The following is a 56,644-nucleotide window of genomic DNA, read 5'->3' as shown; positions in this document are numbered from 1 at the left end:
GGTGAGGCCGCCCGCGACCAGGGCGGTGACCACGGGCGGCGCGAGGTAGCGCACCGAGGCGGTGTCGGGGTGGTGGTCGACCACCTGGCGCCGCCAGCGGCCCGAGCCGTGGAACTGCTTCACGAGCGCCTTCAGCGTGCGGCGGGGACGGTAGGTGACGGCCAGGTCGGGGTCGAACCAGATCGTCTCGCCGGCGGCCCGGATCCGGTAATTCAGCTCCCAGTCCTGCGCACGCCGGTAGTGCTCGTCGAACCCGCCGAGACGCTCGACGACCTCGCGGCGGAACGCGCCGAGGTAGACGGTCTGCGCCGGGCCCGGCTCGCCCCCGACGTGGAACTTCGAGCCGCCGATGCCCAGCCGCGAGCTCATCGCGACGGCGACGGCGCGACCGAAGTCGTCCTCGCCCTCGACCTGCATGCGGCCGCCGACGTTCGCGGCGCCCGTGGTCTCCAGCAGCTCGACGACCCGGCGCAGGTAGCCCGCCGGCAGGAAGCCGTGGGCGTCGACGCGCACGACGTACGGGTGGCTCGACGCCGCCAGCGCCGCGTTGAGGGCGTGCGGGGTGAAGCCCGTCGGGTTCGGTACGACGCGCACCCGCGGCTCGCCGGCGGCGATGCGCTGCGCGATGGCCTCGGTGCGGTCCTTCGAGGGCCCGACGGCGAGGACGACCTCGACCTCCCCGTCGTACTCCTGCGCCAGGACCCGCTCGACGGACTCCTCGAGGTACGGCTCCTCCTCGAGCACCGGCATGACGACCGACACGGGCGGCAGGGCGCGGGCGGCGGTGGGGTCCGGCGAGGCGGGCGGGGGCGGTGAGGTCGGCTCCATCGGCGGCGATCCTACGGCGCACGACCACCGGCGCGACCTTCGGCGTTCCGCCGTGCGCGCCCGCCGCGCTCCCCTACCGTTTCCGCCATGCGCTCGTCCCGGGCGCTCGCGGCAGGTGCCGCGGGCGTCGCACTCTCCCTCGCCCTCACGGCGGCCCCCTCCCTGGCCGTCCCCTCCCCCACCGGCCCGGTCGGCACCCCCGGCACGGCCGCGACGACGACCGCCACGCCCACCGCCGCGCCAACCGCCACTCCGCCGCCCACCGCCACACCGACCGCCGCGCCCACCACCGCACCGCCCACCACCGCACCGCCCACAACCGCACCGCCCACCACCGCGCCCACCCCGGCCGACCAGCCCTTCAGGCGCGCGAACGGCACGATGATCACGACGGGCGTCGCGCTGCACTCCTTCAGCCTGCGTGACGACCGCGGCCTGATGACCGGCCGCATCGTCACCGTGAACCTCTCGCGCACGAGCGTGCGGGTCGACCACGTCGCGAGCGCCGCCGCCACCACCCGGGCGCCGCTCACGACCCTGGCCGGGCAGACCGTCGCCGCGATCAACGGCGACTTCTTCGACATCGACGACACGGGCGCCGCCCGTGGCATCAGCAAGAGCCCGACCCGTGGCCTGCTCCAGGCGCCCACGACGGGGTGGAACAACGCGTTCTTCATGACCCCGGCCGGCCGGGTCGGCATCGGCCCGCTCACCGTCGACAACCGGATCCTCGAGTTCCCGTCCGTCCGGGTCAGCGGGCTCAACACCCCGACCGTGGCCGCCGACTCCGTGGGCGTCTACAGCGACCGCTGGGGCGCGACGGTGAACGCCGACAGCGTGACCGGCGGCGACCGCGACATGCGCACCGTCGTCGTGGCCGCGACCGGCCGGGTGGTGCTCAACGCGCCGACCGTGACGCGCTCCGTGCCGCGCGGGGGCTACGTGCTCGTGGGCCGCGGGGCCGCCGTGGCCCAGCTGCTGACGATGCCGCCCGGCACCGTCGTGACCCCGCGCAGCAGCGTCAACGGCAACCCGGCGCTCGTGGTGGGCGGCAGCGGGCTGCTGCTGCGCGGCGGCGCGATCGCGAACCGGGCCGACACCACGCTGGCGCCCCGCACGTTCATCGCCTACGACCGCGACGCCAACCTGCTCTTCCTCGTCGTGATCGACGGACGGTCGACGATGAGCCGCGGCGCCACGCACCTCGAGGCGGCCGGCATCGCGCAGCTGCTGGGCGCCGAGGAGGCCATCAACATGGACGGCGGAGGCTCCACCACGATGCTCGCGTACGTCGCGGGCAAGGTCCGCGTCGCCAACCGGCCCTCCGACGGGTCGCTGCGGCCGATCGCCAACGGCGTCGCGCTCTACCTGCGCTGAGCCACGTACGGCGGGGAGCAGGGCGGGCGGGACGGGTGGCGGGCCGGCTCAGGCCTCCGTGAACCGGGGCTTCTCCCCGGCGACGAAGGCCCGCACGCCCTCGCGGAAGTCGGCGCTGCCGTAGGCGCGGGCGAGCAGCAGGTCGTCACCGGCCGAGGCCTCGAGCGCGTCGGAGCGGCGCAGCAGCTGCTGCTTCGTGAGCGCGATGGTGAGGGGCGCGGCCCGCACGATGCCGCCGACGAGGCGGTCGACGTACGGGTCGAGCTCGTCGCTCTCGCAGACCCCCGCCAGCGCGCCGACGGCGTACGCCCGCGGGGCGTCGACGAGGCGGGAGGCGAGCAGCATCTCCCGCGTCAGCGACTCCCCGAAGACCGCCGCGCAGCGGTCGAGCATGGGGGCGGCCAGCACGTTGCCGAGGGTGCGGGCGATCGGGTAGCCGAACCGCGACTGCGGCGTCGCCACCCGCAGGTCGCAGAACGTGGCGACCGCGAGGCCGCCGCCGACGCAGACGCCGTCGATCGCGGCGATCGTCACCTGGGGCAGCTCGGCGAGGCCCCGCATGACGCGGCGGGCGCCGGCCTCGTAGGCGACGCCCTCCTCGCCGGTCGTCATGCCGACGAACGTGGAGATCTCGTTGCCGGCCGAGAACGCGCGGCCGCCCGCGCCGCGGAGCACGAGCACCCGGACCGTGCCGTCCTCGCGCAGCGACGTGCAGAGCGCGTCGAGGGCGCCGTAGATCGGGGGGCTCATCGCGTTCATGCGGTGCGGCCGGTTGAAGGTCGCGGTCACGACCCCCGGTCGTCGCTCCACGAGCAGCTCGCCGTCGGCGTGCTCCTCGACGTGCACCTCCGTGCCCGCCCCGTGCTGCCCGTCGCCCATCTCGACCACCGGTCCTCCTCGCGCGTCGCCCGCCGTCGCTCGCCGGCAGGTCGCGCCGACCGTACGACGGGGGCCGGCGCCCGCCGTACGAGGGTCAGATCCAGCCCATGCGGCGCGCGGTGGCGCAGGCGTCGTGGCGGTTGGCGGCGCCGAGCTTGCTGACGGCGCTGGAGAGGTAGTTGCGCACCGTGCCGGGCGACAGCGAGGCGCGGCGGGCGATCTCGTCGACGGGGGCGCCGTCGACGGCGAGCTCGAGCACGTCGGCCTCGCGGGGGGTCAGGGGGCTGTCGCCGGCCCCGATGGCCTCGGCGGCCAGCTCGGGGTCGACGTGGCGGCCACCGTCGTGCACCTTGCGCACCACCTCGGCCAGGATCGCGGCCGACGTCGTCTTCGGCAGGAACCCGCGCACGCCCACCGCCAGGGCCCGCTTGAGGTGCCCGGGCCGCCCGTGGCTGGTCACGATGATGCAGCCGCAGCCGTCGAGGCGCGCGGCGATCTCCTCGGCCACCCCGATGCCGTCCAGGCCCTCGCCGTGGCGCCCCGGCATCTGCAGGTCGAGCACCGCCACGTCGGGACGCACCTTGAGCGCGACCGCGAGCGCCTCGTCGCCGCTCGCGGCCTGGGCGACGATCTCGAGGTCGTCCTCCAGCGCCAGCATCTGCGCGAGCGCCTCGCGGATCAGGTTCTCGTCGTCGGCGAGCAGCACCCGGATGGTCATGCGTCCTCCTCGATCGTGGTCGGCGGGACGGAAGGTGCGGCGGTGGGTGCCGCGGCGGTCGGCGCGGCGGCGGGGGCGGCGCCGAGGTGGGCGACGAGCGCGAACGTGCCCTCGTCGCGTCGTACGTCGAGGTGCACGCCCAGCGGGTCGAGCCGCTCGCGCAGCCCCAGCAGCCCCGTGCCGGTGCCGTCCTCCGTGCCCGGGTCCGCGCCGTCGTTGCGCACGGTGAGGACGCCGCGGCCGCCCGTCCGGGCCTCGTAGGTGATCTCGACCGTCGTCGCCCGCGAGTGGCGCAGCACGTTGGTGGTGGCCTCCCGCACGATCCAGGCGGCGGGCTCGTGCCACTGCTCCGGCAGGTCGTCGACCTCGACGACGGCGCCGATGCCCGCCGACGACAGCAGCGAGCGGGCGCCCTCGACCTCGGTGGGGAAGTCCGTACGGCGGTAGCCCCGCGCCAGCGCCCGGGCCTCGCGCAGCGCCTCGTGGGCGGAGCCCCGCACCTCGAGCATCGCCTCGACGGCCCGGGGGTCGCCGCGGTCGGCGAGCGTGGCGGCGAGCTCGGAGCGCACCGCGATGGTGGAGAGGTGGCGGCCGAGCACGTCGTGCACGTCGCGGGAGAACCGGAGCCGCTCCTCGGCGACCGCGAGGTCGCTCTGCGCCGTCTTCGCGACGTCCAGCTCGCGCACCACCCCGAGCACCCACAGCGAGGTGCGGAGGGTGAAGACGAAGAAGAAGTGGACGCCGAGGAACACGGCCACCGGACGGACCTCGCCGAGGAGCGCCAGCCCCGCCGCCGCGGCGGCGAGCGGCACGCCGTACGCCACCCAGCGCGGCCGCACGGCCCCGACGGCCCACGCGGTGGTCGAGAGCACGAGGGCCAGCACGCCCGAGCGCCCCTCGGTGGGCAGCAGGAGCGAGGCGCCGAGACCCGCGGCCGCCACCACGACGACCGCGATCACGCTGCGGCGCAGGCCGGGGTCGGCGACGTCCACGTCGGGGTAGGCCGTCATCACCCGCCGCAGGGCGTCGGTCGTGGCGCCGGCGAGGAGGACACCCACGACGAGGATCGAGACGGCCACGCGCTGGTCCTCGAGCGCTTCCGGCGCCCAACCGAGCACCGCGACCGCCATCCACCAGATCAGCAGGTAGAGCGACCAGCGGGTGTAGAGCTCGACGCGGTCGGCCTGCGAGCGGCTCGTCCAGAACACGTCCCAGCGGCGCATCGCGTGCCTCCCGTCGTCGTGAGCTGTGGTCGTGTGGCGGTCGGTGCGGTCGGTGGGGCGGTCGGCCCCGGCCCGGAGCGACAGCCTCTCACCCCGCACCGACGGTGGACGTCGGTGCGGGGCGGGGCGGTGCCGAGGTGGCGAGGAGCCGTGGGGGTCAGACGCGGGGCTCCCACCGCATGCTCCGGCGCACGAGCACTCCGGCGAGCACGGTCCAGCCCAGCAGGACGGCGAGGGGCTGGCCCGCGGCGGCGAAGCTGTCGGCGAAGGAGAGGGCGGCGCCGTCCTGGTCCTGCCCGAACCAGGCGATCCGCGACAGCAGGTCGAGGGCCGCGCCGGGCGTGAGGTCGAGGTAGCGGTGGGTCGCCTCGGGCAGGACGGCCCGCAGGCTGCCGATGACGGCGAGGAGGATGACCGGCATCGAGGTCAGCTGGGCGGCCTCGGCGTTCCGGGTCCACGCCGCGGTCCAGAAGGCGAGCCCGGCGAAGGTCACCGCGGTGAGCAGCACGGTCGCGACGACCAGCACCGGGTTGCTCGGCAGGGGCTGGCCCAGGGCGGACGAGACCCCGATGGCGAGGACCGACAGCGCGGCGAACACCACGAGGCCGGGCAGCGCCATCGAGACCAGCAGCTCGCCGTCGCGCGACTCCCCCGTGCGCAGGCGCTTCAGCACCAGCTCGTCGCGCCGGGTGACGACCATCGAGAGCAGGTTGTAGTAGACGGGGAAGAGGGCGCCGAGCATCAGCACGTTCGTGACGCTGCCGATGCCCGCCGTCACGTCGCCCCGGTCGGAGGCGAGGAGCAGCAGCAGGGGGGTCAGCGGGAACACGAGCGCGTAGGCCAGCGTCATCTTGTTGCGGGTCAGCAGGATCGTGTTGGCGCGGGCGAGGCCCACGACGCGGCGCAGCGACGGGCCGGAGGCTCCGGACGTGCCGCCGCCGGCGGGGGTGAGGTCGACCGGGGCGGTGGTGGTGGCGCTCATGGGTCAGGCTCCCTTCGAGGTGGGCTCGGTACGGCGGGTGTCGGCCTCGGCGCCGTCGGCGATGGAGAGGAAGACGGACTCGAGGCTCGCGGTGCGGGCGTCCAGGCCGTCGATGCGCACCCGCTCGGCGCGCGCCCAGTCGAGGAGCGCGGTGAGGGTGGTCTGCAGGTCGACCGTCTCGACGACCGTGCGGGGGTCGCCGAGGGTGGACTGGTCGACCTGGCCGCCCGCGAGGTCGGGCAGCGCCCGCTCGAGGCGGTCGAACGTGATGGTGGACGGGTGGCCCTCGGCGATCTCGCCCGCCGTGCCGCTGCGCACGATGCGACCGGCGTGCATGATCTCGAGCCGGTCGGCGAGCGCCTCGGCCTCGTCGAGGTAGTGGGTCGTGATGACGACCGTCGCACCGGCCTCGCGCAGGCGGCGCACCAGGCGCCAGACCTCGCGGCGGCTCTCGGGGTCGAGGCCCGTCGTCGGCTCGTCGAGCAGCACGAGCTCGGGACGGCCCATCAGCGTGCAGGCGAGGTCGAGCCGACGACGCTCGCCGCCGGAGAGCGAGCTGACCTTCACCTTGGCGCGGCCGCGCAGGTCGAGCATGTCGAGCGCCTCGTCGACCGGACGCGGGTCGGAGAGCGTGGAGTGCCACATGCGCGCCGTCTCGGCGACGGTGAGGTCGCCGGGGAAGCCGGTCGACTGCAGGAGCACGCCGGTGCGGCGGCGGACCGTCGCCCGGTCCTTGATCGGGTGGTGGCCGAGCACCTGCACGGTGCCCTGGGTGGCCGGCGCGAGACCCTCGATCACCTCGAGGGTGGACGTCTTGCCGGCGCCGTTGGTGCCGAGGAGGCCGGTGACCGTGCCGCGCGGCACGTCGAGGTCGAGGCCGCGGACCGCCTCGAAGGCGTCCTTGCCGCTGCCGTAGCGACGCACCAGGCCGCGCACCGAGATGGCGGCGTCCGGGTCGGGCGGGCCGGCGGGGCCGGGCGTGGTGGCCGGCGAGGTGCCGTGGTCGGGGCCGGCGGGGCGATCGGCCCGGGCCGGGGTGCTCGTCGTGGTCATGGCTCCACTCTGGCCGCCCCGGGGCCCCGGCGGCAGTGCGCCGCCGCACGGGTTCGTGTGGGGGGCTCAGGGCCGCGGCATGACAGATGTCATGGGTGGGGTGGCGGCGGCCCGGCCGGTTGTAACGCGGTGTCCGGGCAACTGCACACGTGTTCTGACGCGTGTGCAGTCACTCGGACACCGCGTTACACGGGTCGGCGGCCCGCGTGGGCCGCTGTGGCAGGCTCGACCGGTGCCCGCCCCGCCTGTGCCCGCCGAGCCCGCCCCGCGCCGTACGCCCACCCGGTTCACCCGGGCCGAGCTCGAGTCGTTCCGGGACGCCCGGGTGCCGGACCTGCTCCCCGGCGCGGGCGACCCGCCCCTGCGCCTGCTCTTCGTCGGCATCAACCCCGGGTTGTGGACGGCGGCGACGCAGACCCACTTCGCCTACCCGGGCAACCGGTTCTACCCGGCGCTGCTGGAGGCCGGGATCGTCACGCAGCGCATCGACCCCGCCGCCGGGATGACCGACGACGACCGCCGGCACCTGCGCTCCCGGGGCATCGGCATCTCGAACGTGGCGCCGCGGGCGACGGCGAAGGCCTCCGAGCTGTCGACCGAGGAGCTGCGCGAGGGGGGTACGGCGCTGCGGGCCCTCGTCGAGCGCGAGGCGCCGCGGGTGGTCGCGGTCGCGGGGATCACGGCGTACCGCACCGCGTTCTCGCTGCCGAAGGCGGTGCCTGGCCGCCAGCCCGAGCCGTGGGGCGCCAGCGAGCTGTGGGTGGTGCCCAACCCGAGCGGGCTGAACGCGCACGAGACGGTGGCGAGCCTTGCCGTGGCGTACGGCGAGGCCGCCCGCGCCGCCGGGGTGGTGTGAGACCCCGCGGGTCGGGGTGGTGTGAGGCCCGGGGTGCCGGTTTCACCGGCTAGGTGACGAACCCGGCACCTGGCGCACGAAGGTTCGCGCGCCAGGTGCTGGTGTCACCGGCTAGCCGGTGAAACCGGCGGTCACCACCCTCAGATCACCACGTCCAGCCCGAGCACGAGCACGAGCCCGGTCACGGAGAGCACCGTCTCCATGAGCGACCAGGTCTTGATGGTCTGGCCGACGTCCATGCGGAAGTACTCCTTCACCAGCCAGAACCCGGCGTCGTTGAGGTGCGAGAAGAACACCGAGCCGGAGCCGATGGCGAGCACCATGAGCGAGATCTCGCCCGAGCTGAGGCCGTCGATGAGGCCCGCCATGAGCGACGAGGCCGTGATGGTGGCGATGGTGGCGGAGCCGGTGGCGAGGCGGATGAGCACCGCGAGCACCCAGGCCAGCAGCATGACGGAGACGTTGGCGTCCTGCGCCCACTCGGCGAGCAGGGTGCCGATGCCGGTGCTGACGAGCACCTCCTTGAAGCCGCCGCCGGCGGCCACGATGAGGAGGATGCCGGCGACGCCGGGCAGCGACGACTCGACGCTCCTGCCGACGGCCTTGGCGCCCCAGCCGAGAGCGAAGCCGAACGTCCACATCGCGACGAGCACGGCGAGCAGCAGCGCCACGAACGGCGTGCCGAGCAGGTCGAGCACGCGGCGGGCGATGTTGCCCTCCGGCAGCGCGACGTCGGCGAGCGCCTTGCCCATCATCAGCACGACGGGGAGCAGCACCGTGAAGACGGTGGCGCCGAAGCCGGGGCGTCGTACGTCGCTCGCCTCGCCGTCGGTGGTGCCCGCGCCGCCGCTCTTGCTCAGCGCGTTGCCCGGACCGCCGCCGGAGCCGCCGCCCACCTGCACGGGGGCGTCGGCGCCGCTCGGCGCCGGCATCGGGACCCACTTCGTGGCGATCTTGCCGAACAGCGGGCCCGCGACGATGACGACGGGGATCGCGAGCAGCACGCCGAGGCCGAGCGTCACGCCGAGGTCGGCGCCCAGGTTGTCGATCGCGAGGAGCGGCCCGGGGTGCGGGGGCACGAGGGCGTGCATGGCCGAGAGGCCGGCGAGCGTGGGGATGCCGATCGCGACGAGCGACAGCTGGGCCCGGCGGGCGACCAGGTAGATCACCGGCATGAGGAGGACGAGGCCGATCTCGAAGAACATCGGCAGGCCGATGAGCGCACCGACGCCGGCCATCGCCCACGGGAGGGCGCGCGGCGAGGCCGCGCCGACGATCGTGTCGACGATCTGGTCGGCGCCGCCCGAGTCGGCGAGCAGCTTCGCGAACATCGCACCGAGCGCGATGAGGATGCCGACGCTGGCGGTGGTGTTGCCGAACCCGGTGCTGAACACCTGGACGACGTGCGCGAGGTCGTAGGGCACGCCGTCGACGTCGACGTCCGCACCGATCGCGGCCACGGCCCCGACGGTGAAACCGCCGATCACCAGGGCGAGGAACGGGTGCAGCTTCGCCCAGGCGACGAGGGCCACGACGACGGCGATGCCGAGCAGGCCGCCCAGGACCAGCTGGGCGCCGCCGTTGACGGGCTCGACGAGGTCGGTCGCGGCGAGCGGCAGGGTGGTGGCGAGGGTCGGGCTCATCGGTTCTGCTCCGGGGTCGAGGGGGCGGGTGGTACGTCGGTGACGCGGGCGGCGTCGAGCTTCAGGTAGTCCTCGACGAGCTCGTCGACCGAGCGGCTGACGTCGAGGACGACGCCGTGCTCGTCGTCGGCGAGGGGCTCGAGGGTCGCGAACTGCGAGTCGAGCAGCGAGGCCGGCATGAAGTGGCCGGGGCGGCTGGCCTGGCGGCGCGCGATGACGTCGCGGCTGCCGGCGAGGTGCACGAACACGACGTCGGGGGCGGCGTCACGGATCTGGTCGCGGTAGGCGCGCTTGAGGGCGGAGCAGGTGACGACCCCGCCCGTCGTGCCGGCCCGCAGGCCGAGCCACTCCCCGATCGCGGCCAGCCAGGGGCGACGGTCCTCGTCGTCCAGCGCGTGGCCGGCGCTCATCTTGTCGATGTTGGCCTGGGGGTGGAAGTCGTCGGCGTCGCCGAACGGCACGCGCAGTCGCTGGGCCAGGGCGGCGCCGACGGTCGACTTGCCCGACCCCGACACCCCCATCACCACGACCAGGGGCGACCGGGGGTCGCTCCGGTCCGGGTTCTTCTCGTCGACCATGGTTCTCCTCTGTCGGTGGCGGTCCGCCCAGCGTGTGCGGCGTCACACCGGTGCCCGGACAGTGTGCGATCATTCATCTGCCGTTTACAAGACCGGACGGCAATAAATCTGATCTTTGAAGATCCAGGAGGCGCCATGGCCCCCACCGACCCGACGCCCCGACCGGCGCCGGCGGCCGCCAACCAGCGCCGCGAGGACGTGCTCGACGCGCTCGGCCGCCGGATCGTCGCGGGCGACCTCCCCGCCGGCGCGGTGCTCACCCTCGAGTCGGTCGACGCGTCGTACGGCGTCTCCCGCTCCGTCTCCCGCGAGGCGGTGCAGGTGCTCGGGGCGATGGGGCTCATCACCTCCCGGCGCCGCGTCGGCATCACCGTCAGCCCCCGGAGCGCGTGGAACGTCTTCGACCCGCGCCTCATCCGCTGGCGCCTCGACGGCGACGAGCGCGACGAGCAGCTGCAGACGCTGAGCGAGCTGCGCGCCGGGTTCGAGCCGGCCGCCGCCGGGCTCGCCGCGCTCCGGGCCACCCCCGAGCAGGCCGCGGCCATGGCGGCGGCGGTCTCCGACATGACGGTCCAGGCCCGCGCCCAGGACCTCGAGGCCTACCTCGAGGCCGACCAGCGCTTCCACGCCACGATGCTGGTGGCGTCCGGCAACGAGATGTACGGCGCCCTGGCCGGCCTGGTCGACGAGGTGCTCGCGGGTCGCACCCACCACGACCTCATGCCCGCCGACCCCAACCCCGAGGCCATCGAGTGGCACGCCGAGGTCGCGCGCGCCGTACGACGCGGCGAGCCCGCCGAGGCCGAGGCCGCGATGCGACGGATCATCGCGGAGGCGGCCGACGCCCAGGCCCGGATGGCCGCCTACGACGCCGCGCGTCCGGCGCCCGGCGCCGCTCCGGACCCCGAGACGGAGCCCTCGGCGGAATAGGACGATGCCCTACCGTCGGGCCATGAGCGCCGTGCAGCAGCCATCGCCCGAGGACGTCGTCGCCACGCTGACCCGCCAGGGGGTCCGGGGGGTCACGGTCGGCTGGGTCGACAACAACGGCATCGTGCGCTCGCGCACGGTGCCCACCGCCGAGCTGCCGGCGGTCGCGCGCCGGGGCGTCGGCATCACGGCGGCGTTCGCGGTCTTCGACTCCCACGACGGCATCACGTTCGCCCACGAGGGCCTCGCGACGCCGTCGGGCGACGTGCGGCTCGTGCCCGAGCTGGGCGGCGCCGGCGGCCGCGGCGTCACCGTGCTGGCGGGCCAGCCCGGGCTCGCGTGGGTCGACGGGCGCCAGCTCGACCCCGACGGCGGCACGTGGCCGTACTGCCAGCGCGCCGTGCTCGAGCGCCAGGTCGCGCTCGCCGCCGAGGCCGGCTTCGAGGTGCGTGCCGGCTACGAGATCGAGATGGTCGTGGCCCGCGAGGGCGAGGAGTTCCTCCCGGCCCACCGCGGCCCCGCCTACTCCGCCAACGCGCTGCGCGACGTCGACGAGTTCGTGGTGCGCCTGCTCGGCGACCTCGAGGCCAACGGGCTCGGCATCGGTCAGCTGCACGCCGAGTACGGCGGGTCGCAGGTCGAGATCGCCCTCGACGCCACCGACCCGCTGACGTTGGCCGACGACCAGGTGCTGGTGCGCCAGACCATCCACGCGGCCGCCCGGGCGGAGGGACTGCGCGTCAGCTTCGCCCCCGTCACCACCACCGACGGCGCCGGCAACGGCTGGCACCTGCACACCTCGCTGACCCGGGACGGCCGCAACGCCCTGACCGGCGACGACGAGCACGGCCTCTCGGCGGTCGGCCGGGGCTACCTCGCCGGGCTGCTGCGCGAGCTGCCGGGCCTCGTGGCGGTGACGGCACCCTCCACGGGGTCGCTGCTGCGCCGCCGGCCCGGCTACTGGGCGGGCGCCTACGGCTTCTGGGGCGTCGAGAACCGGGAGGCCGCGCTGCGCCTCGTGCCGTCGTCGACGCTGCTCGGCCCCGACCACACGAACGTCGAGCTCAAGGCGAGCGACGCCTCCGCCAACCCCTACCTCGCGCTGGCGGTCGTCATCGCGGCCGGCCTGGCCGGCGTGCGGGACGGCGCGGAGCTGCCGGCCCCCGTGCAGGAGGACGTCGGCACCTGGGACGACGCCGCGCGGGCTGCCGCCGGGATCGCCCCGCTGGCGACCACGCACGCCGAGCAGCGGGCCCACCTGCTGGCCAGCCCGCTCGTGCGCGACGTGCTGGGCGACGACCTGCTGGGCGCCTTCGTCGCCTGCCGCGACGCCGACGCCGCCTGGGCGGCCGACCACACCGTCGACGAGGTCGTCTCGTCCCTGCGCTGGGTCTACTGACCCCGTGGCCCTCGCCCCGCTGCCGGGCGCCGAGCGCGTGCTCGCCGCCCAGACCGCCGCGCTCCCCCAGCCCGACCAGCTCTGCGGGCCGTTCACGGCCGCCGCCGCGCTGCACGCCGTGCTCGACGACCCGCCCGGCGTCACCGAGCTGGCGCTCGCGAGCGGCACCCACGTGTGGCCCCACGACGTCGCCGCGTGGCGACCGGACGGAGCGCCGCTCGACCGGCGCGGCTGGGACGTGCTGCCGACCGCCCCCTCCCCCGAGGCCTCCGGCACCGACGCCGCCGCCCTCGTCGCCGGCATCGGCACCGCCACCGCCGGTCGCGTCAGCGTCCTCGCCGTGCCCGGCAGCGCCGACCCCGCGCCGTGCCGCACGCTGCTCGCCGACCTCGTGCGCGCGCCGTACCCGCTGGCGGTGCTCGCGAACGTGCGCACCGGTGGCCTCGGCGTGGCGTGGGACGTGGGGCACTTCGTGGGGCTGTGGGCGTACGACGCGGAGGCCGACGAGGTGGGGCTGGCCGACACGTACGTCGAGCTCGGCGCCGAGGGGCTCCCGCCGGGCGCCCGGATCGTCGGGGTGCCCGCGCTGGCCGCCGCCCTGTCCGCCCCGCCGGGACGCGGCCTGCTGCTGCTGACCCGCCCCGACGACGTGGTCGCCGCCTCCGGGTCCGTCGCCGCCGCCGGCCTCTCCACCGGAGTCTGGGCGACCTGAGGGGGTTGACCCCGCGGACGAGGTCGGGGGAGGTTGGTCGGGACCGACCCGGTCCGTGACCACCGACCCTTCATCTCGGGAGAAGAAGTGCTCCGTCGAACTCCGGGCGCGCCCACGCGCGTGCGCCCGCCCACCGCCAGCCCCATCGCCAGCCCCACCGCCAGCCCTGTGCCGGGCTCCACCGCCGGCCCGCTGAGCCGTCGGGCGCTGCTCCGCCGGACGGGCGTGATCGCCGCGGCACCGGTCGTCGTGACCGCCACCGGCGGGGTGCTCGCCGGCTCCGTCTCGCCGGCCGCCGCCGCCACCGCCGCCGCGACCGCCTCGGGCACCGAGTGCCTGGCCGACCTCATCGAGCAGGGGGCGGTGAGCCGTGCAGATCTCCTGGCTTGAGGACGTCCTGCGGGGCGCCGGCGTGAGCGTCGTGGTCGAGGGCGACTGGCTGAACCGCTCCGCCGGCGCCAGCTTCGAGCCGATCGGGGTGCTGTGGCACCACACGGCCGCGCCGAGCAGCGCCGAGCGGCCCCACCCGGCGCTCGACATCTGCATCAACGGCCGCTCCGACCTGCCCGGCCCGCTGTGCCAGGCCCTGGTCGACCACTTCGGCGTCTTCCACCTCATCAGCGCGAACCGCTGCAACCACGCGGGCACGAGCGGCGGGTCCGGGCCCATCCCGGCCGGCGACGGCAACACGCTCATGATCGGGTGGGAGATCGACTACGCCGGCGACGGCGGGGGCGGCGTCGTGCAGGAGATGACGCCGGCGCAGTACGACGCCAGCGTCGCCGCCACCGCGGCCGTGCTCCAGCGTCTCGGGCGCTCGGCCGACCACGCCCGGGGCCACCGCGAGACCTCGACGAGCGGCAAGATCGACCCCTCGTTCATCGACCTCGACGCGATGCGGGCCGACGTCGCCGCGGCCATGGGCGAGGAACCGCCGCCGACCCCGCCGGGCACCCCGTTCCGCACCTGGGTCGCCGGGGTCAACGTGCGCCCGACGCCCGACACGACCGGCACGCCGGTGGGCTACCTGCCCACGACGACGACCGTCTACGTCGAGTGCCAGACCGAGGGCGAGACCGTCACCGAGAGCGGCTACACCAACAACCTCTGGTCGAAGCTCTCGAGCCCGCACGTCGGCTACATCAACAACGTCTTCATCCAGGGACCCGCCTCGCTGCCCGTGGACGCCTGCCCGATCTGAGTCGACCGGTCCACGGCTTCGGGCCGCCCGGTCGCGCTCAGCGCCGGTCGGGCGACCCGGCGAGCAGGAGGAAGCGTCCCAGCGACACCAGCAGCGCGAGCACGCCGGCCGCGATGAGGCCGAACCCGACGTACGTCAGCACCAGCGTGCCGGTGGAGCGCACCGACTGCTGCGCCGACTGGCTCGAGACGACGAGCACCAGGACGCCGACGATGCCGAGGAACACCGCGCTGTAGGTGAGGTCCCGCACGCGCTCGAACGCGGTGCGCGCGGTCACCACGCCCCCGGCGGGGGTCGCTGCGGCGTGGCGGTCGTGATGCTGCCCCGGGTGGAGGCCGGGGCTGCGCGGCGCCGGCTGGTGGACGGGCCGGACCTGCTGGACGGGCGGCTGGACGGGCGGCTGGACGGGCGGCTGGACGGGCTGCTGGACCTCTGGGGCAGCCGGCTGGACCGGTGAGGACGGGTAGGGCGCGAAGGGGCCGGCGAGGCGGCTGGTCCGACGCCCGGGCTCGGACGGCCCCACCCGGACCGCGGGCGCGAGGGCGACCGGAGCAGGCACGAGGGCGACGGCAGCCGTGGCGACCGGAGCCAGGGCGACGGGCTCGACGACCGCCGGCGCGTGGGCGACGGTGGGAGCGGGAACGTACGCAGCCGGAGCGGGAACGTACGCAGCCGGGGCGGGGACGTAGGTCGCCGGCGCCGGCACGGGAGCGAGGCGGCTCGCGACCCGGGCGGCCGGTCCGCGGCGCTCGTGGGCGGACGGCGCGGGCGCGACGGGCGCCGTACCGAACGCCCCCGCGACCAGGCTCGCCGTCTGCCGGTCGGCGAGGAGCAGCGCCTGGAACGTCTCACGGTCACGGACGTCGGGGAACGTGTGACGGGTCGGGGTGCGACCGAGCACGTGCAGGATCACGCCGTTCGGGCCGACCATCTCGACCGCCTCGACCTCGCTGAACGGCACGCTCACGAGGGAGCCGTCGGGCTCGCTCCACGTGAGGCCCACGACGGAGAGCCCGAGGAGGCTGCGCGCCCCGAAGCGGTTGACCCGCCAGAGGTGCCGCTCGGGCGGCAGCTGGCTGCGGACCCGGTCACCGAGGGCCGGCACCCAGGCCGCCACCGCGTCGTCATCGAGGTTCATGGGGGAACTCCCTTCCGCCGTCATTGTCCGACCGCGGAGGAGCCCGGCACGAGGGGCAGGACCGTCCCGACACCGTCCCTGGACCCAATCTTGTCGCCGCCTTGATGCCCGGTGTCCACCGGAGGTCCATCGGGCCGCCGGTCTGGACCAGGGGTCCAGACCACCTGGGGCGATCGACCGGGAGGATCGGCCGGATGGATCAGATGGGAGAGGTCAGCGCGTCGCGGTGGCGCTGGGCGCGTTGGTCGTCGGGGCCGGGGCGCTGCTGGTCGGGGCCGACGAGCTCGGCGACTGGGTCGGCTCGTCGGACTCGGACTCCGTGGGCTCCGAGGTCGCGGACCCGGTGGGGTCGCTCTCGGTCGGCGCGGAGGTCGTCGGGTCGTCGCTGCCCGAGCCGGTCGGGTCGCCGGTGGCCGGCGCTGTCGGGTCGTCGGAGGAGCTGCCGCCCCCGCCGAGCTGAGAGAACGTCGTGCGGGAGTCCCCGTCGCTGCCGCCGGTGATCGACGAGGCCGAGCGCCCCACGAGCAGCTCGATGACCACGAGCACCACGACGGCCGCCACGAAGAGCCCGACCGCGGCGATCGCGACCGACTTCCACGGCAGGGCACGGAGCCGCTCGCCGACGGTGCCACCGGCCTCACCGGCCGACGCCGTCGAGGAGGTGGCGGCGGCGGCCGGGTCCGGGGACGGACCGTCGCCGTACAGGTCGGTCGGCCCCGGCGTCGCTGCCGCCTCCAGGTCGGCGGCGCTGACCTGCGTCATCATCTGCGTCGACGACTGGTCGGCGACCGGGGTCACCGTGGGACTGGCCGTGGGACTGGCAGCGGGGTCGGCACCCGTCTCGCCGTCCATCCGCGGTCGCAGGATCGGCACCTGCACCGACAGCACCCTCTGCTTGCTGCGCGCCAGCGAGGTCGTGTAGAAGCTCGCGGCCACGGAGGCGATCACGCTGCCCATGGCGGCGCCCACGAGGGTGCCGGCGGCACCGAGGGTGGAGAGCAGGAAGGCCGAGGAGACGGCGGCGAGGGCTCCGCCGGTGAGCGTCACCCAGTCGAACTGCATGCGGGGGGTTTCGTCGGACATCGGATCGAGTATGCCGCCCGGACCAACCGCCCCGGCCATCCACGCAGGGGTGTGCCCGGCCACCTCCTGGGCCGCGTCGGCCGGCGCTCCGGGGGGTCCGGGACCTTCCTGCGACCCGTGGTGCCGCTCACCCGCCGCGGCCGGGTTCAATGGTCGTCGTGTACGACGACTGGCCCGTCGCTGCGGCGTTCGCCTTCCTGTTCGCGGTGGCGATGCTGCGCGCGGGGGCGACGTACGCGCTGGGCCGCGGCGCCCGGGGAGCGTCGGCCCGCAGCGAGCGGACCACGCGGCTCCTCGCCCGTCCGGAGGTGGTCCGCGCCGAGCGGGTCGTGGGCCGGTTCGGGGCGCCCGCCGTCACGCTCTGCTTCCTCACCGTCGGCGTGCAGACGGCCGTCAACGCGGCGGCGGGGCTCCTGCGGATGCCCCTGCGCCGCTACCTCCCCGCCCTCGCCGTCGGGGCCGCGATCTGGGCCACGATCTACGTCACCGTCGGGCTCGCGGTGCTCTCCGCGGTGTGGGGCGGCCGGCCCTGGATCCTGGGCGTCGCCCTCGCGGTCGTGCTGGTCGTCGCGGTGGTGGCGCGCGTCGTACGACGCCGTCTCGACCGGGCCGGGGCCCGCCCCGCGGACGCGCCCGAGGCCTGAACCCGCGCCGTACCGGCCCGTTGTCGCCGCGAGGTGGCAGGGTGGCCCCGTGCACTTCATCGGCGTCGATCTCGCGTGGGGGGAGCGGCGTCCCACGGGCATCGCCGTCCTCGACGAGCGCGGCCGTCTGCTCCACACCGCCAGCGTCACGCCCGACGAGGCGATCAGCGCCGAGGTGGCGCCGTACGTCGCGGGCCCCTGCGTGGTCGCCTTCGACGCGCCGCTGATCGTGCCGAACGAGACGGGCACCCGCCCGGCCGAGACGGCGCTGAACAAGGACTTCCGGGCGTTCGAGGCCGGCACCCACCCGACGAACCGCAGCAAGCCGGAGTTCGCCGACGGTCCGCGGGCCGAGCGACTGGCCAAGGCGTGGCGCCTCGTGCTCGACCCGCAGAGCAGCGGCCGGCGTCGGGCCGTCGAGGTCTACCCGCACGCGGCGACGGTGGCGCTGTTCCGGCTGGGCCGCACGTTGAAGTACAAGCAGAAGCGCGACCGGACGTTCGCGCAGATGCGCTCGGAGATGCTGCGCCTGACGGAGGAGCTGGAGAAGCTCGCCCGGGCCCGCACTCCCCTGCTGCTCGCGCGGCGACCCGTCTGGGAGAACCTCGTGGCGACGGTCGAGCAGGCGCAGCGCAAGTCCGAGCTGCGGCTCGCGGAGGACCAGCTCGACGCGATCGTCTGCGCCTACGTCGCGATGCTGGTCGAGCTCGAGCCGGAGCGCCTCACCACCTACGCCGACCCGGAGACGGGCTGGCGGGGCGGGGCGATCGTCACGCCCACGCTGCCCGAGGGCCTCCAGCCGGCGCCGCGCCCGAGCCGGGTCGAGCGGGCGCGCAACAAGGCGGTGGAGGCGTACGCCGCGCGGCTGCCCAGCACCCAGACCGCCACCGAGCAGGCGCTCGCCCTCGTGACCGCCGTGCTCGACGACGCGGGCATCAACTACCTCTCCATCACGGCGCGGGCCAAGAACGTGGCGTCGTTCGCGGCCAAGGCGGCGTCGCTCGAGGAGGGCCAGCTGCGCTACGCCGACCCGCTGGCCGAGATGGCCGACCAGATCGGCGTGCGGGTCGTCACCTACCTGGCCAGCGACGTCGAGGCGGTGGCGGACGTGCTCGGCGACGAGTTCGTCGTGCTCGGCGACCGCGACAAGGGTCTCGAGACGGCGCGCGCCGGACGCTGGGGCTACTCCAGCCGCCACCTCGACCTGACCCTGCCCGGGGGCGACGTCGACGAGCCCGACGAGATCTCGGGCAGCGTGCCCGTGGCCACCGAGGCCCTCCACGGCCGCATCGTGGAGATCCAGATCCGCACGGCGCTGCAGCACGCCTGGGCCGAGTTCGAGCACGACATCCGTTACAAGGGCGAGGTGCCGCCCGAGCACGCCTCCGAGCTCGACCGCCGGTTCACGCTCGCCGCCGGCCTGCTCGAGCTGGCCGACCGCGAGTTCTCCACCATCCGCGACCAGCTGCGCGGCAACCAGGTGCGCAGCGGCGCCGCCAACGGGGTCTGGATGCAGCCGGCCACCGTGATCCGACCGACGAACGACGCCCCCCGCCTCGCCGCGGGCGACCTCGCGGCCTACCTCGCCGGCCGCTACCCGGGCGCCGGCTGGTCGCGCACCGACCACTACGAGTGGGTCGCCGGGCTCCTCGCCGAGCTCGACATCACCACCCCGGTCGAGCTCGCCGACGCCATGGCCGAGGTCGACAGCGACACGGTCAACGCCGCCATGGCCTACCGCTACCCCGCGGGCGCCGTCCGTCGCCTCGACGACGACCTCCTCGCGGCCTACGGCGAGCAGTACGTCGCGCTGCCCGGCAACGGCGACCGCGTCCCGCTCCTGACCTCCCGGCTCGCGAAGCTGCGCGGCGAGGCCTGAGCCGGCGGCAGTTTCGCCGCTCGAGCGGCGAAACTCCCCGGAGTGTGTGCCATGGGTGTCACCAGGTGGCACGAATGGGACACACTCCGCAACCGGGCGGGGCCTCGGGAGATGCTGACCCGGGGAGCCTCCGGCCTTCGCGGCTGCGGTGTACGCGCCCCATCCGCCCTGTCGCTGACACCGCAACCGATCGGGCCCTCGCGGCTGCGGTGTACGCGCCCCATTCGCCCTGTCGCTGACACCGCGACCCGTCGGCGAGGGACCACCCGTCGCCGCGCAGACCGGTGGCCGGAGCTCCCGCCCCGTCCTATCGTGGCGCCCGTGACCTCCGCCGCTCCCGGTCCGGGCCCCTGGACCACCGACCTCCGCACCCGGCTGGACGAGCTGCTGGAGGAGTACCGCGAGGCCCTTCGGGCGAGCCTCGACGGGCTCACCGAGGAGCAGGCACGCGAGCGGCTGGTGCCGTCGAGGACGACTCTGCTGGGCCTGCTCAAGCACGTCACCTACGTCGAGGGCGTCTGGTTCGACCAGGCCGTCACGGGCCGCACCTACGCCGAGATCGGCATCGCCACCTCGCCGGACCGCTCGTTCACCCTGACGACGGCCGACACCGTCGCCTCCGTACGGGCGGCCCATGCGGAGCGGTGCGAGGCGTCGCGCCGCACGATGGCGACGCTCGACCTGGGTGACGTCGTCGGCGGCCGCGGCGAGCGCACGGTCTGGGCGCTCTACCTCCAGGTGCTGCGCGAGCTCGCCCAGCACGCGGGCCACGCCGACATCCTCCGCGAGCAGCTGCTCGCCGCCGCGGACTGACCGGCGACGCCTCAGAGCGCCGCGCGCTGCGCCGTGCCCGCCCGGCCGCAGGCGCGCAGGCGTCGTACGACGAGCACGCCGCCCCGCACGAGGCCCCGGGTCGACAGCGCCTGCAACGCGTAGCGGGAGCACGAGGGCGTCAGGTGGCACACCGGGCGGGCCCGGCGGGCGGAGACGTTGACCTGGTAGGAGCGCACGGCGCGGGCCGCGACCCGGGCGCCCGGCGTGGCGGGCCGACGGGTGTGCGGGTCGACGGCGCTGGCCCGGAAGAGGCCGAGCACGGTGCGCAGCAGCAGGGTGAGCGTCATCAGGCTGAACAGGTCGCAGCCCGTGCAGCCGCAGTCCCCGCAGTCGATGCAGTCGTCGCGGCGCTTCTTGCGGGCCGCCCTGCGCTGCGCCGGGGTCATGGCCGCACGCCGGCGCCGCCGGTCTCCGAACCAGCTCACAGGGACACCTCCGGGAACGCGATGACGGACAGGAAACGGATCGGCAGGTCGACAAGCTCGACCGGCCCGTGGGCGCCCTCGCCGTCCATCTGCAGCGAGTCGCCCGGGGTGAGGCGGTAGACGGTGCGGCTGTGGCTGTAGTCCATGACGCCCTCGAGCATGTAGACGAACTCGGTGCCGGGGTGCTGGAAGAGCGGGTAGGTCTCGCTCTTCTCCGTGAGCGTGACGTGCAGGCACTCGAGCCGCTTGTGCTCGCCGCGCAGCGAGCCGAGCAGCTCGTACTCGTGGCCCTCCTTCGTGCCCGCCCGCACGATCTGCGCGCCCGTGCCCTGCGCGACGAACGCCGCGGGGCGCTCCGCGTCGGCGCCCCGGAACAGCGAGGTGACCGGTACGTCGAGGCCGACCGCCAGCCGGGCGAGCGTCGAGAGGCTGCAGGAGGTCTGGGCGTTCTCGATCTTGCTGAGCATCGCCTTCGAGATCCCGACCTTCTCGGCCATGTCCCCCACCGACAGCCCGTGCTGCATCCGCAGGAGCCGCACGTTGCGCGCGATCGCCTCCTCGAGCTCCAGCTGCTCCAGCGGCTCGGAGGGGTGGCGCTCCCGCGCCGTACCCGCGAGGTTGCGCAGCAGGGGTGCGTCCGAGGCTGCTGCGCGGGTCGGAGCCGGGTCGGCCCGGCTCTTGTCGATGGACATGGGTGAACCCTAGGAGACGATCGGCTCCTGCGGGCGGAGCAGCAGCGACTCGAGCACGTCGGCGAGCGCCACGGCCCCCGTCTGGGCGTCGTCGTCCTCGACGCTCTCCTCCGGCGAGTGCGAGACGCCCGTCGGGTTGCGGGTGAACAGCATCGCGGTCGGTACGACGGACGCGAGCACCCCCGCGTCGTGCCCGGCGCCCGTGTCGAGCACGGGTGCCTGCGGGAGCACGTCGGTCAGCCGGGCGCGCAGGCCGTCGTCGAAGTGGACCGTGCCGCCGTACGACTCCTCCACGAGCACGACCTCGCAGCCCTCGGCCTCCGCGACCGCGACGGCCCGGCGGTGGATCTCCGCGACCACCGCGGCGGTGACCGCGTCGTCGGGGTGGCGCGCGTCGAGCCAGACGTCGACCCGCGACGCGATGACGTTCGTGCCGCCCGGGACCGGCTGCACGCGGCCGACGGTGGCGCGGGCCCCCGCGTGGTCGATCGCGACCTCCCGGGCCGCGAGCACGATGCCCGCGGCGGCCACCATCGGGTCGCGCCGGTCGAGCATCAGCGTCGTGCCGGCGTGGTTGCCCTGGCCGGTCACCGAGAACCGCCAGCGGCCGTGCCCCAGGATCGCCGAGCCGACGGCGACGGGCTCGCCCAGGTCGACGAGCCCCCGGCCCTGCTCGACGTGCAGCTCCACGAACGCGCCGATCGCGGCGAGGCGCGCGGGGTCGGGGCCGATCCGGTCGACGTCGAGGCCCGCGCGGGCCGCGACCTCGGCGAAGGTCAGCCCGTCCGCGTCCGTCAGGGCCCGCGCCCGGTCGGGAGTGATCGCGCCCGCCAGCAGCCGCGACCCGAGGCAGGCGACACCGAACCGCGCGCCCTCCTCCTCCGGGAACGCGACCACGGCCAGCGGCCGCTCGCTCCGCACGCCGCGGGCGTCGAGCAGGTCGACCGCCGCGAACGCGGAGGCCACGCCGAGCGGTCCGTCGTACGCCCCGCCGCCGGGCACCGAGTCGAGGTGGCTGCCGGTGACGACCGCGGCCCCGGGGCCCGCCGTGCCGCCCGGGCCGCCCGTCGCCCCGCCCGTCCCGTGCCGCCACGCCCAGAGCGCGCCGTTGCGGTCGGTCTCGACCTCGAGCGAGCGGCGCTCGGCCTCCGCGACGAACCACTCGCGCAGGGTGGTCTCGCCGTCGTCGTAGACGAAGCGGGAGTAGCCGCCGCGGGTCGCGTCGCGGCCCACGTCGGCGATGTCGCGCAGGAGGCCCGCGACGGAGGCGGGAGCGGTCGGTGCGTCGGTCGGACGGCCGGTCAGCCCGCCGCTCACGCGTCGACCTCCGCGACGAGCCGGAACCGGTCGGGCACGTCGCCGGCGCCGGTGGCGGCGTCGGCCGCGATCCGGCCGATGACCGGGGCGAACTTCGCGCCGTGGCCCGAGCAGGGGGAGACGACGGTGATGCCGTCGGCGCCGTCGATCACGAAGTCCTCGTCGGGGGTGTTGGTGAACAGGCAGGTGGTCTCGGCGTACGGCTCGGGCACCAGGCCCGGGAGGTGGCGATCGACGTACGCGACGACCCGCTCGCGGTTCGCGGGGTCGACGACGCCGTCGGCGTGCGCCGCGGACGGCACCACGCGTCCGCCGTTGTACTCCGCCACCTTCTGGCCGCGGAACTCCGCGTCGCGGCCGCCGGGCAGGCCGTAGACCTGGAGGTCCGGCTGCTTGTGGATGAACGTCGGCCACGTGCCGGTCGGCGTCTCGCGGTAGGGGAAGTGGAAGGCCTGCTCCTGGCGCACCTGGAGCGGCGGCACCCGTCGGCGCAGCGCCTCGGGGAGCGTGGGCAGCAGGTCGGGCAGCCACCCGCCGGCGCTCACGACGACGTGGTCGGCGCGCAGGTCCGCCCCGTCGGCGGAGACGACCCGGAAGCCTGCCCCGTCGCGCTCGACGGTCGCCACCGGCCACCCGGTGAGCACCGTCGCGCCGGCCTCGGCCGCGAGCCGCGCCATCGCCAGCACGGCGCCCTCGGCGTCGATGACGCCGGCGCCCGGGTGCCACAGCACGGTCGAGTCGAAGGCCAGCCCTGGCCAGCGCTCCGCCGCGGCCGCAGCACCCATCAGCTCGTGCTCCACCCCGACCTCGGCCATCACCGCGGCCAGGTGCTCGGGCTCGCGCAGCGACCCGTGGTCGAGCGACCCCGTCGGCGTCACGAGGGTCTGCCCGGCCAGGGACTCGAGCTCGGTCCAGGCCTCGCGCGAGCGGGCGACGAGCGCCGTCCAGAACGTCTCGGCGTAGCCGTAGCGGAAGATCCGCGCCGACCCGTGCGAGCTGCCGTGCTCGTTCGCCGGCGTCGTGCGCTCCACGAGGGTCACCTCGCGGCCGCGCCGCGCCAGCTCCCAGGCCGTCGCCGCGCCCGCGAGCCCGGCCCCCACCACCACGTACGACGTCATCGTCGCCCTCCGCTCCCCTCGGTCATGTCGTCGGCCCCTGCTGCTCCTGCTGCCCGGCCGTTCCTGCTGCTCCGGCCGTCACGGCCACCTCCACCAGCGTCGCCGCTGCCGCGCCGAACCAGCCGGCCCGGCGCGGCAGCACGACCTGCCCCGCGACCGCGCGGGCGTCGTCCACCCGCACCTCGCCGGCGAGCACCCACAGCGCCACGACGGACGCGTCCCAGCGGCCGGCACCGTCGACGATCCTGCGCCGCATCCTGCCGGTGCCCCAGGCGCGGTCGACCATGAGGTTCAGGTTGAGCACCGGCCCGTCGACCGGCACGGCGCGCACGACCGCCTCGCCGGAGTAGGTCAGCGCCGGCCCGCGGTCGACGCGCCGTACCTCCCCGTCGACCTCCAGGTCGAGGCCCTCCCCCGCCACCACGGCCGACCAGCGCTGGAGCCCGTCGAAGCGCGAGTACGTCGCGGGGCCGACGATCTCGGCCACGCTGACCCGCCACGTGCTCCCGTCGACCGTGGGGCCGACGCGCAGCTCCCGCGTCGTGCCGCCGCCGTTGCGCCACGGCACCCCCGGCAGTCGTGCCGGGTCGACGACCTCGGCCGCCCCGGCCCCGCCGCGCGCCAGGGCGCCGACCCTCACCACGGGCGGCTCAGAACCCCTGGCCGGGGATCCACGAGGTGCCGGCCAGCGGCACGCCCGCCATCGCGGCGGCCTCGATCGTGAGGGCCACGAGGTCCTCCGGCTCGAGGTGCGTCACGTGCGACTTGCCGCAGGCACGGGCGATGGTCTGCGCCTCCATCGTGAGCACGCGGAGGTAGTTCGCGAGCCGGCGTCCGCCCTCGACGGGGTCGAACCGCAGCTGCAGCTCGGGGTCCTGGGTGGAGATGCCCGCGGGGTCGCGGCCGTCCTGGTAGTCGTCGTAGTAGCCCGCCGAGGAGCCGATGGCCTCGTAGTCGGCCTGCCAGCGCGGGTCGTTGTCGCCCAGGGCGATGAGCGCCGCCGTACCGATCGCGACCGCGTCAGCGCCGAGCGCGAGGGCCTTGGCGACGTCGGCGCCGGTGCGGATGCCGCCGGAGACCACGAGCTGGACGGCGTCGGCGCCGGAGCGGTGCACGCCCAGCTCCTGCAGCGCCCGCACCGCCTGCGGGATCGCCGCCAGCGTCGGGATGCCGACGTTCTCGATGAAGACGTCCTGCGTGGCCGCGGTGCCGCCCTGCATGCCGTCGACGACGACCACGTCGGCGCCGGCGTGCACGGCGAGCTTCACGTCGTAGTAGGGCCGCGAGGCACCGACCTTCACGTAGATCGGCTTCTCGCCGTCGGTGATCTCGCGCAGCTCGGCGATCTTGATGGTGAGGTCGTCAGGGCCGGTCCAGTCGGGGTGGCGGCATGCGCTGCGCTGGTCGATGCCCTGCGGCAGCGTGCGCATCCGGGCCACGCGCTCGTTGATCTTCTGGCCCAGCAGCATGCCGCCGCCGCCGGGCTTGGCGCCCTGGCCGAGCACGATCTCGATGGCGTCGGCCTTGCGCAGGTCGTCGGGGTTCATCCCGTAGCGGCTCGGCAGGTACTGGTAGACGAGGTGCTTGCTCTCGCCGCGCTCCTCGGGCGTCATGCCGCCGTCGCCCGTGGTGGTCGAGGTGCCGGCCTCGCTGGCCCCGCGCCCGAGCGCCTCCTTCGCGCGGCCCGACAGCGCACCGAAGCTCATGCCGGCGATCGTGACGGGGATGGCGAGACGCAGGGGGTACGTCGCGTTGCGGCCGCCCAGCGTCACGTCGGTGTCGCAGCGCTCGCGGTAGCCCTCGAGCGGGTAGCGGCTCATCGAGGCGCCGAGGAAGAGCAGGTCGTCGAAGTGCGGCACGGGACGCTTGGCGCCGCCGCCCCGGATGTCGTAGACGCCGGTCGCGGCGGCCCGCTGGATGTCGTGGATCGTCGCCGCGTCGAACGTCGCCGAGGGGCGCAGGCCGCGCTGGGCGAGGTGGTCGGGCGTGGGGTCCGTCTGCTGGGTCATCGGGGCTCCTCAGTACGCCGAGGCGTTGTCGACGTGGAAGTGGTAGAGGCTGCGGGCGGAGCCGTAGCGCGTGTACGACGCGGGGTCGTCGTCCTCGAAGCCGGCGGCCTTGAGCAGCGTCGCCAGCTCCTCGAGGTGCTCCGCGCGCATCTCCTTGCTCACGCAGTCGGCGCCCAGCGAGGCGACCGTGCCGCGCACGTAGAGCCGCGCCTCGTAGATCGAGTCGCCGAGGGCCTCGCCGGCGTCGCCGCGCACGACGAGACGCCCGGCCTGCGCCATGAAGGCGCTCATGTGGCCGATCGAGCCGCCCACCACGATGTCGACGCCCTTCATCGAGATGCCGCAGCGGGCCGCGGCGTCGCCCTCGACGACGAGCAGGCCGCCGTGCGCCGTGGCGCCCGCGGACTGCGACGCGTTGCCCTTGACGACCACCGAGCCGCTCATCATGTTCTCGGCCACGCCGACGCCGGCGTTGCCCTCGATGACGACGTCGGCGCGCTGGTTCATGCCGGCCGCGTAGTAGCCGACGTGGCCGTCGATCGTCACCTGGAGCGGGCGGTCGAGGCCGGCGGCCACCGAGTGGGCGCCGCGCGGGTTGCGGATGACGACGGGCTCGTCGGCCAGCGGCGCGTGGCCCTCGACCTCGCGGCCGTGGAGCAGGCCGTTGAGGCTGCGGAGCGGGGTGGTGGCGAGGTCGAGCTCGCGGGCCGTGCCGACCGTCTCCGTGCCGACCGTCTCCGAGTCGATCGTCTCCGTGCTCAGCGCGTCCATGCGTAGATCCTCTCGGGCTCGGGCTCGTAGATGCGGGCCGCGGCGACGCCGGGCAGGCCGACGAGGGCGCGGTACTCCGACGCCATCGCCACCCAGTCGTCGGTCTCGGCGATGATCGCGGGCTTGCAGGCGATGGCGTCGCGGACGACCGCGAACGAGCGGGAGTTGCTCACCAGCAGCGTGTAGAAGCCGTCGAAGGTGACGAGCAGCTCCTTCAGCGCGGTCTCCACGTCGTACCCCGCCTCGAGGCGGTCGGCCACGAAGCGGGCGCCGACCTCGGTGTCGTTCTCGGAGTCGAACGCGACGCCCTTCGCGCGCAGGTCGCGGCGGATCGAGGCGTGGTTCGAGAAGGAGCCGTTGTGCACGAGGCACTGGTCGGGCCCCACGGCGTAGGGGTGGCAGCCCCCCGCGGTGACCGCCGACTCGGTGGCCATCCGGGTGTGGCCGACGCCCTGCCAGCCCTGCGCCTGCTCGAGGCCGAAGGCGGTCGCGAGGTCACGGGGGTGGCCGACGCCCTTGAGCACCGCGACGTCGTCGCCGAAGCCGGTGACGAGCGCCTCGGGGTACGACGCGACGACCGCGGCGCGCAGCGCGACGACGTCGGAGGCCCCGGCGGTGGTCGGGCTCGCCACCGCGTGGGCGACCAGCGTCGGGCCGGCGTCGACGACCTCGACCGGGGACCCGAGGGCGGCGGTGAGGGTGGCCGCGGCCTCGTGCGCCGACGTACCGCTCGTCAGCGCCGTGCTCGCGGCGTCGGGCACGAAGGAGACCGCGACGCTGCCGGCCGGTGACCAGCGCGGGTCGCCGTACACGGCCACGCCGGCCGAGTCGGCGCCCCGGTCCTGCATCTCGCAGAGCATGCCGGTGAGCAGCTCACCGAGGCGCGGGTAGAGCTCGGGGTTGCGCAGGTGCAACCCGACGATGCCGCACATGGGGGTCCTCTTTCTTCTCTGGTCGGGGGGTCAGTACGCCGTGAGGTAGCGGTCGGTCTCCCAGTCGGTGACCCGGGAGTGCCAGGAGAAGAACTCCTCGCGCTTGGCGTGGGCGAAGTAGGCGGCCACGTCGAGCCCGCTGTCACCGGCGGCGGCGCCGAGGGCGCCCGCGATCACCGGGTCGGCCTCGAGGGCCTCGACCGCGTGGAGCAGGGTGCGCGGCAGAGGCGCGCGGACGGTGCCGTTGTCGCCGCCGACGGAGCCCGGGTCGAGGTCGCGCTCGAGCCCGTCGAGGCCGGCGCCCAGCGACGCCGCGATGGCGAGGTAGGGGTTGGCCGAGCCGTCGCCGCCGCGCAGCTCGATGCGGTGGTGGTCGGGGATCCGGATGAAGTGCGTGCGGTCGTTGCCGCCGTACGTCGGGAAGCGCGGCGCCCACGAGGCCCCCGAGGTGGTGCTGACCGCGCCGGTGCGCTTGTAGGAGTTGACGCTCGGGCCGAGCACCGCCTGGAGGGCCGAGGCGTGCTCGAGCACGCCGGCCGTGAACGCGTACGCCGTGGCGCTGAGGCCGAGGCCCTTGGCGTCGGTGTCGCTGTCGGCGACCGGGAAGGTGGAGGCGCCGTCGCGCCACAGCGAGAGGTGCAGGTGGAGGCCGGACCCGGTGCGGTCGGAGAACGGCTTCGGCATGAAGGTCGCGATCATGCCGCGCTCCTCCGCCAGCATGGAGATGAGGTAGCGCAGCGTGACGACGCGGTCGGCGGTGGTGAGCGCGTCGGCGTAGGCGAAGTTCTGCTCGAACTGGCCGTTGCCGTCCTCGTGGTCGTTGGCGTAGTTGCCCCAGCCGAGCTCGTTCATCGCCCGCGAGATGCCGGCCAGGTGGTCGAACATCCGGGTGACGCCGCGGGCGTCGTAGCAGGGCTGGTCGGCGCGGTCGGCCGGGTCGGCGGTCACGAGCGTGCCGTCCGCCTCGCGGCGCAGGAGGAAGTACTCGACCTCGGCGCCGACGTACGCCTCGAGGTCCTGGCTCTCCTTGAGCCGGGCCAGCATCGACTTGAGGATCACGCGCGGTGCGAACGGCCAGGGCTTGCCCTCGACGTAGGGGTCGCAGTGCACGATCGCCAGGCCCTCCTTGATGAAGGGCACCGGGGTGAACGAGGCGGGGTCCGGGATGACCATCAGGTCGGGGTCCTTGGGCTCCTGGCCCATCGCGCCGACGGCGTAGCCGGCGAACCCGACGCCCGTCGTCTGCAGCTCCTCCACCGCCTCGATCGGCACGAGCTTCGCGCACGGCTTGCCGTTGAGGTCGACGAACAGCGCGAGGATGAACGTCGTGCCGGCCTTCTCGGCGAGCGTCGCGAGGTCCGCGGCCTCGGTGCTCTGCTCCTGGATCTCCGTCATGCTGGTCCGCCTCCGCTTGTTCACTCTAGTGAATCACTGTCTACGAGTAGTAGACACGGCGGGTGTTACGGAGACGTTGCGCCGTCGCAACGATCGGTGGCGGGGTGAGAGGCGTCGCGGGGTCGGCGGGTCGGGCGGCAGCACTCCCCGGGGAGGTAGTCCCTGACGTTCCGGTCGTTCCCCGGACGGATCGACGACCACTACGTCAGGGACTACCCGGCCGCCGGCCCGGCGCACCACCACGTACGACGCCGGGCCGGCACCCCCGCAGGAGTGCCGGCCCGGCGCCGGTGGACCAGGGCCTCGTCGGAGGCGGGGTCAGCGCGTCACGGGCGACCCGTGGGCGTCGCCCAGACCCAGAACGAGCGGACGCTGAACCGGAACGCGTCGTCGTCGGGCACGAACGTGAGCGCCACCTGGTAGCTGCCCTTGCCCGGCGGGATCACCGGGGTCGTGAGCTGGCGGCCCGATCCGTCGTACCGGTGGGCCACGACGACCTGCTGCGCCGTGCCGGCCTGGCGGATGCTGACGTAGACCGTGCCGGTGACCTCGCGGCCGCCCTCGCCCGCGTAGTAGACCTGGATCGGCTTGGCCGCGCCCGACCGCGCGAAGCGCCACGGGGCGCCCGGCTTGATCTGCGACCCGACGCCGTACTGGCCCGCGACGGGCTGCGGCTCGGGTTCCGGCTCGGGCTCCGGGTCGACCGGCACGGCGACGCAGTCGAGGGTGCCGGAGCGCAGGGCGTGACCGTCGGTGCTGCCGTCGTCGGCCCAGAGCACCTCGCGCGCGCCGTCGACGCAGGTGGCCGGCGGCGCGATGGCGAGGCCCTCGTTGTTGAGGTTCGGCATGCCGGCCGGACGCTCGACGACCTCGGTGCGGGTGAACTCCCCCGCCCCACCGACCTCGAAGAGCGCGGTGCGCCCCTGGCAGCCGTCGTCGCAGCCGACCCACAGCTGCTCGGTGGCGGGCTCGTACTCGAGCTCCATCACGCCCGGGAAGCCGCTCGCGAACGAGGCGAGCCGGGTGAAGGTGCCGTCGGCCGCCAGCGAGTAGGCGTAGACCGTGCCGTTGGCCTCGACACCGACGAGGTAGACGCCGTCGGCGGTCGGGTAGCGGGCCGGGTCGTACGCGGCGCCCGTGCTCTGGTCGACGAAGCCCTGCGCGACGAGCACCTCGTCGGGCACGAAGGCGATGCCCTCGAGGCCGGCGTTGGCGCCCAGCACGGGCAGGTCGGAGGCGAGGTTCCACTCGGTCGTGGCGCTGAGCGACGCGCCCGTGGCGGCGGCGTCGTACCTGAGGATCGACGGCCGGCTGCCGCCACCCGCGTTGTTGCGCTCGCTCGCGACGTACAGGCCGTCGGCGCCCACCTCGACACCCTCGGCGTCGACGTCACCGGTGCCGTCGGCGTAGTGCAGCGCCTTGCCACCCGCCCAGCCGGCGTCGGCGACCCACTGGTCGCCCTGCGGCACGAGGCGGTGGAGCGTGCCCGGACCGTTCTGCACGGCCCAGACCACGTCGCCCGACTCCTCGAACACGAGCCCGCTGAGGTTCGAGGGGTAGGTGCCCGCCGGGTCGGCGGTGGCCACGTCGGGCGAGCCCGGCCACGGCGACGTCTCGAGGTCGCCCTCGCACGCGTTCGCGGCGCCCCGTGTCGGCTGGCGCGTGACGGCGACGTCACCCGTGCCGTCGGGGCAGCGGCCGTACGTCGTGGCCGCGTGCGCGGTCCAGGCGTAGGAGTCGACCGGCGTGCCCGCGGCGTCGACGAGGCGTACGGCGTCGGCGCCGCCGAGCCCGTACGACGCCTCGACGTCGGCGACCCAGTAGCCGCCGGCGGCGATCGTCGTACCGGCCGGGACCTCGAAGCGGTGCGTGTCGTCGCTGTCGGTGAGCACCCAGCCGCTGACGTCGACCGGGGTGACGCCGTTGTTCTTCAGCTCGACCCAGTCGCCGGGCGTGCCCCCGCTGGACTCGACCTCGTTGATGCGCACCGGGGCGGAGCAGTCGTTGGCCGCGCCCTTGGTCACCGAGGTGGTGACGACCCAGTCGTCGCCGCAGCGCCCGTTGCTGGTGGGGGCGTGGGCGGTCCAGGACCGCTCGTCGACGAGCGTGAAGCCGTCGGGCAGGTAGAGCCGCGCCATGTCGGCGGAGCCGAGACCGAAGCCCAGTGCGGCCTCCTCGACGACGTAGAAGCCGCCGGGGGCGATGCTCGCGCCCGCGGGCAGGACGGCGGTGTGGAGCGGGTCGCTGTCGCGCACGACGAACCCGCTGAGGTCGACCGTGGTCGCACCGGTGTTGAGCAGCTCGACCCAGTCGCCGGGCACGCCGCCCGTCGACACGGTCTCGTTGATCACGACCGCGGGCGTGGTGGCCACGACGGGCAGGTTGCCGGCGCCCTTGGTGGGCTCCGCCGTCGGCGCGAACTCGCCGGTGCCGTCGGGGAAGCGCCCGTACGTCGTCCCGGCGTGCTGGGTCCAGGAGTAGGAGTCGACGAGGGTGTCGCCGTCGAAGATCCGGGCGGAGTCGGCGCCGCCGAGCCCGAAGGTGAGGAACGGCTCCTCGACGACGAAGAAGCCGCCCGGGGCCAGCGTCGTGCCCGCGGGGATCGCGAGCGTGCGCGTGTCGTCGTCGTCCTTGACCACCAGGCCGGAGAGGTCGACCGGCGCGAGGCCGATGTTGGTCAGCTCGATCCAGTCGCCGCCGCCGGCGGCGTCGCTCGACTCGACCTCGTTGATGCGCACCGCGTCGGCCGGGACGGCCGCGCACTGGTTGGCGGCGCCCGGCGTGGGGGCCGCGGTCGCCCCGAACGCGCCGGTGCCGTCGGGGCAGCGCCCGTACGTCGTCGGCGTGTGGTCGCTCCAGCCGAACTGGTCGACGAGGACGAGCCCGTCGGTGCCGGGCTGGAAGAGGCGCACCTCTTCGGCGCGGCCGAGGCCGAAGCCGGTGCGGCCGTCGACGTCCACGTCGACGTCGACCACCAGGTGGCCGCCGGCGGGGATGACCGTGCCCGCCGCGAGGGCGAAGTCACGGATGTCGCTGTTGTCGAAGAGCTTCCATCCGGAGACGTCGACGGGGGCGGTGCCGACGTTCGTCAGCTCGACCCAGTCGGTCTCGCCGATGTTCTGCGCGATCTCGTTGATGCGGACGTCGGAGGTGGGGTCGGCGGCCGGTGCGGCGGCCGAGACCGCTCCGACCGGGCTGAGCACGCTGAGACCGAGCAGCGGCAGGGCGAGGACTGCGAGCCTCGTCCGGGGTGGACGCATGGGGGTGCCTTTCGCGGAGGGGATCCGCGTCAACCTCGCGCAGCCCGGCTCGCGTCGGGCGAACGACCGGTGAACGGTCGGCCCCCGCCCGCCGAAGGCTCGGCGCCGCAGCGCCCCCTCGTCGTACGACATGGGTGGCGATCCCCACGCACCGCGCCCCCGCCGGTCCGAGGACCGACGGGGGCGCGAGCAGGGTGGGCGGGGGTCAGGCGGGTGTCCGCGACCCGTCGTCCTCGGCCTTCTTCGACTCCTCGGCGAGGGCGGCGATCCGCTCCGCGCTCGGGGGGCCGACGAGGCGGTCGGTGCGGCTCTCGCCGAGCGAGCCGCCGGAGCGCTCGATGTCGTACGCCGACTCCGAGTGCAGCGAGAGGTCGAGGCCCGCGAACTCGGCCTCCTCGTCGACGCGCAGGCCCATGGTCTTGTCGAGCACCTTGGCGATGATCCAGGTCACGCCGAAGGCGTAGCCGCAGGTCGCGAGGATGGCGACGACCTCGCGCCAGGCGAAGTCCCAGCTGCCGCCGAACAGCACGCCCTCGATGCCCGCGGGCGAGCCCTCGTAGCCGATCAGCACGACGCAGAGCGAGCCGACGATGCCGCCCATGCCGTGCACGGCGAACGCGTCGAGCGTCTCGTCGATGCCGAGCTTGCCCTTCCAGGTGCAGGCCCAGGCGACGAAGGCACCGGCGGCGACACCCACGAAGATCGCGCCCAGGGCGTCGACCGCGTCGGCCGACGGCGTGATGCCGACGAGGCCGGCGATGATGCCGGAGCACATGCCGAGCGTCGTCGGCGCGCCGTCGCGGATCTTCTCGACGAGGCAGAAGCCGATCATGCCGGTGGCGCCCGCGATGAGGGTCGTCATCACGGCGTACTGGGCGAGGAAGTTCGCGCCGCCCGCCGTACCGCCGTTGAAGCCGAACCAGCCCATCCACAGCAGGCCGGCGCCCAGGAGCACGAGCGGCAGGTTGTGCGGCTTGGAGCCCATGTTCTTGCGCGGGCCGAGCACCATCGCGAGGGCGAGCGCACCGAGACCGGCCGACATGTGCACCGCGGTGCCGCCGGCGTAGTCGTGCAGGCCGAGGTCGTTGCGCAGCCAGCCGCCCTGCGTGCCCTCGCCGTCGAACGCGAAGACCCAGTGGCCGAGCGGGAAGTAGACGAGCGTCGCCCAGACCGCCGAGAAGACGAGCCAGCCGCCGAACTTCATGCGGCCCACGGCGCCCGAGGCGACGATGGCGACCGTGATCGCGGCGAACAGGATGTAGAAGGCGAACCAGTAGGGGTCGACCAGCTGGGCCTCACCGGGATCCTCGTAGATCCCCAGGAAGCCGAGGTAGCCGTCGGGGTTGCCGATGATGCCCCAACCGCCGACGGAGTCGCCGACGACGAGTCCGTGGCCGAAGAGCACGTAGAGGACGGTCACCGTGGCGAGGGTGCTCATCGTCATCATGATCATGTTGAGCGCGTTCTTGCTGCCCACCATGCCCCCGTAGAAGAGGGCGATGCCGGGGAACATGATGATGACGAGCGCCAGCGCGGCGAGCATCCACGCGACGTCTGCTGCGGGCATGGGTGTGTCTCCTCGGGTGTACGGCGTGAGCCGGTGTTCTCAGTGGTGCGGGAACTCGCGCAGCCACGCTGCGGCGCGATGGCGGTACTTGGCGATGCCCTTGTAGTCGGCCATGTCCTCGGGCAGCTCCGCGATGACGTGGGCGGCCCGGGCCCGCCACGGCTCGACCCGGGCCAGGTCGGCGAAGGGCAGCATGTAGCTGCGGATGAGGAACATGACCGCACCCGACTCGGGGAGCCGGATGAGGTGCTGCACCTCCGTGCGGAGGTGCACGAGGCGCCCGAAGGCGTCGTCGTCGAGGGTCTGGACCATCTCGCGGTCCGGCCCCCACTCGGGGTAGAGCTCGGTGGAGACGTCGAGGCGCCGGCCGATCGTGAGCGTCCAGTTCGTCCGGCGGTAGGTCTCGTTCGGCTGCAGGTTCAGGAGGAACTCGTGGGCCCGCGTGATGACGCCCTCGGCGTGGATCCGCGGCACCGGTCCGTGGATCTCGAGGAACGTCATCCCGACGTCGAAGCCGAACGACCAGTCGGCCGCGAAGGTGACGACGCCGGCGTCGCCGTGCAGGACGCCGTCGCGCTGGTCGAGCAGCACGATGTCCTCCTGCACCTGGCCCGCGATCCACGCCAGCGGCGGGGCCGGCAGCGACGTGGCGTCGCCGAGCGTGAAGACGTGGTCGATCGCGAGGAGGTCGTTGCGCCAGCGGTACGACGGGCGCGCGCCGCCCGGCCCGGTCGGGTCGAGCAGCTCGAGCCCGAACGACTCGGGGCGCGAGAGCGCCAGCTCGCGCATGAGGCAGAGCATCGCGTCCCAGGCCGCGACGTCCATGTGGGGCAGCACGGCGGAGCGCGACGGGTCGCGCTCGAGGATCGCGGCCCGCTCGGCGAGCTCCGCGCCGTACTCGGAGTCGACGTCCACGACGGCGGTGCCCCACTGCCCGGCGGGCGTCGGGACGGCACCCCGGGCCGGCTCGACGTTGGTCGAGTAGCGGTAGATCTCGTTCGGGAAGGGGAACGGGAAGCCGGCGACGAGGTCGGGCGCCGAGATCGTCGCCCCGTCGGTCGCGGTGGGCGGGTGGGTGATCGTCACAGGGAGACCTCCAGGTGGGCGCGGCCCGTGGCCGCGTCGGTCAGCGCGCGCGACACGCAGGCCATGGCGCAGTCGCCGGCGGCCCTCGCGTCGTCGCCGAGGAACAGGTCGCGGTGGTGCACGCCGGTGCTCGCGGCCGGCACGACGCCCAGCCGGCACTCGCCGCAGACGCCCTGGCGACAGAGGTTCGGCACGTCGTAGCCGTGCTCCTCGAGCGCCTCGAGGAGGCTGGTGCCGGACGGCACGGCGAGCGTCGGACCGCCGTCGACGGCCACGGTGAAGGGGTCGCCCGGGTCGAGCGCGTCGAGACCGAAGTGCTCGAGGTGCACGCGGCTGGGCGGCCAGCCGAGGTCGCGGGCGGTGGCGACGACGGCGTCCATGAAGGCGGTCGGCCCGCAGGTGTAGAGGTGGGTGCCGATCGGCTGGTCGGCCAGCAGCGGGCCCAGGTGCGCGGCCAGCGCGGCGCGGTCGCCGAGCACCGTCACGCGGTCGCCGCCGAGCGCGCGCACCTCGTCGACGTGGGCGCCGTACCCCTCGCGGCTGACCTGGAGCAGCTGGACGTCCCGGCCCCAGCGCAGGGCCGAGCGGAGGTGGGAGACGAGCGGCGTGATGCCGATGCCGGCCCCGACGAGCAGGTGGCGGGTGGCGAGCTGCACGGGCGCGAACGCGCTGCGGGGCGCGGTGACGGTGAGGGTGTCGCCGAGGCCGAGCGTGTGGATCCAGGCCGAGCCGCCCGCGGCGCCGGACTCGGGGTCGCACCGCAGCACCGAGATCGCGTACGTCGTCGGGTGCACGCTCTCGCCCGTCAGCGAGTAGGCGTTGGCGAGGCGACGGGCGCGCCCCTCCCCCGCCGGGATCTCGACGACGACGTGGCTGCCGGGCGTGTACGACGGGAGCACGGCCCCGTCAGGCCGGGCCAGGGTGAGGCTCCGGACCCCCGGCACGGTGTCGTCGAGCGCGGCGACGACCAGCGTGAGCCGGGCGCCCGCCGGCAGGGCGGTGGCGGTCAGGGCGGTGGGGCTGGTGGCGGTCATCGTGCTCACGCCGGCACCTCCCACGGCTGGTCCTCGGCGTCGACCATGAAGCCGAGGTGGTGGCCCGTCCGACGCGAGACGTGCGGGTAGACGACGAGGGTGCGCGCGCAGCCGGAGCAGGTGAGGTCCTCGTCGAGCCCGACCGCGGCGGCGGTCGTGGCGGAGCAGTGGACGCACCAGACGGTGCGCACGTCGGCGGCGACGACCCCGAAGCGCAGCTCGTCGTCGGCCAGCCCGGCCCGCACGGCGGCGGCGCGGACGGCGAGGCACGCGTCGGCGGTTCCGGCGACGAGCACGCGGTGGCCGACGCGGGCGGACACGAGGTCCGCCTCGAGCGCGGCGATCCCGGCGGCCACGTCGGCGCACAGGTGCACGTGGAGGGTGGCGGAGCCCGACGCCGCCTGCCAGCCGGCGACGACCTCGCGGACCGCCGTACCCGTCGGGCTGTCGCCCTCGGCCCCGTCACCCGTCACGCCGACGAGCGTGTGGACGCGACCGGTCGGGTCGACGGGCTCGACCTGGGGCGTGTGGGCCCAGGTCGGCAGGCTGGTCTGGCTCAGGCTCACCATGGCGTCCCTCCCCGGGGGCATCGGGTCGTGCGTGGGCTCGTGCGGCAGGTCGTGCGGCGCCGGGCGCCGGAGGTCAGTGGTCCCCGAGGGTCGTCAGTCGACCGCGGGGGTGTTTCGCGGGCGTGAAGGGCGTGTTCCGCGGCGGCGACGGCCCGCGCGACCCCGGTGATCTCGTTCACCCGGCACCGCCGACGTGGGGAGCAGCACCCACGGGCGCGGTGAGCCAGGCCATCGCGGGCTCGCGGTAGTCGAGGAATCCCTTGTAGGCGGCGATGTCGTCGGGCAACTCGAGCACGACCCGCGCGAGCTGGTCGCGCCAGGCCGGCACCTGCCGGATCTCCTCCAGCGAGGTCATGTGGGTGCGGATGTTGAACGTCACCGCCCCCGTCATGGGCAGCCGCACGAAGTGCTCCACCTCGATGCGCAGCTGCAGCCGCCCCCAGTCCTCGTCGCGCACCAGCGCGGGGATGTCGGTGCCCCACTCCGGCAGCTCCTCGAGGCTGACGTCGAGCTTGCGCGTGCCGGACGCCGAGAGCGTCCAGTTGACGCGGCGGTAGACCTGGTCGGCGGGCAGGCGGCGCAGGAACTGCTCGGCCCGCGACGTGATGCCGGCCCGCGTCAGCCCCGGCACGGGCTGGTGGATCTCGTCCATGCTCATGCCGACGTCGAACGACACCGACCACGCCGCCGCGAACGTCACCAGCCCGGCGTCGAAGTGGAGCCGGCCGTCGCGCTCCTTCACCAGCAGCAGGTCGTCGGGGACCTCGCGGCCGAGGAACGTCATCGGGTCGCACGGCAGCGACGCGGCGTCGCCGAGCACGAAGACCTGGTCGGTGCCGAGCGCGTGGTTGCGCCAGTGGAAGCGGTCGCCCGCCGGGGTCGCGGTCTCGTCGAGCTCCATCAGGTGGGGGTACGACGCCGCGAGGTCGCGCAGGTAGTAGACGAGCAGGTCCCAGCACGCCGGCGCCATGCCGGGCATGACGCGCACCCGGGTCGGGTCCGCGTCGAGGATGCGGCGCCGGTCGGCCATGATCGCGCCGTACTCCTCGCCGCCGAGGTCGACGATGTGGGCGCCCCACTCCCCGGCCGCCGTGCGCCGCACGACGCGGGCGGGCTCGACGTTGACCGAGTAGCGGAACTCGGTGAGGTCGTCGGGGAAGGGCCACGGCAGGCGCGCGGTGTGGCCGCGGGTCGGGAACGGGCGCACGGTCGTGACGGTCATCAGAGGTCCACCTCGATCTCGGCGCCGGCGTGCCCGCCACGGGAGACGCAGCTGAGCATCCGGTCGCCGGCTGACTTCTCGGACTCGGACAGGACGAGGTCGCGGTGCTCCAGCGCACCGGACCGCACGGGCACGAGGCACTCCCCGCAGACGCCCTGGCGGCACAGGTTGGCCACCTCGTGGCCGGCGTCGAGCAGCGCGGTCAGCAGGCTGGTGCCGGGCGGTACGGCGAGCCGCTGCCCGGTGGAGGCCACCGTCGCCGTGAAGGGCACCCCGGCGTCGAGCTCGGGCGCCGTGAACCGCTCGAGGTGCACCCGCCCCTCGGGCCAGCCCGCGGCGGCGGCCGCGTCGACGTACGCGTCGAGCATCGGCACCGGGCCGCAGGCGTAGGCGTGCGTGCCGAGGGGCTGGTCGGCGAAGCGCTCGGCGAGCACCCGGGCCGTGTGCTCGACGGTCGTGGCCTCGTGCAGCGTGACGCCGGGTCGGGCGGCGAGGGCCCGGAGGTCCTCGAGGTGCGCGCCGTGGCCGGGTCGGTAGGAGTAGACGATCTCGCAGGTGCCGCCCCAGCGGACGACCGCCCGGGCGTGCGAGAGCACCGGGGTGACCCCGATGCCTCCGGCGACGAGCAGGGCGTGCCGCTGGTCGTGGCGCGGCGCGAAGCTGGAGCGCGGGCCCTCGACCTCGACGAGGTCGCCGACCGCGAGCGCGTCGTGCACCCAGTCGGACCCGCCGCCGTCGCCGCGGCGCAGCACCGAGACGGCGTACCGCCGCGGGTTCACCCCGTCGCCCGTCAACGAGTAGGCGTTGCGCTTCTCCGTCTGGTCGGCCTCGGTGGGCAGCACCTCGGGGAAGGTGGTGACGACGAGGTGGGCGCCGGGCTCGTACGACGCCAGCACGCCCCCGTCGGGCGCCTCGAGCACCACGTGGCGCACCGTGTCGGTGAGCCGGACCACCTCGACCACCCGCAGGCTGCGCACGCCGGTCGCGTACGCCGGGTGGAGGTGGGCGGGGTAGCGCTCGACCGCCCTCTCCACCGCCGGGGCGCTCATGCGAGGTCCCGGGCGCGGGCGTCGGAGGCGAGGAAGGAGCCACGGGACGCGGAGAGGTGGTGGTGGATCTCGAGGTGGCGGGCGCAGCCGGGGCAGGTGGCCTCCCCGCCGTACGGCGCGTGCACCCGGTGGGTGTCGCGGCAGTGGGCGCAGTAGACGGGGAGGTCGGTCGCCTCGCCCGCCGCCGCGGCGGCACCGTCGACGGCGAAGCTGCGCAGCTCGGCCTCGCCCGCGCCGTACGCCCGCGCCAGCGCGAGGCCCAGCAGCACGTCGCACTGGCCGCCGACCAGCATGATCCGCACGCCGGTGCGCGCCGCCGTCAGCGCCGCCTCGAGGTCGGACCGGCCGGCGTCGAGGTCGTCCGCGACCACCAGCCGGGTCGGCGCGCGCCCCTCGGCCGCCCGCACCCAGTCCGCCGCGACCGTGGCCGTGCGGGGCGCGGTGCCGAGGGCGACGACGAGGTACGACGTGCCGCTCGCGTCCACCGGCTCGGGCTCGGCCGGCCACACCGGCAGGCCGAGCACGGGCTCGGCGGTCGCCGGTGTGGGCTGCACGGGTCCGGGCCGCACGGCCTCGACGGTCATGTCCCCTGGCTCCCCGCGTCCGCGCTCAGAGCAGCTCGCCGTCGCGGTGGCCGGTGTAGAAGGCCAGCGCGTACGACGGCGTCGAGAACGCGATCTTGGAACCCTTCGGGAAGAAGATGGCGTCCTTCGCCTTCGCGACCTGCTTCTGCCCGGTGTCGACGTTCTCGAGGAGGAACTCGCCCTCGAGCACGACCTTCATCTCGTCGTACTGGTAGTGGTAGACGAGCGGCGCGTCGGAGGCCTTGAGCTCGAAGAAGCCGCTGCACATCTCGCTGCCGTCTGGGTTCTCGTAGACGTCGCCGATGTAGCCCTCGGACTCCGGGTAGTCCTCCATGCGGGGGAGGCCCTTCCACGCCTCGGGGGTGACGCGGAAGGGGGTCTGCTCGGTGGTGACGTCCACGGGAAGCTCCGATCACGAGAGGAAACGATGTCTGCTCTCATGAAACGTCCCGGGTGTTTCGGCACCAGCGAGCGGGCGTAACGATCACGTTTCCGAGGCCGCGCCCGTCAGACCCCTGATCGTGCCGAGCTGTCGCGTCTGCACGCTCGGAAGGTGCCGAGCTGTCGCGTCTGCACGCTCGGAAGGTGCCGAGCTGTCGCGTCTGCACGCTCGGAAGGTGCCGAGCTGTCGCGTCTGCACGGTGCAGACGCGACAGCTCGCCGCCGTACGACGCCGAGCCGGCACCTCTGCGGATGCAGAAGTGCCGGCTCGGGGGGTCCGTCGGTCGCCTCAGAGGGCGCGGAGGATGTCCTCCACGCGCGCCTTGGCGTCACCGAAGAGCATCTGGGTGTTGTCGCGGAAGAACAGCGGGTTCTGGACCCCGGCGTACCCGGCGGCCATGGACCGCTTGAAGACCACCACGTTCTCGGCCTCCCACACCGTGAGCACGGGCATGCCCGCGATCGGGCTCGAGGGATCGTCGGTGGCGGCCGGGTTCACGGTGTCGTTGGCCCCGATGACCAGCACGACCGAGGTGGAGGCGAGGTCGTCGTTGATCTCGTCCATCTCGAGCACGATGTCGTAGGGCACCTTGGCCTCGGCCAGCAGCACGTTCATGTGGCCGGGCAGGCGACCCGCCACCGGGTGGATGCCGAACCGGACCTCGATGCCACGCTCGCGCAGCTTCTTGGTGAGGTCGGCGACGGGGTACTGCGCCTGGGCCACCGCCATGCCGTAGCCGGGGGTGATGACCACGGAGGTGGCGTTGCGCAGCAGCTCGGCGGTGTCCTCGGCGGTGATCTCGCGGTGCTCGCCGTAGTCGGTGTCGTCGCCGGCCTTGGCCTCGATGCCGAACCCGCCCGCGATCACCGAGATGAACGAGCGGTTCATCGCCTTGCACATGATGAACGAGAGGTAGGCACCCGAGGAGCCCACGAGCGCACCGGTGACGATGAGCAGGTCGTTGTTGAGCAGGAAGCCCGCGGCGGCCGCGGCCCACCCGGAGTAGCTGTTGAGCATCGACACCACGACCGGCATGTCGCCGCCGCCGATGGAGGCGACGAGGTGCCAGCCGAGCGCGAGCGCGACCACGGTGACGGCGATGAGCAGCCACAGCTGGGAGTCCACGACGTACCAGACCGTCAGGACGACGAACGCGACCAGCGCACCGATGTTGAGCAGGTTCTTGCCCGGCAGCACGAGCGGCGACGAGCTGATCTTCGCCGACAGCTTGAGGTAGGCCACGATCGAGCCGGTGAAGGTGACCGCGCCGATGAACACGCCGATGAAGACCTCGGCGTGGTGGATGTCCTCGAGGGCGCCGAATAGCACGGGCGGGTCGAGGTGGCCGTTCCAGCCGACCAGCACGGCGGCGAGACCGACGAACGAGTGGAGCAGCGCGATGAGCTCGGGCATCCCGGTCATCTCGACGACCCGGGCGCGCCACAGGCCGATCGCGGCACCCACCGCGACGGCCACGAACAGCAGCACGATCGCGAGGGCCTCGGCGTTGTCGACGACGAGCACCACGGTCGCCACCAGGGCGATCGCCATGCCGGCGATGCCGTAGACCACGCCCGAACGGGCGGACTCGTGCTTGCTCAGCCCCGCGAGGCTGAGGATGAAGAGCAGGGCGGCGACGATGTACGCCGCGCTCGCAGCGGATTCGAAAGTCATACCGGCCTCAGTCCTTCGAGAACATCGCGAGCATGCGACGGGTCACGGCGAAGCCGCCGAAGATGTTGATGCTCGCGAGCAGGATCGCCACGAACGAGAGCAGCTGGATGGCCAGGTCGTCGGAGGCCATCTGCACCAGGGCGCCGACCACGATGATCCCGGAGATGGCGTTGGTGACGCTCATGAGCGGCGTGTGCAGGGCGTGGTGGACCTTGCCGATCACGTAGTAGCCGATCACCACCGAGAGCACGAGCACGGTGAAGTGCTGCGGGATGGGCTGGGGCGCGAAGGCGTTCACGAGGAACAGCGCGAGCACCCCGACGCCGATGAGGCCGAAGCGGCGGGTGGCCCGCGCCTGCGGCGAGAGCTCCTTCTTCGGCTCGACGGGCTCCGCGGGTACGGCGGGAGCCGCCGCCGGCGCGGCCGACACCTGCACGGGCGGCGGCGGCCACAGCAGCTCGCCGTCCTTCACCACCGTCACGCCCCGCTGCACGACGTCGTCCATGTCGAGCACGAGCGCGCCGTCCTTGCCGGGCGTCAGCAGCTTGAGCAGGTTGACGAGGTTGGTGCCGTAGAGCTGGGAGGCCTGGGTGGGCAGGCGGCCCGCCAGGTCGGTGTAGCCGAGGATCGTGACGCCGTTGGCGGTGACGACCTTCTCGCCCGCGACCGAGCCCTCGACGTTGCCGCCCTGCGCGGCGGCCATGTCGACGATGACGCTGCCGGGCCGCATCGTGGCGACGTCGGCCGCCGTGATGAGCCGCGGCGCGGCACGACCCGGGATCAGCGCGGTGGTGATGATGATGTCGACGTCGGCGGCCTGCTCGGAGTAGAGCTCCGCGGCACGCCGGTCGTAGGCCTCGCTGGTCGCCTTCGCGTAGCCGTCGGACGACACCTCCGCCGCCTCGTCGGCCACCACGACGGGCAGGTACTCCCCGCCGATCGACTTGACCTGGTCGGCCACCTCGGGCCGCGGGTCGGTCGCGCGCACGATCGAGCCGAGCGACGACGCCGCCCCGATCGCGGCCAGACCTGCCACCCCGGCCCCGGCGACCAGCACCTTCGCGGGCGGCACCTTGCCGGCCGCGGTCACCTGGCCGGTGAAGAACCGGCCGAACTCGTGCGCCGCCTCGACGACCGCGCGGTAGCCCGCGATGTTGGCCATCGATGAGAGCACGTCCATCGACTGCGCCCGCGAGATCCGCGGCACCGCGTCCATCGACAGCGCCGTGATCGGTCGCGCCGCGAGCGACTCGACCATCGCGGGGTCGAGCCGGGGGTTGAGCATCCCGACCAGCACCGCGCCGGGGCGCAGGCGGTCCAGCTCCTCGCTCGTCGGCTGGTCGACCTTGAGCACGACGTCCGCGCCCCAGGCCTCACCGCCGGCGGCCACCGTGGCGCCGGCCTCGGCGTACGCCTCGTCGGCGAAGGCCGAGCGCGCACCGGCGCCCGACTCCACGACCACGTCGTACCCCAGGCCCACCAGCTGCTTGACCGTCGCCGGTGTCCCGGCCACCCGGGTCTCCCCGGCGGCGGACTCCGCGACGATCCCGATCCGCGATTGACTCATACCTCGCCCGTCCCTCAGTGCCGGTCACTGCCGGGGGTCCGGTCAGCGCTGGCCTGTGTCCATGACGCCCTCGTCGCGGCGGCGTCGACCGGCGCGGGCGAGAGCCCAACTTTCCGGAACCTAGAGGAGATGCGCGTCACGCGCGAGGGGTGTCCACTGCTGGCGGACTGTGACATGAATTACTTGACATTTCCATGCGCATCATTGTGCGGCTTGAACGAGCGCTCGGGAAGGCTCTGCGGCCCTCCGAACGGCCGCCTCAGGGGGTGCGCAGCGTGAACAGCTCGCCCGGCCCCACGACGTACGAGCGGGTGGTGCTGCCGATCCTGATGGCCACCACCTGGGACGACGTCGTGTCGTTGACGCCGGTGACACCCGTGGTGCCGTCCGGGTTGGCGAAGGCCGCCACCGCCGTGCCCGGCGCGGTGGACCGCACCCGCAGCACCCGCGCCCCGGGCTGGGCGGCACGGGTGACGTGCCCGAGCAGGTAGAGCTCGGGCTGCGCGGTGACGCTCGTGCCGTCGACCCGCAGCAGGCCGCGGCAGGTCCGGCAGCCCCAGCGCGCCCCGGCGTCGATCGGGCCGTTCTGCGCGTCGAGCGCGAGGTTCCACATCATCAGTCCCGACGAGCCGTTCGCGACGGGCACGGCGACGAGGTTGCGCATCTGCCACGCGAACGTGCTCGCCCAGCCGTCGGTCGTGCCGGTGCACTCGGTGATGATGCGGAACGGCGTCGGCCCGTTCATCTGCGTCGGCGCGCCCTCGTAGCAGTGGTAGGCCGACCCGTCGAACGTGCCGGGCGCCGCGGCGACGACCTGGTCGTACGCCGTGCGGTGGCCCCAGTTGTGGTCGCCCGCCCACAGCGCGACGCCGCCCGGGAGTTGCGCGCGGACGGCCCTGCCGAGGGTCGCCATCTGGTCGACGCCCATGGTCATCGTGGCGTAGTCGGAGGAGTGGCCGGGCTCGTTGCCCAGCGTGATCGCACGGAGCGGGACCCCGCGCCGCAGCAGCTCGGCCGACTGCGCGGCCAGCATGGCGCCGTACGTCGGGACGGCCGACGCCGACAGCGCCCCGCCCCGCAGGGTGCCGGTGGTCTTCATCGCGGCGGGCGCGCTCCAGGCCGCGCCGACGACGCGCAGGTCGGGGCGCAGCGGCAGCAGGCCCGTGCGCACGACGTCGATGGCCGCGAGGGCCTCGGCGGGCGGGGTGGCGGTGGTGCCGTCCCAGCCCCAGGCCCACTGCGTGGGCGAGAAGTCCGTCGCGGTCAGAGGGAGGCGCAGGGCGTCGAGGCGCGCTCCGTCGGCACTGTTCGGGTCGAAGAGCAGCCGCAGCGCAGCAGGGTTCTGCGCGAGCAGGCTGACGGAGGCGTCGGTGAGCGCACCACCGGTGCCCCACCACGTCTGCGCGGGGGCGCTCGCGTCGACGGTGAGCGTCACCGTCGGCCGGCGCGTGGTCGTGGTGACGGGGAGCAGGCGGCGCGACGCGTCGGTCGGGGAGGTCACCACGAACGAGGTGGTGAGCGCCGTCGAGCGCTGGGCGGCCGCGGTGCGCGCGGCGGTCTGGGCGGCCGTGGGACGGGCGGAGTCGTTCACCGCCCCCTCCGGGACGCGGGCCTGGGCCTGGGGGTGCAGCAGCAGGCCCGGGGCCAGGAGCAGGCCGAGCGCGGGCAAGAGGGAGCGCGGGGAGAGTCGCAAGGGAGGGTCCTCGGGAGGAGAGGGGACGTGCCCCTCCCCCATCGGCCCGATCGTCCCGGACCTGAGCAGCCCGGACCTGAGCGGCTCAGCGCTCGCAGACCCGGCCGTCGCTGTCGCGGTCGGTGTACCAGTCGTACTCGGGGTCGACGCCGCTGACGTACGGCCCGTAGCCCGCCGCGTTCGCCTCGCCGCACGTGCCGAAGTGGGGGTCGGTGCCCGACGAGCCGCCCGAGGAGCCGCCCGACGAGCCGCCCGAGGAGCCCGAGCCCGACGAGCCCGATGACCCCGACCCGGACGAGCTCGACGCCGAGCTCGCCTGGCTCGCCATCGCCGTGGCGACGGCCTCCTCCACGGCGGCCGCCTGCGCGACCTCCTGGAGCGCGCGCTCCTCCGCGAGGGCGGCGGCGACGGCCTCCTCGACGGCCGCGGTGGTCTCGGCGCGCGCCGCGACGAGCTCCGCCGCGGAGGTCTCCCCCTGCGTCGCGAGCTGCTCCTCGAGCGGGGCGACGGCCTCCTCGACGGCGGTCGTCACCGCCTCGTCGACGGCGCTCTCGACCCGGGCGTCGACCTCGGCGGCCGTGAAGCCCTCCGGCTCCGCCTCGGCCTCGCCGCCGGCACCGATGCCGACCCCGACGAGCAGGCTCACCACGGACGCGGCGATCCCCACCTTGAGCCGGCTCCAGAACGGCTTCCGGCGCGGCGGTCGGTGCATGGCGTAGTCGATGCTCATCGGTTCTCCCCGGGCTGGCGGTCGGCGCCCACCAGTGAAGCGACCCCGGGGCGCCCGCGTCCGGGGATCGCCCGGATCCGCCCCGGGCGGTCCAGACCGGCAGGTCCGGACCGGCAGGTCCGCCCCGTGGGACGGCCCGCCTCAGCCCAGGACGCCGAGGTGGTCGAGCAGGATCCGCAGGCCGATGAGCACGAGGATCGCGCCGCCCACGAGCTCGGCGCGGCTGCCCAGCCTCTCGCCGACGCGCGAGCCAATGAAGACGGCCACGAGCGAGAGCGCGAAGGTGATGAGTCCGATGATGGTGACGGCCGGGGCCACGCTGACCTCGAGCACGCCGAAGGTGACGCCCACCGCGGCGGCGTCGATGGAGGTCGCGATCGCGAGGGGCAGCACGACGGCGAGCGTGAGGGGCGCGTACGTCGCGGCGCCCGCCGTACGCGTGGCGGCGCCTCCCCCGGCGGCCTCCACGTCGTCCTCGTCGTCCGAGAACGACTCCTTGATCATCAGGCCGCCGAGCACGGCGAGCAGCACGAAGGCGATCCAGGGGGCCACGTCGCCGACGACGTCGGCGAACCAGAACGACAGCACCCAGCCGCCGACGGGCATCACGGCCTGGAAGAGGCCGAAGGCGCCGGCGAGGAAGAGGGCGTCCCGCCAGCGGGGGCGGTACATCCGGAGGCCCTGGGCGACGGAGACCGCGACGGCGTCCATGGCGAGGGCGAAGGCGAGCACGACGAGCTCGAGGGTGGTCATTGCGGGTGGTCCTCTCGTAGAGGCCGGTCGAGGTCCGGGTACGACGAGTCCTCGACCAGCACACGTTCACTGGTCGAAGGTCTCGTCCACCACGCAGACCTCGCACCGTCCGCCCGGGGACCGGGCGTCGACACGGGGCACCACGGGCGGGACGGCCGGGCGATGCTCGCCGCACCGGTGGATCCGGTGCCGCAGGTCGTCGCCAGCATGTCGACCGCCCCTGCTGGCTCGCGCCAGCCGGGCTACTCCCCTTCGCGCCCGGAAGCGTACGACATCGGGGGCCGCAGGGGTGAGCCGCCGTTGTTAACGGCGAGTAGGTTGACTCCGTACCGTGAGCGCACTCACACGCACACGGCCGATCACCACGCCCTCACGGGCGCCTGAGGAGGGCAGATGCAGCTGGAGCTGTCGGACGACGACGCCACCTTCCGCGACGAGCTGCGGGAGTTCTTCACGACCAAGGTCGACGAGGACATCCGCACCGTCGTACGCGAGCGGGGTGAGCTCACGAAGGACCAGATCGTGCGCGGCCACCGCACGCTCAACGAGGCCGGGCTCGCGGTGCCGCACTGGCCCGTGGAGTGGGGCGGCCGGGACTGGACCCCGCTGCAGCGCCACATCTGGCACGAGGAGATGCAGCGCGCAGCCGTGCTGCCGCCCCTCGCCTTCAACACCAGCATGATCGGCCCGGTCATCGCGCAGTTCGGCACGCAGGAGCAGAAGGAGCGCTTCCTGCCGAAGACGGCGAACCTCGACATCTGGTGGAGCCAGGGCTTCTCCGAGCCCGACGCCGGCTCCGACCTCGCCTCCCTGCGCACCAGCGCGGTGCGCGACGGGGACGACTGGATCGTGAACGGCCAGAAGACCTGGACCACCCTGGGCCAGTACGGCGACTGGATCTTCACCCTCGTGCGCACCGACCCCGACGTGAAGAAGCAGGCCGGCATCTCGATGCTCCTGATCGACATGACGTCGCCCGGCGTGGAGGTCCGCCCGATCGAGCTCATCGACGGCGGCCACGAGGTCAACGAGGTCTGGTTCTCCGACGTGCGGGTGCCGGCCGAGAACCTCGTCGGCGAGGTCAACTCCGGCTGGACCCAGGCGAAGTTCCTGCTCGGCAACGAGCGCGTCGGCGTGGCCCCCGTGGGCTCGGTGAAGCGCGTGCTCGCCCAGACGAAGGAGTGGGCGGCCGCCACGACGACGGACGCCGACGGCACCACGCTGCTCGACGACCCCCTCGTCGCGAGCCGCATCGCCGAGCTCGAGAACGAGCTGCTGGCCCTCGAGCTGACGGCCCTGCGAGTCGTCGCCAACTCGGCCGACGGCAAGCCCCACCCGGCCTCGTCGGTGCTCAAGCTCAAGGGCTCCGAGCTGCAGCAGGCCGTCTCCGAGCTGGTCGTCGACGTGGCCGGCCCCGCCGGTCTCGGCTCGGGCGGCACCAGCGAGACGAGCGACCTCGAGCAGTGGCAGCGCCGGGCGACCCCGGCCTACCTGAACCTCCGCAAGGCCTCCATCTACGGCGGCTCCAACGAGGTGCAGCGACAGATCATCGCCGGCACCATCCTCGGGCTCTGAGAGGCAGACCATGGACTTCACGTACGACGAGGAGCAGCTGGCCCTGCGCGACGCGGCCCGCAGCCTCCTGACCAAGAGCTACAGCGACTTCGAGAACCGCCGCAAGGCCGTCGGCACGGGCCACGACGGTGACGGCCCCGGCTACGACCCGGCCGTCTGGGGCCAGATGGCCGAGATGGGCCTGCTCGCCCTGCCGTTCTCCGAGGAGGACGGCGGTGTGGGCGCCGGACCCGTCGAGGTCGGCATCGTGGCGGAGGAGGTCGGTCGCGTCATCGCGCCCGAGCCCTTCCTCACCACCGTCGTCCTCGCCGGCGGGCTCGTCGCGGCCGTCGGCACCGACGAGCAGCGCGGCGAGATCGTCGGCGGCCTGGCCGCGGGCGAGCTCGTGCCGGCACTGGCGCACGCCGAGCCCGGCAGCCGCTGGCAGCCGAGCGCCCGCACGGTGAGCGCGACGCAGGACGGCGACACCTGGACGCTCGAGGGCGTGAAGGAGCCGGTCCCGTACGGCGCGACCGCCGACCTGCTCGTCGTCTCGGCGGCGCTGCCCGACGGCGGCACGGGCCTCTTCACCGTCGACCCGTCGGTCGACGGCGTCGAGCGCACCGGCTACCGCACCCCCGACGGCGGCCGGGCCGCGCGCGTCCGGCTCTCCGGCGTCACGGCCACGCCGCTCGGCGAGGCCGGGGCCGACGCGACCGAGGCCATCGCGGCCTCGTACGACGCCACCCGCGTCGCCGCCGCCCAGGAGGCGGTCGGTGCCATGCAGGTCGCGCTCGACACCACCTCGGACTACCTCAAGAGCCGCAAGCAGTTCGGCGTGCCGCTGAAGACGTTCCAGGCGCTGACGTTCCGCGCGGCCGACATGTACGTGTCGCTCGAGCTGGCCCGCAGCCTCGCCCAGTGGGCCACCATGGTGCTCGCGAGCCCGAGCACCGACGCGGCGGAGCGTCGTACGGCCGCCACCCGCGCGTGGGCCCAGGTCTCGCGGGCGGCGCGCCACATCGGTCAGGAGGCGATCCAGCTGCACGGCGGCATCGGCGTCACGGCGGAGTACTCCGTGGGCTCCTACACCGCGCACCTGACGACCCTCGACCACCTGCTCGGCGACAGCCGTCACCACCTCGGGGCGCTCGCCCGTGGGGTCGCCGACTACGACGTGGTCGACCCGATCGGCTGACGCACGACCAGCAGCACCAGCAGCACCGACACGTCGGGGGCGGTGGGACCAGAGGGTCCCGCCGCCCCCGTCGTACGTCGGGGGCCGGGGTCAGTCGACCGTGATGCCAGCGGCGGCCGCCAGCACGGGCGCGAGCAGGTCGAGCTGGGCCGCGGAGATGGTGGCGCCGCGCAGGCCGGCCGGGCCCACGACCTCCTCGAGCACCGCGCCGCGCAGGTCGACGTGCTTTAACGTCGCCTGCTGCACGTCGAGCCGGCCCACGCGGCAGTCGCGGAACCGCACGCGCCGGGCGTCGAGCTGCACCAGGTCGAGCTCGTCGATGCGGCAGTCGGTGAACGCCACGTCGAGCAGCTCGGCCCCGCGGAGGTTGACGAACGAGAGCTTGCAGCCGACGAAGTGCACCCCGCGCCACACGGAGCCGAACGCCTCGAACGACCCCACGCGGCCGCCGTGCACCTCGACGTCGCGCAGCTGTCCGCGCGGCGCGCGCAGGACGGGCACGTCGAGCCGGCGCACCACGGTCTCCGTCATGCGCACCGACGACAGGTCGAGCTCGTCGGCCGCCAGCCCGTCGAGCTCGCAGCCCCGCACCACGCTGCCCCCGCCCAGCTCGAGCAGGGGCCGGCGGACGTCGACGAACCGCACGTCCTCCAGGTCGGCGCCCGGCTCGAGGTCGGCCTCGTCGCCGTCCTCCAGCGCGCCCAGGCGCACCGGGTCGAGCTGGGGGGCGAGCAGGGCGGAACGGCTGCGGGGCACGGATCTCCTGGGGTTCGGCCGGGCCCGCGGTGGACGGGCGCCGGGTCGGTGGGTCTGCGGAGCCGCGAACGTAGCAGCGGCGGCCGACAGTCCGACGACGGTCCGACGTCGGTGCCGCTACGGTCGGCCCGTGGACCTCGACGTCACCCGCTTCGCCGTCGCGCTCGTGGCGCTGACGCTCGTGGTGGTCGCCGTGCTGACGCTGGCGCGGGTACGACGCCGCACCGACGCCGTCGTGGCGATCGGCCGCTCCGTCGTGCAGCTGGCCCTGGTCTCCCTCGTCATCGCCTGGGCGTTCCGCCACCCGGCGGCCGCCGGCGCGCTGCTCGCCGTGATGGTCGTCGCCGCCGGCGTGACCTCGACCCGTCGGATCGGGCTCGGCCGCGCCGTCCTGCCCGTGGCCCTCGTGGCGATCACCGCCGGCGCCGGGGTCGCCGTGGGCGTCGTGCTCGCGAGCGGGGCCCTCCCGGGCGGCGCCGAGACGGTCGTGCCCTTCGCCGCCCAGGTCGTCGGCGGCGCCATGACGGCCTGCTCGCTGGCCGGGGAACGGCTGCGCGACGACGTCGCCGACCGCTGGGGCGAGGTCGAGGCCGGCCTGGCGATCGGGCTCACGCCGCGGCAGTCGGTGGCGGAGTTCGCGGAGCGGGCCGTCACGCGGGCGCTCACCCCGGCCCTCGACCAGACGCGCACCGCCGGCATCGTCACGCTGCCCGGCGCGTTCGTGGGCCTGCTCCTCGGCGGCGCCGAGCCGGCCGAGGCCGCCCTCGTGCAGACGCTGGTGCTCGCCGGCCTGCTGGCGGCCGAGTCGGTGACCGCCGTGGCGGTCACCCAGCTGCTCGCCGGGCGGCTCGGCGCCACGCGGCCGACACCGGCCTGAGCCCGGTCCTCCCCGTGCGGAGCCGCAGCCGGAGCCCGGGCCTACGCCTGCACGGGCAGCGGCACCGTCCACGCCAGGGTCGTGCCCGCGCCGGGCTCGCTCGTGACCCGCAGCTCGCCGCCGAACGCCTGCGCCCGACGGCGTACGTTCCTCAGCCCGCTCTCCACCACCTGCTCCGGGAGGCCGTCACCGTCGTCGGCGATGCGGAGCTCGACGACGTGCCCGCCGTCCGGCCCGGAGGCGTCGACGACCTCGACCGTCACCTCGACCTGGCCGGCCTGGGCGTGGCGCACCGCGTTCGCCAGGCCCTCGCGCAGCGTCGCCAGCAGGTGGTCGCCGACCGTCTCCGGCACCAGCGAGTCGACCGGGCCCCGCACCCGGACGACGGGCGCGAACCCGAGCGGGCCGGCGTACTCCGTCGCGAGCTCGCGGACGTCGCCCCGCAGCGACCGGTCGGCGCGCCGGCTCAGCTCGAAGACGGTGGTGCGGATGTCGACGATGGTGGCGTCGAGCTCGCTCACCGTCGCGTCGATCCGCTCGACGAGGGCCGCGTCGGCCCCGGCGCGCGCGGTCTGCAGCTGCAGGCCCGTCGCGAAGAGCCGCTGGATGACCACGTCGTGGAGGTCGCGCGCGATCCGCTCCCGGTCGGCGAGCATCACGAGCTCCTGACGCTCGGCGAGCGCGTGCGCCCGGTCCAGGGCGGTCGCCGCCTGGGCCGCGTAGCCGGCGAGCAGCTCGACGTCCTCCCGCTCGGGTGCCGCGGTGCCGCGCGGCAGCGACGCCACCAGCACGAGGCGCTCGGTGAGCTGCAGCTCGACGGGCACGACGACGACCGCGCACCCGTCGACGCGGCGCACGGCGGGCTCCGCCTGCACGTACGTCGCGAGCACCGCGGCCCCGACGGACGTGGCGGGATCGGTCGGGTCCTGGCCGCTCCCGGCGGTGGCACCGGCCACCAGCTCGACCGCCTCGTCGCCGACGCGCACCAGGGCCACGGCGGTCGCACCGAGCAAGGGTCCGACGGCCTCGAGGAAGCGGTCGAGCGCGGCCTCGGGGTCCAGCGGGGGCTCGAGCGCGGCCGCCAGCTCCTGGGTCGACCGCAGCCACCGGGCGCGGCGGTCGGCGCGCCGTCGGGCGTCGGCGGCGCCGATCGCGTGGGCGGCGCGGTCCGCCAGCCACTGCAGGCGCTGCTCGTCGAGCTCGTCGTACGGCTCCCTGTCCGACGGGTCGCCGACGTAGAGCACCCCCAGCCGCCGGCCGCCCTCGTCGATGCCCACACCGAGCAGGCGCTCGACCGGCGGGTGCCCGGGCGGGAGACCGACCGACTCCGGGCTCGCGGCCACGTCGTCCAGGCGCAGCGGCCGGTCGGCACGCAGCAGCCGACCCAGCACCCCGCGACCCACCGGGAGGTCGCCCATCGCGTCGACGGCCCGGTCGTCGAGGCCGTGGATGTAGAAGTCGCGCATGAAGCCGTCGTCGTCGAGCACCGACAGCATGCCGAACGCGGCGCCCGTCAGGTCGCAGGCGAACGTGACGAGCCGGCGCAGCACCTCGTCGATCTCGGCCGGGGAGGTGACGAGCTCCAGCACCTCGACGACGTGCGGGAGGAACGCCGGCGGGACGGGCACGGTCGTCGGGGCCGCCGGGTCGGTCGCGGACATACGGTTCAGACTAGGTCGCAGCGCGCCGGCGCAGGCCGGAAATGGGACAGCCCGCAGGCGTGGCCCCGATCAGATCGGGACCGCCTCCGGCGGACAAGGTCCGGAGCGCCTGCGGGCCGGGTGACTGCCCTGGATTGCCAGCGGCTGCGACGCCGCCGACCGCGATTCGGTTCACCGGACGGGGCCCGGGGCTCTGGCCCCAGTGCGTCCGGTGATCGGCACGCGTCGTGCAACGGAGCTGCTAGCGAGCAGCCACCTCACATGTCCTAGAAGAATGCATTCGTCGGACCACCTCCCTTCTTGTGTACGCACGACGGTACGCCTCCCGCGGGGGGTGCTCAAGGGGTTTTCCGCCGACGGTTCCACCGGACCGCGGCGCGGCTCACCGGCGGCGCCGAGCCGGGTTGGACGACCGCGGGACGATGGACCCGTGGCAGCTCCCGCACACCCGTCCGGACCGGTCGTCGAGCCCGTCTCCCCCGACGCCCCGACGCTGCGCGCCCCGGTGATCATGAACCAGGACTGGCGCGACCTGACCTACCTGCACTGGGCCGTCGACCCGGCCGAGGTCGCCCACCGGATGCCCCCGGGCGTGCGCCCCGACGTGATCGACGGCGCGACGTACGTCGGGCTCGTGCCCTTCCGCATGGTCGACGCCGGTCCGGGGCGGCGCAGCAGCGTGCCCTGGCTCGGCACGTTCCTCGAGACGAACGTGCGCCTCTACTCCGTCGACGCCGACGGCCGGCGCGGCGTCGTCTTCCTCAGCCTCGACACCGACCGGCTCGCGGTGGTGCTCGGCGCCCGCGCCGGGTTCGCGGTGCCCTACCGCTGGGCGCGCATGTCGTACGACGCGCAGCCCGCCGCCCGGCCCGACGGCCGCGCCGGGCACGCCGGCCCCGAGGGGGTCGTCCACACCTACCGGGCCCGGCTGCGCCGCCCGGCCGGCCCGGCGACGAGCCACGTGAGCATCCGCGTGGGCGCACCCCGCGTCGCCGACGCGCTCGACGACTTCATCTCGGCCCGGTGGCGGCTGCACACCCGGGTGCTCGGTCGCACGCTCCGGGTGCCGAACGCCCACGGACGCTGGCCGCTGCACGACGCCGAGGTCGTGGCCCTCGACGACGGCCTGCTCGGCTCCGTCGGCCTGGGTCACCTCGCCCGGCGGGCACCGGACCACGTGGCGTTCAGCCCGGGGGTGCACACCGAGTTCGGCCTCCCGCAGCGGGTCAGGGTGCCAGCCGGCGGGTGACCCAGCCGTCGCCCGACCGCTCGTAGACCAGGCGGTCGTGCAGCCGGCCCGGCCGTCCCTGCCAGAACTCGATCGCGTCGGGCACCACGACGTACCCGCCCCACTCGTCCGGCGGCGGCACCTCGTCGACGCCCTCGAAGCGGCGCTCGGCCTCGTCGTACGCCTCCGACAGCTCCTCGCGCCCCGCGACCGGGCTGGACTGATGGGACGCCCACGCCCCGAGCCGCGACCCGCGGGGGCGGCGGTCGAAGTAGGCCTCCACGGCCGCGCGCGGCAGGGGCACGGCGTGCCCGTCGACGCGCACCTGGCGCTCGAGGGGGTGCCAGGGGAAGAGGAGGGCGCAGCGCGGGTCCGCGGCGAGCCCCCGGCCCTTGCGCGACGCGGTGTTGGTGAAGAACCGGAACCCCTCGCCGTCGAAGCCCTTGAGCAGCACGAAGCGGGAGGACGGGCGTCCGTCGGGGTCGACCGTCGCGACCACCATGGCGTTGGGCTCGTGGACCCCTGCTTCCGTCGCCTCGTCGTACCAGCGGGCGAAGAGGTCGAGGGGGTCGGGCGTCAGGTCGCCCTCGGCGAGGCCCCCGCGGGCGTACTCCTCGCGGAGGTCGGACAGGTCGTGGTCGGAGCTGCTCATGGGTCCGAACGTAGCCGGGAGGCCGTCGCCGCGACCGTCGTCGGGACCGATCGACCACTCGGTGGACCTCCCGGTGGTCGGCCGTCGGGGGCCGGGTGAACAATGTGTCCGCTGACACGAGCTGACGAAGGAGTCGCCCATGACCGAGGTCCACCACGGGCTGGAAGGCGTCGTCGCCTTCGAGACCGAGATCGCCGAGCCCGACAAGGAAGGGTCCGCCCTGCGGTACCGCGGGGTCGACATCGAGGACATCGTCGGGCGGGTGCCCTTCGAGAACATCTGGGGCCTGCTCATCGACGGTGCCTACACCCCGGGCCTCCCCCCGGCCGAGGCCTTCAACATCCCGGTGCACACGGGTGACGTGCGCGTCGACGTGCAGGCCGCGATCGCGATGCTGGCCCCGGCGTTCGGCTTCGGCCAGACCTACGACATCTCCGACGAGCAGGCCCGCGCCGACCTCGCCCGGGTCGCCGTGATGGTGCTGTCCTACGCCGCCCAGTCGGCCCGCGGGCTGCACCAGCCCGTGATCCCCCAGTCGGTCGTCGACGAGGGCGCCACGCTGGCCGAGAAGTTCCTCATCCGCTGGAAGGGCGAGGCCGACCCGGCGCACGTGAAGGCCATCGACGCCTACTGGAGCTCGGCGGCGGAGCACGGCATGAACGCCTCGACGTTCACGGCCCGCGTCATCACCTCCACCGGCGCCGACGTGGCGGCGGCGTTCTCCGGCGCCATCGGCGCGATGAGCGGCCCGCTGCACGGCGGAGCCCCGTCGCGCGTGCTCGGCATGATCGAGGCCGTCGAGAAGAGCGGCGACGCCCGCGCCTACGTCAAGAAGCTGCTCGACGACGGCGAGCGCCTCATGGGCTTCGGCCACCGCGTCTACCGCGCCGAGGACCCCCGGGCGCGCGTGCTGCGTCGTACGGCGCGCGAGCTCGCCGCGCCCCGCTACGAGGTCGCCGAGGCGCTGGAGCAGGCGGCCCTGGCCGAGCTGCGCGAGCGCCGGCCCGACCGGGTGCTCGAGACGAACGTCGAGTTCTGGGCCGCGATCGTGCTCGACTTCGCCGAGGTGCCCGCGCCGATGTTCACGTCGATGTTCACCTGCGCCCGCACCGGCGGCTGGTCGGCCCACATCCTCGAGCAGAAGCGCACCGGCCGGCTGATCCGGCCGTCCGCGATCTACACCGGTCCGGACCCGCGTCCGGCCGACGCGGTCGAGGGATGGCAGTCGGAGTGGGCGGACTGACCACCCACCACCCCTGAGCGACGAACGACCGGCCGACACTCCCCCAGGGGTGTCGGCCGGTCGTCGTACGGGAGGCTGCGATCAGCCCGTGTACCAGCTCGTCGTGCCGCGGGCGCCGGCCCAGCTCAGCGAGACGTGCGCGTGGTCGACGTGGCGCAGGGTCGGCGAGCAGGTCGCGACGGCGGTGCAGTTCGCGTGCAGGTAGGGGCGCACCTGGAAGCCGTTCCAGGAGGCCCAGATGCGGTCGTTCCAGATGACGTACATGACGCCCATGCGGCGGGCCCGGGCCGCGAAGGCACCGCTCGAGTCCGTGGCGAGCAGCTCGGTGAGGTAGCGGTAGAACACCTGGCGCTGACCGGCGTTGCGGGCGTCGATGGCCCAGTCGATCGCGCGGCTCTCCTTGTGCTCCGAGCGTCCGCCCGAGCTGCAGGCCCGCGTGATGCCGATGATCCGGCTGCCGTAGCGGCCGGTCAGCTGGTCCGCGTACGCGCGCGTGCCGGGCATGATCCGCGAGGTGCAGCCGGTCTGGGGCTCGTAGGAGGCGAACGGCTCGACGGGCGAGGCGGCGCGCGCGGCGGCGGTCTGCGGCGCCGCGACGGTCACCCCCGGGGCGCCCCCGGGGGCCACCTGCGCCTGGGCCCGGTCCGGCGCGGCCACCAGGGCCGCCAGCACCGCCAGGACGGCGAGGACGACGACGAGGGCCGCGGAACCGCGGCTGCTGGCGCGCTGGCGGCGGATCGAGCTGGACGTGCTGGGCGTGGCGGTGTGCATGGGATTCCCTCCCGGACGGGGTCGAGATGCCCGTTCGGCCCGCACCTCCCCGACCTGAGGAGCCCGAGGGGTGGTCTCGCCGTACGGGACGAGACCACCCCTGGGGGTGGTCTTCCTGGTGCCCCAGCCGCGGGATCAGCGCACCGTGAAGGTCCTCGTCACCGTCGACGGCAGGACGTTGCCGTTGCCGCGGTGGTCGATGACGGCGCGGTAGGTCCCGCGAGGAAGCGCCGGCAGCCGGAACATGTGGTCGACCGTGCGCGGGTGCGACTCCCGGACACCCGAGTACCAGACCCCGCGATTGCCTTCGTACAGCTTGACCGTCATCCTCCCCGGCTGCGGTACCCCGACGGTGCTGGCGCTCCCGTGGTGAAGGCCCTGGACGCGGAGCAGGCCGGTGTAGCGGGGGGTGGATGTCCGCACGAACGACGACCCGACCCATGCCCGACCGCGGTCGACCTGCATGCGGTGCGTGACGCTGAGACCATCACCGGCGCGACCGTCGGTGTCGAGGACGAACGTGGCCTGGTGCGCCCCCACGGTGACCTGCTCCGGGGCGTACGCGAGTCCCTGCTCGGTGCCGCCGGGGGTGTCGTCGTACTCGTAGTCGGTGCGCCGGACGATCCGTTCGATCGTGTTCGTCTTTCCGGTGAGGTCGTCGATCGAGGTGAGCGTGCCGCACCAGCTGGCGACGCCCTCGGCGACGACGTTCAACGCGACGAAGGGGAACTGGGCGGGACCGGCCCCTTCCATGTACGGCCACCGCGTGGGGGCGTTCAGCGCGAGTCGCGGCGCCTCGGGTGCGGTCAGGAGGGAGGTGTCGACCTCGGGCAGCGACAGCTCGACCTGGGACCCCTC

Annotated in this window: 53 protein-coding genes (1 of these 53 cut by a window edge); 15 read left to right on the top strand and 38 right to left on the bottom strand. The window is 74.4% G+C overall.

What is annotated here, in order from left to right:
- Positions 1-828, bottom strand: partial view of a glycosyltransferase family 2 protein gene (locus K329_RS25195; protein WP_052336514.1) — the 5' portion only. It extends 225 nt beyond the left edge of the window; 828 of the gene's 1,053 nt are visible here — the first part of the coding sequence; it begins with the start codon at positions 826-828; the stop codon falls past the left edge of the window.
- Positions 829-915: 87 nt separating this feature from the next.
- Here K329_RS25195 and K329_RS0106930 point away from each other — a divergent pair, with 87 nt between their 5' ends.
- Entirely contained in the window at positions 916-2,205 is a 1,290-nt protein-coding gene (locus K329_RS0106930) for a phosphodiester glycosidase family protein (protein WP_157571613.1), read from the top strand.
- A gap of 48 nt (positions 2,206-2,253) precedes the next feature.
- Here the strand turns inward: K329_RS0106930 and K329_RS0106925 are convergent, their stop codons facing one another.
- The 5 genes from K329_RS0106925 to K329_RS0106905 all read right to left on the bottom strand — a co-directional run bounded on the left by K329_RS0106925 (position 2,254) and on the right by K329_RS0106905 (position 7,060).
- Positions 2,254-3,084: an enoyl-CoA hydratase-related protein gene (locus tag K329_RS0106925; RefSeq protein ID WP_052336609.1), complete on the bottom strand. Its 831-nt coding sequence runs from the start codon at positions 3,082-3,084 to the stop codon at positions 2,254-2,256.
- 94 nt (positions 3,085-3,178) lie between these two features.
- Positions 3,179-3,802 carry a response regulator transcription factor gene (locus tag K329_RS0106920; protein ID WP_028472470.1) on the bottom strand — a complete coding sequence of 208 codons (624 nt, stop codon included), beginning with the start codon at positions 3,800-3,802 and terminating at the stop codon, positions 3,179-3,181.
- Positions 3,799-5,025 (bottom strand): sensor histidine kinase, encoded by a 1,227-nt coding sequence (locus K329_RS25185; protein ID WP_052336513.1) that lies wholly within the window; start codon positions 5,023-5,025, stop codon positions 3,799-3,801. Before K329_RS25185 ends, K329_RS0106920 begins: the two co-directional genes overlap by 4 nt.
- Positions 5,026-5,182: 157 nt before the next feature.
- On the bottom strand, positions 5,183-6,007 hold the full coding sequence (locus tag K329_RS0106910) for an ABC transporter permease (RefSeq protein ID WP_052336512.1): 825 nt from the start codon (positions 6,005-6,007) through the stop codon (positions 5,183-5,185).
- 3 nt (positions 6,008-6,010) lie between these two features.
- The gene (locus tag K329_RS0106905) at positions 6,011-7,060 is read right to left on the bottom strand and encodes an ABC transporter ATP-binding protein (RefSeq protein ID WP_084541073.1); all 1,050 of its coding nucleotides are present in this window, start codon (positions 7,058-7,060) and stop codon (positions 6,011-6,013) included.
- A 232-nt stretch (positions 7,061-7,292) separates the two neighbouring features.
- Between K329_RS0106905 and K329_RS0106900 the strand changes: the two genes are divergently transcribed.
- A complete protein-coding gene (locus tag K329_RS0106900) occupies positions 7,293-7,916 on the top strand; it encodes a mismatch-specific DNA-glycosylase (protein ID WP_028472467.1) in 624 nt (207 codons plus the stop codon).
- A 140-nt stretch (positions 7,917-8,056) separates the two neighbouring features.
- On the opposite strand, the gene K329_RS0106895 is transcribed toward K329_RS0106900, so the two are convergent.
- Complete coding sequence (locus K329_RS0106895) at positions 8,057-9,559, bottom strand: GntP family permease (protein WP_028472466.1); 1,503 nt, start codon at positions 9,557-9,559, stop codon at positions 8,057-8,059.
- On the bottom strand, positions 9,556-10,137 hold the full coding sequence (locus K329_RS25180) for a gluconokinase (protein WP_052336511.1): 582 nt from the start codon (positions 10,135-10,137) through the stop codon (positions 9,556-9,558). Before K329_RS25180 ends, K329_RS0106895 begins: the two co-directional genes overlap by 4 nt.
- Before the next feature lie 135 nt (positions 10,138-10,272).
- On the opposite strand from K329_RS25180, the gene K329_RS25175 reads away from it, so the two are divergent.
- From K329_RS25175 to K329_RS25170, 5 genes are all read left to right on the top strand, one after another.
- Positions 10,273-11,067 carry a FadR/GntR family transcriptional regulator gene (locus tag K329_RS25175; RefSeq protein ID WP_052336510.1) on the top strand — a complete coding sequence of 265 codons (795 nt, stop codon included), beginning with the start codon at positions 10,273-10,275 and terminating at the stop codon, positions 11,065-11,067.
- A gap of 22 nt (positions 11,068-11,089) precedes the next feature.
- Positions 11,090-12,466 carry a type I glutamate--ammonia ligase gene (locus K329_RS0106880; RefSeq protein ID WP_028472465.1) on the top strand — a complete coding sequence of 459 codons (1,377 nt, stop codon included), beginning with the start codon at positions 11,090-11,092 and terminating at the stop codon, positions 12,464-12,466.
- 4 nt (positions 12,467-12,470) lie between these two features.
- Positions 12,471-13,178, top strand: a complete 708-nt coding sequence (locus tag K329_RS0106875) for a DUF6885 family protein (RefSeq protein ID WP_028472464.1) — start codon at positions 12,471-12,473, stop codon at positions 13,176-13,178.
- Positions 13,179-13,346: 168 nt separating this feature from the next.
- A complete protein-coding gene (locus tag K329_RS0106870; RefSeq protein WP_157571612.1) occupies positions 13,347-13,568 on the top strand; it encodes a hypothetical protein in 222 nt (73 codons plus the stop codon).
- On the top strand, positions 13,549-14,379 hold the full coding sequence (locus tag K329_RS25170) for a peptidoglycan recognition protein family protein (RefSeq protein WP_211225766.1): 831 nt from the start codon (positions 13,549-13,551) through the stop codon (positions 14,377-14,379). The genes K329_RS0106870 and K329_RS25170 overlap by 20 nt, the downstream gene beginning before the upstream one ends.
- Positions 14,380-14,416: 37 nt before the next feature.
- Here K329_RS25170 and K329_RS0106860 read toward each other — a convergent pair whose 3' ends face one another.
- Together K329_RS0106860 and K329_RS0106855 are read right to left on the bottom strand one after the other, a co-directional pair.
- Entirely contained in the window at positions 14,417-15,517 is a 1,101-nt protein-coding gene (locus K329_RS0106860) for a hypothetical protein (protein ID WP_028472462.1), read from the bottom strand.
- A 213-nt stretch (positions 15,518-15,730) separates the two neighbouring features.
- Complete coding sequence (locus K329_RS0106855; protein WP_157571611.1) at positions 15,731-16,600, bottom strand: hypothetical protein; 870 nt, start codon at positions 16,598-16,600, stop codon at positions 15,731-15,733.
- 158 nt (positions 16,601-16,758) lie between these two features.
- On the opposite strand from K329_RS0106855, the gene K329_RS0106850 reads away from it, so the two are divergent.
- The 3 genes from K329_RS0106850 (at position 16,759) to K329_RS0106840 (ending at position 19,936) form a co-directional block, all read left to right on the top strand.
- Positions 16,759-17,244 (top strand): DedA family protein, encoded by a 486-nt coding sequence (locus K329_RS0106850; protein ID WP_245596462.1) that lies wholly within the window; start codon positions 16,759-16,761, stop codon positions 17,242-17,244.
- Between the two features lie 49 nt (positions 17,245-17,293).
- Positions 17,294-19,123 (top strand): DUF429 domain-containing protein, encoded by a 1,830-nt coding sequence (locus tag K329_RS0106845; protein WP_028472459.1) that lies wholly within the window; start codon positions 17,294-17,296, stop codon positions 19,121-19,123.
- Between the two features lie 321 nt (positions 19,124-19,444).
- Positions 19,445-19,936: a DinB family protein gene (locus K329_RS0106840; protein ID WP_043642538.1), complete on the top strand. Its 492-nt coding sequence runs from the start codon at positions 19,445-19,447 to the stop codon at positions 19,934-19,936.
- An 11-nt stretch (positions 19,937-19,947) separates the two neighbouring features.
- Here K329_RS0106840 and yidD read toward each other — a convergent pair whose 3' ends face one another.
- The 23 genes from yidD to K329_RS0106720 form a co-directional block, all read right to left on the bottom strand.
- Complete coding sequence (yidD, locus tag K329_RS29415) at positions 19,948-20,382, bottom strand: membrane protein insertion efficiency factor YidD (RefSeq protein ID WP_157571610.1); 435 nt, start codon at positions 20,380-20,382, stop codon at positions 19,948-19,950.
- Positions 20,379-21,074, bottom strand: a complete 696-nt coding sequence (locus K329_RS0106830; protein WP_052336508.1) for a helix-turn-helix domain-containing protein — start codon at positions 21,072-21,074, stop codon at positions 20,379-20,381. The genes yidD and K329_RS0106830 overlap by 4 nt, the downstream gene beginning before the upstream one ends.
- A gap of 9 nt (positions 21,075-21,083) precedes the next feature.
- The gene (locus K329_RS0106825; protein ID WP_084541069.1) at positions 21,084-22,391 is read right to left on the bottom strand and encodes an allantoate amidohydrolase; all 1,308 of its coding nucleotides are present in this window, start codon (positions 22,389-22,391) and stop codon (positions 21,084-21,086) included.
- Entirely contained in the window at positions 22,388-23,509 is a 1,122-nt protein-coding gene (locus K329_RS0106820; RefSeq protein WP_028472455.1) for an FAD-dependent oxidoreductase, read from the bottom strand. The genes K329_RS0106825 and K329_RS0106820 overlap by 4 nt, the downstream gene beginning before the upstream one ends.
- A 22-nt stretch (positions 23,510-23,531) precedes the next feature.
- Positions 23,532-24,152 (bottom strand): HutD/Ves family protein, encoded by a 621-nt coding sequence (locus K329_RS29410; protein ID WP_052336507.1) that lies wholly within the window; start codon positions 24,150-24,152, stop codon positions 23,532-23,534.
- A gap of 7 nt (positions 24,153-24,159) precedes the next feature.
- On the bottom strand, positions 24,160-25,518 hold the full coding sequence (locus K329_RS0106810) for an FMN-binding glutamate synthase family protein (RefSeq protein ID WP_028472454.1): 1,359 nt from the start codon (positions 25,516-25,518) through the stop codon (positions 24,160-24,162).
- A gap of 9 nt (positions 25,519-25,527) precedes the next feature.
- Positions 25,528-26,289 (bottom strand): protein glxC, encoded by a 762-nt coding sequence (locus K329_RS0106805; protein WP_028472453.1) that lies wholly within the window; start codon positions 26,287-26,289, stop codon positions 25,528-25,530.
- On the bottom strand, positions 26,277-27,221 hold the full coding sequence (locus K329_RS0106800; RefSeq protein WP_028472452.1) for a class II glutamine amidotransferase domain-containing protein: 945 nt from the start codon (positions 27,219-27,221) through the stop codon (positions 26,277-26,279). Before K329_RS0106800 ends, K329_RS0106805 begins: the two co-directional genes overlap by 13 nt.
- A gap of 30 nt (positions 27,222-27,251) precedes the next feature.
- Positions 27,252-28,616 (bottom strand): type III glutamate--ammonia ligase, encoded by a 1,365-nt coding sequence (gene glnT / locus K329_RS0106795; RefSeq protein WP_043642537.1) that lies wholly within the window; start codon positions 28,614-28,616, stop codon positions 27,252-27,254.
- Positions 28,617-28,942: 326 nt separating this feature from the next.
- On the bottom strand, positions 28,943-31,876 hold the full coding sequence (locus tag K329_RS30205) for a lamin tail domain-containing protein (protein WP_169721577.1): 2,934 nt from the start codon (positions 31,874-31,876) through the stop codon (positions 28,943-28,945).
- Between the two features lie 205 nt (positions 31,877-32,081).
- Positions 32,082-33,443, bottom strand: a complete 1,362-nt coding sequence (locus K329_RS25150) for an ammonium transporter (protein WP_084541067.1) — start codon at positions 33,441-33,443, stop codon at positions 32,082-32,084.
- A 39-nt stretch (positions 33,444-33,482) separates the two neighbouring features.
- The gene (locus K329_RS0106775) at positions 33,483-34,529 is read right to left on the bottom strand and encodes a heme-dependent oxidative N-demethylase family protein (protein WP_245596461.1); all 1,047 of its coding nucleotides are present in this window, start codon (positions 34,527-34,529) and stop codon (positions 33,483-33,485) included.
- Positions 34,526-35,563 carry a PDR/VanB family oxidoreductase gene (locus tag K329_RS0106770; RefSeq protein ID WP_084541144.1) on the bottom strand — a complete coding sequence of 346 codons (1,038 nt, stop codon included), beginning with the start codon at positions 35,561-35,563 and terminating at the stop codon, positions 34,526-34,528. The genes K329_RS0106775 and K329_RS0106770 overlap by 4 nt, the downstream gene beginning before the upstream one ends.
- 5 nt (positions 35,564-35,568) lie before the next feature.
- Entirely contained in the window at positions 35,569-36,132 is a 564-nt protein-coding gene (locus K329_RS0106765; RefSeq protein WP_028472448.1) for a dimethylamine monooxygenase subunit DmmA family protein, read from the bottom strand.
- 175 nt (positions 36,133-36,307) lie between these two features.
- Positions 36,308-37,354 carry a heme-dependent oxidative N-demethylase family protein gene (locus tag K329_RS25145; protein ID WP_052336506.1) on the bottom strand — a complete coding sequence of 349 codons (1,047 nt, stop codon included), beginning with the start codon at positions 37,352-37,354 and terminating at the stop codon, positions 36,308-36,310.
- A complete protein-coding gene (locus tag K329_RS0106755; protein ID WP_028472447.1) occupies positions 37,354-38,403 on the bottom strand; it encodes a PDR/VanB family oxidoreductase in 1,050 nt (349 codons plus the stop codon). Before K329_RS0106755 ends, K329_RS25145 begins: the two co-directional genes overlap by 1 nt.
- On the bottom strand, positions 38,400-38,987 hold the full coding sequence (locus K329_RS0106750) for a dimethylamine monooxygenase subunit DmmA family protein (protein WP_211225764.1): 588 nt from the start codon (positions 38,985-38,987) through the stop codon (positions 38,400-38,402). Before K329_RS0106750 ends, K329_RS0106755 begins: the two co-directional genes overlap by 4 nt.
- A gap of 25 nt (positions 38,988-39,012) precedes the next feature.
- A complete protein-coding gene (locus tag K329_RS0106745) occupies positions 39,013-39,387 on the bottom strand; it encodes a cupin domain-containing protein (protein WP_028472445.1) in 375 nt (124 codons plus the stop codon).
- 330 nt (positions 39,388-39,717) lie between these two features.
- Positions 39,718-41,103: a Re/Si-specific NAD(P)(+) transhydrogenase subunit beta gene (gene pntB, locus K329_RS0106740; protein WP_028472444.1), complete on the bottom strand. Its 1,386-nt coding sequence runs from the start codon at positions 41,101-41,103 to the stop codon at positions 39,718-39,720.
- 7 nt (positions 41,104-41,110) lie between these two features.
- Positions 41,111-42,670 (bottom strand): Re/Si-specific NAD(P)(+) transhydrogenase subunit alpha, encoded by a 1,560-nt coding sequence (locus tag K329_RS0106735; protein WP_028472443.1) that lies wholly within the window; start codon positions 42,668-42,670, stop codon positions 41,111-41,113.
- A 259-nt stretch (positions 42,671-42,929) separates the two neighbouring features.
- The gene (locus tag K329_RS0106730) at positions 42,930-44,363 is read right to left on the bottom strand and encodes a glycoside hydrolase (RefSeq protein ID WP_157571609.1); all 1,434 of its coding nucleotides are present in this window, start codon (positions 44,361-44,363) and stop codon (positions 42,930-42,932) included.
- Positions 44,364-44,448: 85 nt separating this feature from the next.
- On the bottom strand, positions 44,449-45,093 hold the full coding sequence (locus K329_RS31435) for an excalibur calcium-binding domain-containing protein (protein ID WP_028472441.1): 645 nt from the start codon (positions 45,091-45,093) through the stop codon (positions 44,449-44,451).
- Positions 45,094-45,234: 141 nt separating this feature from the next.
- On the bottom strand, positions 45,235-45,846 hold the full coding sequence (locus K329_RS0106720) for a manganese efflux pump MntP (RefSeq protein ID WP_028472440.1): 612 nt from the start codon (positions 45,844-45,846) through the stop codon (positions 45,235-45,237).
- Positions 45,847-46,239: 393 nt separating this feature from the next.
- Here K329_RS0106720 and K329_RS0106715 point away from each other — a divergent pair, with 393 nt between their 5' ends.
- Both K329_RS0106715 and K329_RS0106710 read left to right on the top strand, forming a co-directional pair.
- Complete coding sequence (locus K329_RS0106715; protein ID WP_028472439.1) at positions 46,240-47,421, top strand: acyl-CoA dehydrogenase family protein; 1,182 nt, start codon at positions 46,240-46,242, stop codon at positions 47,419-47,421.
- Positions 47,422-47,431: 10 nt separating this feature from the next.
- Entirely contained in the window at positions 47,432-48,598 is a 1,167-nt protein-coding gene (locus K329_RS0106710; RefSeq protein WP_028472438.1) for an acyl-CoA dehydrogenase family protein, read from the top strand.
- A 90-nt stretch (positions 48,599-48,688) separates the two neighbouring features.
- Here the strand turns inward: K329_RS0106710 and K329_RS0106705 are convergent, their stop codons facing one another.
- Complete coding sequence (locus K329_RS0106705) at positions 48,689-49,354, bottom strand: pentapeptide repeat-containing protein (protein ID WP_028472437.1); 666 nt, start codon at positions 49,352-49,354, stop codon at positions 48,689-48,691.
- A gap of 130 nt (positions 49,355-49,484) precedes the next feature.
- On the opposite strand from K329_RS0106705, the gene K329_RS0106700 reads away from it, so the two are divergent.
- Entirely contained in the window at positions 49,485-50,231 is a 747-nt protein-coding gene (locus K329_RS0106700; RefSeq protein WP_028472436.1) for an ABC transporter permease, read from the top strand.
- 41 nt (positions 50,232-50,272) lie between these two features.
- On the opposite strand, the gene K329_RS25135 is transcribed toward K329_RS0106700, so the two are convergent.
- Positions 50,273-51,892, bottom strand: a complete 1,620-nt coding sequence (locus K329_RS25135; protein WP_052336505.1) for a GAF domain-containing sensor histidine kinase — start codon at positions 51,890-51,892, stop codon at positions 50,273-50,275.
- Positions 51,893-52,322: 430 nt separating this feature from the next.
- Here K329_RS25135 and K329_RS0106690 point away from each other — a divergent pair, with 430 nt between their 5' ends.
- Positions 52,323-53,141 (top strand): YqjF family protein, encoded by an 819-nt coding sequence (locus K329_RS0106690; RefSeq protein WP_028472435.1) that lies wholly within the window; start codon positions 52,323-52,325, stop codon positions 53,139-53,141.
- Here the strand turns inward: K329_RS0106690 and pdxH are convergent.
- Positions 53,119-53,772: a pyridoxamine 5'-phosphate oxidase gene (gene pdxH / locus K329_RS0106685; RefSeq protein WP_052336504.1), complete on the bottom strand. Its 654-nt coding sequence runs from the start codon at positions 53,770-53,772 to the stop codon at positions 53,119-53,121. The two genes, K329_RS0106690 and pdxH, sit on opposite strands and share 23 nt — an antisense overlap.
- Positions 53,773-53,911: 139 nt before the next feature.
- Here pdxH and K329_RS0106680 point away from each other — a divergent pair, with 139 nt between their 5' ends.
- Positions 53,912-55,015, top strand: coding sequence for a citrate synthase 2 (locus K329_RS0106680; RefSeq protein ID WP_028472433.1), 1,104 nt, complete (start codon positions 53,912-53,914; stop codon positions 55,013-55,015).
- 81 nt (positions 55,016-55,096) lie between these two features.
- Here K329_RS0106680 and K329_RS0106675 read toward each other — a convergent pair whose 3' ends face one another.
- Positions 55,097-55,786 (bottom strand): VldE C-terminal domain-containing protein, encoded by a 690-nt coding sequence (locus tag K329_RS0106675; protein ID WP_028472432.1) that lies wholly within the window; start codon positions 55,784-55,786, stop codon positions 55,097-55,099.
- A 135-nt stretch (positions 55,787-55,921) separates the two neighbouring features.
- Positions 55,922-56,644: hypothetical protein (locus tag K329_RS31220; RefSeq protein WP_043642536.1), on the bottom strand; the 723-nt coding region annotated here is incomplete at its 5' end.

Origin of the sequence: Nocardioides alkalitolerans DSM 16699, assembly GCF_000426525.1 — a bacterium.
In the GTDB taxonomy this organism is placed as follows: domain Bacteria; phylum Actinomycetota; class Actinomycetes; order Propionibacteriales; family Nocardioidaceae; genus Nocardioides; species Nocardioides alkalitolerans.
Note: the sequence above shows the minus strand (reverse complement) of the source record. Positions and strands in the feature narration are given on the sequence as shown.

Excerpts from the sequence above, each read along its gene's own strand:
- K329_RS0106930 (WP_157571613.1), top strand. The coding sequence starts at position 916 with ATGCGCTCGTCCCGGGCGCTCGCGGCAGGTGCCGCGGGCGTCGCACTC.
- glnT (WP_043642537.1), bottom strand. The coding sequence starts at position 28,616 with ATGACGGAGATCCAGGAGCAGAGCACCGAGGCCGCGGACCTCGCGACG.
- K329_RS0106925 (WP_052336609.1), bottom strand. The coding sequence starts at position 3,084 with ATGGGCGACGGGCAGCACGGGGCGGGCACGGAGGTGCACGTCGAGGAG.
- K329_RS0106800 (WP_028472452.1), bottom strand. The coding sequence starts at position 27,221 with ATGTGCGGCATCGTCGGGTTGCACCTGCGCAACCCCGAGCTCTACCCG.
- K329_RS0106830 (WP_052336508.1), bottom strand. The coding sequence starts at position 21,074 with ATGTCCATCGACAAGAGCCGGGCCGACCCGGCTCCGACCCGCGCAGCA.
- K329_RS25175 (WP_052336510.1), top strand. The coding sequence starts at position 10,273 with ATGGCCCCCACCGACCCGACGCCCCGACCGGCGCCGGCGGCCGCCAAC.
- K329_RS0106750 (WP_211225764.1), bottom strand. The coding sequence starts at position 38,987 with ATGACCGTCGAGGCCGTGCGGCCCGGACCCGTGCAGCCCACACCGGCG.
- K329_RS0106765 (WP_028472448.1), bottom strand. The coding sequence starts at position 36,132 with ATGGTGAGCCTGAGCCAGACCAGCCTGCCGACCTGGGCCCACACGCCC.
- K329_RS0106715 (WP_028472439.1), top strand. The coding sequence starts at position 46,240 with ATGCAGCTGGAGCTGTCGGACGACGACGCCACCTTCCGCGACGAGCTG.
- K329_RS0106805 (WP_028472453.1), bottom strand. The coding sequence starts at position 26,289 with ATGGACGCGCTGAGCACGGAGACGATCGACTCGGAGACGGTCGGCACG.
- K329_RS31435 (WP_028472441.1), bottom strand. The coding sequence starts at position 45,093 with ATGAGCATCGACTACGCCATGCACCGACCGCCGCGCCGGAAGCCGTTC.
- K329_RS25185 (WP_052336513.1), bottom strand. The coding sequence starts at position 5,025 with ATGCGCCGCTGGGACGTGTTCTGGACGAGCCGCTCGCAGGCCGACCGC.
- K329_RS0106735 (WP_028472443.1), bottom strand. The coding sequence starts at position 42,670 with ATGAGTCAATCGCGGATCGGGATCGTCGCGGAGTCCGCCGCCGGGGAG.
- K329_RS0106770 (WP_084541144.1), bottom strand. The coding sequence starts at position 35,563 with ATGACCGCCACCAGCCCCACCGCCCTGACCGCCACCGCCCTGCCGGCG.
- pdxH (WP_052336504.1), bottom strand. The coding sequence starts at position 53,772 with ATGAGCAGCTCCGACCACGACCTGTCCGACCTCCGCGAGGAGTACGCC.
- K329_RS25135 (WP_052336505.1), bottom strand. The coding sequence starts at position 51,892 with ATGTCCGCGACCGACCCGGCGGCCCCGACGACCGTGCCCGTCCCGCCG.
- K329_RS0106855 (WP_157571611.1), bottom strand. The coding sequence starts at position 16,600 with ATGTCCGACGAAACCCCCCGCATGCAGTTCGACTGGGTGACGCTCACC.
- K329_RS30205 (WP_169721577.1), bottom strand. The coding sequence starts at position 31,876 with ATGCGTCCACCCCGGACGAGGCTCGCAGTCCTCGCCCTGCCGCTGCTC.
- K329_RS25150 (WP_084541067.1), bottom strand. The coding sequence starts at position 33,443 with ATGCCCGCAGCAGACGTCGCGTGGATGCTCGCCGCGCTGGCGCTCGTC.
- K329_RS0106905 (WP_084541073.1), bottom strand. The coding sequence starts at position 7,060 with ATGACCACGACGAGCACCCCGGCCCGGGCCGATCGCCCCGCCGGCCCC.
- K329_RS0106910 (WP_052336512.1), bottom strand. The coding sequence starts at position 6,007 with ATGAGCGCCACCACCACCGCCCCGGTCGACCTCACCCCCGCCGGCGGC.
- K329_RS0106895 (WP_028472466.1), bottom strand. The coding sequence starts at position 9,559 with ATGAGCCCGACCCTCGCCACCACCCTGCCGCTCGCCGCGACCGACCTC.
- K329_RS0106920 (WP_028472470.1), bottom strand. The coding sequence starts at position 3,802 with ATGACCATCCGGGTGCTGCTCGCCGACGACGAGAACCTGATCCGCGAG.
- K329_RS0106860 (WP_028472462.1), bottom strand. The coding sequence starts at position 15,517 with ATGAACCTCGATGACGACGCGGTGGCGGCCTGGGTGCCGGCCCTCGGT.
- K329_RS25145 (WP_052336506.1), bottom strand. The coding sequence starts at position 37,354 with ATGACCGTCACGACCGTGCGCCCGTTCCCGACCCGCGGCCACACCGCG.
- K329_RS0106810 (WP_028472454.1), bottom strand. The coding sequence starts at position 25,518 with ATGACCCAGCAGACGGACCCCACGCCCGACCACCTCGCCCAGCGCGGC.
- K329_RS0106880 (WP_028472465.1), top strand. The coding sequence starts at position 11,090 with ATGAGCGCCGTGCAGCAGCCATCGCCCGAGGACGTCGTCGCCACGCTG.
- K329_RS0106720 (WP_028472440.1), bottom strand. The coding sequence starts at position 45,846 with ATGACCACCCTCGAGCTCGTCGTGCTCGCCTTCGCCCTCGCCATGGAC.
- K329_RS0106680 (WP_028472433.1), top strand. The coding sequence starts at position 53,912 with ATGACCGAGGTCCACCACGGGCTGGAAGGCGTCGTCGCCTTCGAGACC.
- K329_RS0106755 (WP_028472447.1), bottom strand. The coding sequence starts at position 38,403 with ATGAGCGCCCCGGCGGTGGAGAGGGCGGTCGAGCGCTACCCCGCCCAC.
- K329_RS0106675 (WP_028472432.1), bottom strand. The coding sequence starts at position 55,786 with ATGCACACCGCCACGCCCAGCACGTCCAGCTCGATCCGCCGCCAGCGC.
- K329_RS0106820 (WP_028472455.1), bottom strand. The coding sequence starts at position 23,509 with ATGACGTCGTACGTGGTGGTGGGGGCCGGGCTCGCGGGCGCGGCGACG.
- pntB (WP_028472444.1), bottom strand. The coding sequence starts at position 41,103 with ATGACTTTCGAATCCGCTGCGAGCGCGGCGTACATCGTCGCCGCCCTG.
- K329_RS0106710 (WP_028472438.1), top strand. The coding sequence starts at position 47,432 with ATGGACTTCACGTACGACGAGGAGCAGCTGGCCCTGCGCGACGCGGCC.
- K329_RS25180 (WP_052336511.1), bottom strand. The coding sequence starts at position 10,137 with ATGGTCGACGAGAAGAACCCGGACCGGAGCGACCCCCGGTCGCCCCTG.